The 56,396-nt window shown below is 66.7% G+C and carries 52 protein-coding genes, 1 tRNA gene and 1 pseudogene (1 of these 54 running past the window's edge); 26 read left to right on the plus strand and 28 right to left on the minus strand.

The annotated features are described in order from the left end of the window. Positions 1-137: pseudogene (locus LZD57_RS10290) on the plus strand (IS5/IS1182 family transposase); the annotation flags it as partial. Here the strand turns inward: LZD57_RS10290 and LZD57_RS10295 are convergent. From LZD57_RS10295 to lptC, 11 genes are all read right to left on the minus strand, one after another. Beyond that, on the minus strand, positions 100-1,836 hold the full coding sequence (locus LZD57_RS10295; protein WP_233719537.1) for a DUF6538 domain-containing protein: 1,737 nt from the start codon (positions 1,834-1,836) through the stop codon (positions 100-102). The pseudogene LZD57_RS10290 and the gene LZD57_RS10295 sit on opposite strands and share 38 nt — an antisense overlap. Before the next feature lie 119 nt (positions 1,837-1,955). Then, positions 1,956-2,030 (minus strand) — tRNA-Gln (locus LZD57_RS10300). A 201-nt stretch (positions 2,031-2,231) separates the two neighbouring features. Beyond that, complete coding sequence (tagH, locus tag LZD57_RS10305; RefSeq protein ID WP_233719538.1) at positions 2,232-3,701, minus strand: type VI secretion system-associated FHA domain protein TagH; 1,470 nt, start codon at positions 3,699-3,701, stop codon at positions 2,232-2,234. 16 nt (positions 3,702-3,717) lie between these two features. Continuing rightward, positions 3,718-4,374, minus strand: coding sequence for a DUF6931 family protein (locus LZD57_RS10310; RefSeq protein ID WP_233719539.1), 657 nt, complete (start codon positions 4,372-4,374; stop codon positions 3,718-3,720). Then, a complete protein-coding gene (locus LZD57_RS10315) occupies positions 4,371-6,173 on the minus strand; it encodes a type VI secretion system Vgr family protein (RefSeq protein WP_233719540.1) in 1,803 nt (600 codons plus the stop codon). The genes LZD57_RS10310 and LZD57_RS10315 overlap by 4 nt, the downstream gene beginning before the upstream one ends. Before the next feature lie 320 nt (positions 6,174-6,493). After that, on the minus strand, positions 6,494-6,958 hold the full coding sequence (ptsN, locus tag LZD57_RS10320) for a PTS IIA-like nitrogen regulatory protein PtsN (RefSeq protein ID WP_233719541.1): 465 nt from the start codon (positions 6,956-6,958) through the stop codon (positions 6,494-6,496). Between the two features lie 59 nt (positions 6,959-7,017). Next, positions 7,018-7,587: a ribosome hibernation-promoting factor, HPF/YfiA family gene (gene hpf, locus LZD57_RS10325; protein ID WP_233719542.1), complete on the minus strand. Its 570-nt coding sequence runs from the start codon at positions 7,585-7,587 to the stop codon at positions 7,018-7,020. A 256-nt stretch (positions 7,588-7,843) separates the two neighbouring features. Next, positions 7,844-9,289, minus strand: a complete 1,446-nt coding sequence (gene rpoN / locus LZD57_RS10330; protein ID WP_233719543.1) for an RNA polymerase factor sigma-54 — start codon at positions 9,287-9,289, stop codon at positions 7,844-7,846. A 191-nt stretch (positions 9,290-9,480) separates the two neighbouring features. Beyond that, a complete protein-coding gene (lptB, locus tag LZD57_RS10335; RefSeq protein ID WP_233719544.1) occupies positions 9,481-10,254 on the minus strand; it encodes an LPS export ABC transporter ATP-binding protein in 774 nt (257 codons plus the stop codon). A gap of 13 nt (positions 10,255-10,267) precedes the next feature. Continuing rightward, complete coding sequence (locus LZD57_RS10340; protein WP_233719545.1) at positions 10,268-10,894, minus strand: LptA/OstA family protein; 627 nt, start codon at positions 10,892-10,894, stop codon at positions 10,268-10,270. Positions 10,895-10,900: 6 nt separating this feature from the next. Next, entirely contained in the window at positions 10,901-11,593 is a 693-nt protein-coding gene (lptC, locus tag LZD57_RS10345; RefSeq protein WP_233719546.1) for an LPS export ABC transporter periplasmic protein LptC, read from the minus strand. 327 nt (positions 11,594-11,920) lie between these two features. Here lptC and sppA point away from each other — a divergent pair, with 327 nt between their 5' ends. The 5 genes from sppA (at position 11,921) to LZD57_RS10370 (ending at position 16,601) form a co-directional block, all read left to right on the plus strand. Beyond that, positions 11,921-12,904, plus strand: coding sequence for a signal peptide peptidase SppA (sppA, locus tag LZD57_RS10350; protein WP_233719547.1), 984 nt, complete (start codon positions 11,921-11,923; stop codon positions 12,902-12,904). Between the two features lie 99 nt (positions 12,905-13,003). Beyond that, positions 13,004-13,285, plus strand: coding sequence for an integration host factor subunit beta (locus LZD57_RS10355; RefSeq protein ID WP_233719548.1), 282 nt, complete (start codon positions 13,004-13,006; stop codon positions 13,283-13,285). Positions 13,286-13,412: 127 nt separating this feature from the next. Next, the gene (locus LZD57_RS10360) at positions 13,413-13,790 is read left to right on the plus strand and encodes a LapA family protein (RefSeq protein WP_233719549.1); all 378 of its coding nucleotides are present in this window, start codon (positions 13,413-13,415) and stop codon (positions 13,788-13,790) included. Between the two features lie 606 nt (positions 13,791-14,396). Then, a complete protein-coding gene (locus LZD57_RS10365; protein ID WP_233719550.1) occupies positions 14,397-14,864 on the plus strand; it encodes an Hsp20 family protein in 468 nt (155 codons plus the stop codon). A 339-nt stretch (positions 14,865-15,203) separates the two neighbouring features. Then, positions 15,204-16,601: a uracil-xanthine permease family protein gene (locus LZD57_RS10370; protein ID WP_233719551.1), complete on the plus strand. Its 1,398-nt coding sequence runs from the start codon at positions 15,204-15,206 to the stop codon at positions 16,599-16,601. Positions 16,602-16,640: 39 nt separating this feature from the next. On the opposite strand, the gene LZD57_RS10375 is transcribed toward LZD57_RS10370, so the two are convergent. The 8 genes from LZD57_RS10375 to mutM form a co-directional block, all read right to left on the minus strand. Further along, positions 16,641-17,414: a HesA/MoeB/ThiF family protein gene (locus LZD57_RS10375; RefSeq protein ID WP_233719552.1), complete on the minus strand. Its 774-nt coding sequence runs from the start codon at positions 17,412-17,414 to the stop codon at positions 16,641-16,643. Positions 17,415-17,418: 4 nt separating this feature from the next. Continuing rightward, positions 17,419-18,543: a DNA replication/repair protein RecF gene (gene recF / locus LZD57_RS10380; protein ID WP_233719749.1), complete on the minus strand. Its 1,125-nt coding sequence runs from the start codon at positions 18,541-18,543 to the stop codon at positions 17,419-17,421. A gap of 50 nt (positions 18,544-18,593) precedes the next feature. After that, positions 18,594-19,718 (minus strand): DNA polymerase III subunit beta, encoded by a 1,125-nt coding sequence (gene dnaN, locus LZD57_RS10385; protein WP_233719553.1) that lies wholly within the window; start codon positions 19,716-19,718, stop codon positions 18,594-18,596. 172 nt (positions 19,719-19,890) lie between these two features. Next, positions 19,891-21,393: a chromosomal replication initiator protein DnaA gene (gene dnaA, locus LZD57_RS10390; RefSeq protein WP_420844790.1), complete on the minus strand. Its 1,503-nt coding sequence runs from the start codon at positions 21,391-21,393 to the stop codon at positions 19,891-19,893. A gap of 53 nt (positions 21,394-21,446) precedes the next feature. Next, a complete protein-coding gene (locus tag LZD57_RS10395; RefSeq protein WP_233719554.1) occupies positions 21,447-21,881 on the minus strand; it encodes a rhodanese-like domain-containing protein in 435 nt (144 codons plus the stop codon). A gap of 641 nt (positions 21,882-22,522) precedes the next feature. Further along, positions 22,523-22,792 (minus strand): 30S ribosomal protein S20, encoded by a 270-nt coding sequence (gene rpsT, locus LZD57_RS10400; RefSeq protein WP_163462803.1) that lies wholly within the window; start codon positions 22,790-22,792, stop codon positions 22,523-22,525. A gap of 207 nt (positions 22,793-22,999) precedes the next feature. Continuing rightward, positions 23,000-23,773, minus strand: coding sequence for an enoyl-CoA hydratase (locus LZD57_RS10405; RefSeq protein WP_233719751.1), 774 nt, complete (start codon positions 23,771-23,773; stop codon positions 23,000-23,002). 140 nt (positions 23,774-23,913) lie between these two features. Continuing rightward, the gene (mutM, locus tag LZD57_RS10410) at positions 23,914-24,807 is read right to left on the minus strand and encodes a bifunctional DNA-formamidopyrimidine glycosylase/DNA-(apurinic or apyrimidinic site) lyase (RefSeq protein WP_233719555.1); all 894 of its coding nucleotides are present in this window, start codon (positions 24,805-24,807) and stop codon (positions 23,914-23,916) included. A 171-nt stretch (positions 24,808-24,978) separates the two neighbouring features. Between mutM and ubiE the strand changes: the two genes are divergently transcribed. From ubiE to dut, 6 genes are all read left to right on the plus strand, one after another. After that, on the plus strand, positions 24,979-25,758 hold the full coding sequence (gene ubiE / locus LZD57_RS10415) for a bifunctional demethylmenaquinone methyltransferase/2-methoxy-6-polyprenyl-1,4-benzoquinol methylase UbiE (protein ID WP_233719556.1): 780 nt from the start codon (positions 24,979-24,981) through the stop codon (positions 25,756-25,758). A gap of 124 nt (positions 25,759-25,882) precedes the next feature. Next, positions 25,883-27,469, plus strand: coding sequence for a 2-polyprenylphenol 6-hydroxylase (ubiB, locus tag LZD57_RS10420; protein ID WP_233719557.1), 1,587 nt, complete (start codon positions 25,883-25,885; stop codon positions 27,467-27,469). 95 nt (positions 27,470-27,564) lie between these two features. Continuing rightward, the gene (locus tag LZD57_RS10425; RefSeq protein WP_233719558.1) at positions 27,565-27,834 is read left to right on the plus strand and encodes a FitA-like ribbon-helix-helix domain-containing protein; all 270 of its coding nucleotides are present in this window, start codon (positions 27,565-27,567) and stop codon (positions 27,832-27,834) included. Continuing rightward, on the plus strand, positions 27,831-28,229 hold the full coding sequence (locus LZD57_RS10430; protein ID WP_233719559.1) for a type II toxin-antitoxin system VapC family toxin: 399 nt from the start codon (positions 27,831-27,833) through the stop codon (positions 28,227-28,229). Before LZD57_RS10425 ends, LZD57_RS10430 begins: the two co-directional genes overlap by 4 nt. Then, positions 28,226-29,446, plus strand: coding sequence for a bifunctional phosphopantothenoylcysteine decarboxylase/phosphopantothenate--cysteine ligase CoaBC (coaBC, locus tag LZD57_RS10435; protein ID WP_233719560.1), 1,221 nt, complete (start codon positions 28,226-28,228; stop codon positions 29,444-29,446). The genes LZD57_RS10430 and coaBC overlap by 4 nt, the downstream gene beginning before the upstream one ends. A 38-nt stretch (positions 29,447-29,484) precedes the next feature. Beyond that, positions 29,485-29,913 (plus strand): dUTP diphosphatase, encoded by a 429-nt coding sequence (dut, locus tag LZD57_RS10440; protein ID WP_233719561.1) that lies wholly within the window; start codon positions 29,485-29,487, stop codon positions 29,911-29,913. 79 nt (positions 29,914-29,992) lie between these two features. Here the strand turns inward: dut and LZD57_RS10445 are convergent, their stop codons facing one another. Continuing rightward, positions 29,993-30,799, minus strand: coding sequence for a GGDEF domain-containing protein (locus LZD57_RS10445; RefSeq protein ID WP_233719562.1), 807 nt, complete (start codon positions 30,797-30,799; stop codon positions 29,993-29,995). A gap of 364 nt (positions 30,800-31,163) precedes the next feature. On the opposite strand from LZD57_RS10445, the gene cysK reads away from it, so the two are divergent. Together cysK and LZD57_RS10455 are read left to right on the plus strand one after the other, a co-directional pair. Further along, entirely contained in the window at positions 31,164-32,156 is a 993-nt protein-coding gene (cysK, locus tag LZD57_RS10450; protein ID WP_233719563.1) for a cysteine synthase A, read from the plus strand. 29 nt (positions 32,157-32,185) lie between these two features. Beyond that, a complete protein-coding gene (locus LZD57_RS10455; RefSeq protein ID WP_233719564.1) occupies positions 32,186-32,707 on the plus strand; it encodes a DUF6653 family protein in 522 nt (173 codons plus the stop codon). Positions 32,708-33,100: 393 nt separating this feature from the next. Here LZD57_RS10455 and LZD57_RS10460 read toward each other — a convergent pair whose 3' ends face one another. Further along, a complete protein-coding gene (locus tag LZD57_RS10460; protein WP_233719565.1) occupies positions 33,101-34,321 on the minus strand; it encodes an argininosuccinate synthase in 1,221 nt (406 codons plus the stop codon). A gap of 84 nt (positions 34,322-34,405) precedes the next feature. After that, positions 34,406-35,443 carry a LysM peptidoglycan-binding domain-containing protein gene (locus LZD57_RS10465; protein WP_233719566.1) on the minus strand — a complete coding sequence of 346 codons (1,038 nt, stop codon included), beginning with the start codon at positions 35,441-35,443 and terminating at the stop codon, positions 34,406-34,408. Between the two features lie 147 nt (positions 35,444-35,590). Here LZD57_RS10465 and LZD57_RS10470 point away from each other — a divergent pair, with 147 nt between their 5' ends. Further along, positions 35,591-36,235, plus strand: a complete 645-nt coding sequence (locus LZD57_RS10470; protein WP_233719567.1) for a LysE family translocator — start codon at positions 35,591-35,593, stop codon at positions 36,233-36,235. Positions 36,236-36,250: 15 nt separating this feature from the next. Here LZD57_RS10470 and LZD57_RS10475 read toward each other — a convergent pair whose 3' ends face one another. After that, a complete protein-coding gene (locus LZD57_RS10475) occupies positions 36,251-37,285 on the minus strand; it encodes a COG3904 family protein (protein WP_233719568.1) in 1,035 nt (344 codons plus the stop codon). Positions 37,286-37,378: 93 nt separating this feature from the next. Then, positions 37,379-37,963 carry an NADPH-dependent FMN reductase gene (locus tag LZD57_RS10480; protein ID WP_233719569.1) on the minus strand — a complete coding sequence of 195 codons (585 nt, stop codon included), beginning with the start codon at positions 37,961-37,963 and terminating at the stop codon, positions 37,379-37,381. 182 nt (positions 37,964-38,145) lie between these two features. Between LZD57_RS10480 and LZD57_RS10485 the strand changes: the two genes are divergently transcribed. After that, positions 38,146-38,820 carry an OmpW/AlkL family protein gene (locus LZD57_RS10485; RefSeq protein ID WP_233719570.1) on the plus strand — a complete coding sequence of 225 codons (675 nt, stop codon included), beginning with the start codon at positions 38,146-38,148 and terminating at the stop codon, positions 38,818-38,820. Between the two features lie 185 nt (positions 38,821-39,005). Here LZD57_RS10485 and LZD57_RS10490 read toward each other — a convergent pair whose 3' ends face one another. After that, on the minus strand, positions 39,006-39,665 hold the full coding sequence (locus LZD57_RS10490; RefSeq protein WP_233719571.1) for a glutathione S-transferase family protein: 660 nt from the start codon (positions 39,663-39,665) through the stop codon (positions 39,006-39,008). Positions 39,666-40,012: 347 nt separating this feature from the next. Between LZD57_RS10490 and LZD57_RS10495 the strand changes: the two genes are divergently transcribed. The 4 genes from LZD57_RS10495 (at position 40,013) to LZD57_RS10510 (ending at position 47,606) form a co-directional block, all read left to right on the plus strand. Continuing rightward, a complete protein-coding gene (locus LZD57_RS10495) occupies positions 40,013-42,289 on the plus strand; it encodes an acyl-CoA dehydrogenase (RefSeq protein WP_233719572.1) in 2,277 nt (758 codons plus the stop codon). Then, complete coding sequence (locus tag LZD57_RS10500) at positions 42,286-43,572, plus strand: acetyl-CoA C-acetyltransferase (RefSeq protein ID WP_233719573.1); 1,287 nt, start codon at positions 42,286-42,288, stop codon at positions 43,570-43,572. Before LZD57_RS10495 ends, LZD57_RS10500 begins: the two co-directional genes overlap by 4 nt. A 63-nt stretch (positions 43,573-43,635) precedes the next feature. Next, positions 43,636-45,738: a 3-hydroxyacyl-CoA dehydrogenase NAD-binding domain-containing protein gene (locus LZD57_RS10505; protein WP_233719574.1), complete on the plus strand. Its 2,103-nt coding sequence runs from the start codon at positions 43,636-43,638 to the stop codon at positions 45,736-45,738. Beyond that, complete coding sequence (locus tag LZD57_RS10510; RefSeq protein ID WP_233719575.1) at positions 45,738-47,606, plus strand: acetyl-CoA hydrolase/transferase C-terminal domain-containing protein; 1,869 nt, start codon at positions 45,738-45,740, stop codon at positions 47,604-47,606. Before LZD57_RS10505 ends, LZD57_RS10510 begins: the two co-directional genes overlap by 1 nt. Before the next feature lie 35 nt (positions 47,607-47,641). Here LZD57_RS10510 and LZD57_RS10515 read toward each other — a convergent pair whose 3' ends face one another. Continuing rightward, positions 47,642-48,484, minus strand: a complete 843-nt coding sequence (locus LZD57_RS10515; protein WP_233719576.1) for a fumarylacetoacetate hydrolase family protein — start codon at positions 48,482-48,484, stop codon at positions 47,642-47,644. A gap of 226 nt (positions 48,485-48,710) precedes the next feature. On the opposite strand from LZD57_RS10515, the gene LZD57_RS10520 reads away from it, so the two are divergent. The 5 genes from LZD57_RS10520 (at position 48,711) to LZD57_RS10540 (ending at position 53,889) form a co-directional block, all read left to right on the plus strand. Beyond that, on the plus strand, positions 48,711-50,519 hold the full coding sequence (locus tag LZD57_RS10520; RefSeq protein WP_233719577.1) for an acyl-CoA dehydrogenase family protein: 1,809 nt from the start codon (positions 48,711-48,713) through the stop codon (positions 50,517-50,519). Beyond that, entirely contained in the window at positions 50,519-51,256 is a 738-nt protein-coding gene (locus LZD57_RS10525; RefSeq protein WP_233719578.1) for a crotonase/enoyl-CoA hydratase family protein, read from the plus strand. Before LZD57_RS10520 ends, LZD57_RS10525 begins: the two co-directional genes overlap by 1 nt. A gap of 196 nt (positions 51,257-51,452) precedes the next feature. Then, positions 51,453-52,754 carry an RsmB/NOP family class I SAM-dependent RNA methyltransferase gene (locus LZD57_RS10530; RefSeq protein ID WP_233719579.1) on the plus strand — a complete coding sequence of 434 codons (1,302 nt, stop codon included), beginning with the start codon at positions 51,453-51,455 and terminating at the stop codon, positions 52,752-52,754. Further along, a complete protein-coding gene (locus tag LZD57_RS10535) occupies positions 52,751-53,200 on the plus strand; it encodes a TspO/MBR family protein (RefSeq protein WP_233719580.1) in 450 nt (149 codons plus the stop codon). The genes LZD57_RS10530 and LZD57_RS10535 overlap by 4 nt, the downstream gene beginning before the upstream one ends. 26 nt (positions 53,201-53,226) lie before the next feature. After that, positions 53,227-53,889, plus strand: a complete 663-nt coding sequence (locus LZD57_RS10540; protein WP_233719581.1) for a 5'-methylthioadenosine/S-adenosylhomocysteine nucleosidase — start codon at positions 53,227-53,229, stop codon at positions 53,887-53,889. A gap of 74 nt (positions 53,890-53,963) precedes the next feature. Here LZD57_RS10540 and LZD57_RS10545 read toward each other — a convergent pair whose 3' ends face one another. Further along, positions 53,964-54,452 carry a YciE/YciF ferroxidase family protein gene (locus LZD57_RS10545; RefSeq protein ID WP_233719582.1) on the minus strand — a complete coding sequence of 163 codons (489 nt, stop codon included), beginning with the start codon at positions 54,450-54,452 and terminating at the stop codon, positions 53,964-53,966. A gap of 168 nt (positions 54,453-54,620) precedes the next feature. Here LZD57_RS10545 and guaA point away from each other — a divergent pair, with 168 nt between their 5' ends. Further along, entirely contained in the window at positions 54,621-56,177 is a 1,557-nt protein-coding gene (guaA, locus tag LZD57_RS10550; protein WP_233719583.1) for a glutamine-hydrolyzing GMP synthase, read from the plus strand. A gap of 215 nt (positions 56,178-56,392) precedes the next feature. On the opposite strand, the gene LZD57_RS10555 is transcribed toward guaA, so the two are convergent. Continuing rightward, positions 56,393-56,396, minus strand: the final stretch of a protein-coding gene (locus tag LZD57_RS10555; RefSeq protein ID WP_233719584.1) for a YcbK family protein. It continues 1,043 nt past the right edge of the window; only the last 4 of its 1,047 coding nucleotides appear in the window; its start codon lies off the right edge, out of view — the gene reads right to left on this strand; its stop codon occupies positions 56,393-56,395.

Here is a 56,396-nt window from a genome sequence, read left to right on the forward strand (position 1 = left end):
CCTTCGCTTGGCTCGGCCGATGCCGACGTCTCGCCAAGGATTGGGAGAAATCCACCGAAAGCGCGACCGCTTGGGCCTTCATCGCCAACATCCGCCTCCTCACCCGACGCATCGCAAGGTATTGGATCTACACCTGAACTTTTGAATCGGGCACTTAAAAGAGGGTCGCAACTCGTCGTAGAGGCGATCTCCCAGAAGGCTTTGGCTCGTCGGGGAGTAGAGATCCGGGAACAGCCGCCGATACCCAAGCGCCTTGATCGCTTCGACGTAGTCGAGGAAGTTCAGCCGGATCAGCTCGGGATGAAGTGCAAGATTGCGCACCGACTGATGGTTCTTGAGACGGCGAAACTCGTTGAAGCAGAGATGGATATACGGGTGTTCGCCGTTGTCGACGACGATGTCGTCGACGGATAGTCCGCAATATTCTTCGCGACGCATGCCTTGGTAGTTCGCAAGGAGCGGACCGAAGAATGCGGCGCGGTGGAAGACCTGTGGGCCTTCGTGGTGCATTGCATTCCAGTCTTTGCAACCCCTGAAGACAGGCTGGCGGAAGAACGTTTCGATCTGGGTACGGGAGGGGACCGGACGATCATCCCGCCCTCTTTTGGCCTTTCGGGCGCGGAACTCGGTGAGGTCGAGATCCGCATTGATCGAGATGCCCGCGGACTTCGCCCGGCGAAGCAGCTGACCGAGGAACGTCAGATGCCGATTGCGCGTCCCGCCGGAGAGGCCTCGCTCCGCTTCCGGCTTTGCCGCACTTTCTCGCCGAAGCTCGGCGATCGAGCGCTCCCGATCCTTCGGGCTCTTCCCGTATGACTTGTGTAATGTCCGCAAGAACTCTTCGAACGCGTCGAGATGGGACTGCTTGAGTTCGGAAAGGCCCAAGATTGCCGCCTCTTCACGAAGGAAGCGATCGAAGAGGTCGAAAATCATCCGCGCCTGACGGGCTGTCTTTTCATCCCAGACGCCATCCGCCAGCTTCTTGCCGGCCAGCTTTTCCGCGACGATTTCGATCGTGTCTGTCCGAGACGCCGATGCGTGGGAGGGCTGCTCCGATCTGGAAGGTTCGGTTTGAACGTCATCGGCGCGGCTGGCCGCCGCCTCTGCAGGATTGGAAGTGGTATCGGCATTTGGCGGGGCGCTCGCGTGCATGGCCTCGGTGGACGACGAGCTCGTCGATCCAAGGAGCGTGTCGAAATCGAGGGGATCATCATTGTATCGCTCACTGGCTTTGAGAAGCGCCTCGCCGAGCGCCCGCAGATAGATGGGCTGTGCCATTGCGGTCGTACCGGCAGACACCTCCGCGCCGGTGGCGCGGATGGCATCGGCGAGCCGCGCCATCGATGGCTTCGCCTCTCCGGAGGCCTTCATCCGCTCCAGGGTCGGTTCGATCTTGTCGACGATGTCCTCTGGGAGCCCGGCCTTGCGGAAGCCCTCCCTGTCGTCTTCGTCGACCGTCGCTGCGAGCCCTTTGCGCGAGAACAACCGATAGGCCCAGCCAGCTGCGGTCTCCTCGGCTTCCTCCGCCTTCGGATCGAAATCGGCTTCCGACCGCGAGAAGTCGGCGAGAAGCGAAAGTTTCCGGCGATGCTGCTCGAACGTCTCCCGAAAGAGACTTTCTAGTTGTTCGCGACTGATTGTCGGCGGTTCGCTCATCACGACGTCGGCGGCTCGGGCGTTGAGGCATGCGCCGAGATAGCGGGCTTCCTTCGCCTCTCGGGTTTTCAAGCTGAACTTAACATGCGTCACGCCGATTCGCTCAGCGAGTCCGTCCGGCAGGCGCTTGCGCCAGTAATAGACGGCGCCGCGTCGGGCGATGCCCGTATGAAGACCCATTCGACACGTCCCGAGTTCGGGTTGTGCCGCAGTTCTGTGTCCCACCCTTGTGTACCACTTTCGGGGTATGACCCCGTGGAAGGGCAGAAACTCGAGCAATTTCCGTGCGTTGGATCACTTGGCTGGGGCGGCAGGATTCGAACCTGCGAATGGCGGCACCAAAAGCCGCTGCCTTACCGCTTGGCGACGCCCCAATGGCCCCCAAAGGCCGTGGGCCGGTCTCATACCGGCTTGCGCCGCGCCATGCAATGCGTCACGTGAGACTGGGATGGTGCCGGGGCGACGAATTGCGACGTCGACGCGCGGCGTCGATGGCGTGGCGGCCGGTCTTCGGGAAGATCACGCGCAAACGGGAAGACGGAGCGGGATGACGAGCGCGGCTCGTCGTCGCTGCGCTAGCGACGCCGCGCCCGGCCGGCCTCGTCATAGATCTCGCGGAAATACTGCAGGAACACGTCCAGCATGCCGTGTTCGAAGGGTTCCGTCTTGGCATCCCAGCGGTTGACGAAGACATCCCAGGCCTGGGCCTTCCGGGAGTACGGCACGACCGACGTCGGCACCCTCGCCATGACGGATTCGGGGGAAAGATCGTCGATCAGCCGCTTCAGGGCCTTCTGCATGGCCGCGAAGGTGATCAGTTCGTGTTCGGACAGATCGCGGAAGGCTTCCTCGAAGCTTTCCCGCGCCGAAAGGTAGCCGCGCTCCCCGCCGCCGAACATCCTGGCGAGCGCGGCCTCGGCCGTCGGCGAGAATTTCAGCGGGTTGTTGCCGATCGCCTCGATCGTCGTGCGGTCGGCGCTGCGGGTGAGGGTCTTCGCCTTCGCCCGCATCTTCAGGAGATCGCCGACCCCTCCCGCGACCACGGCGAGGAGCACGCCGATCTGGCGGGCGGCGTCTTCCGGCGGGCGATCGGCGAAGGCGCCGGCGTCGAGGCCCGCCGCCACGGCGATCGCCGAAAGGAGGCTTTCGGCTTCGGCTCCCGCGTGCGAGGGGGCGGGCTGCGGGGCGCCCGGCGCTTCGGGAACGGCGGACGGCCCCGCCGGCATTTCCTGCCAGGCGATGGGGCGCGGATCGGGCGGCGTCGCCGCGCGGCGTCGCCGGGCCTCCGGCTGCGGCCATGAAGCCCCCGCCGAAGCCGGTGGAGCTGCCGGCGCCGGTTGGTTGATCTCGAAGGGATCGTCCTTGCTCTGGTCGGGTCGATCGAGGCCCTCGTCGTCCCGGGGCCACGCTCCGGCAGCGGCGTCGATCTCGCCGCGCGCGGCCGGCCCGTCGGCAGCGTCCGACCGGTCGGGGGACCAGCCGCCGCCGGGTCCGGGCGATGCCGCGGCCGGTCCCGGCAGGTCGAAGCCGAAGACCTCGTCCTCGAAAGCCGGCGGATTCGGCTGGCGGGGCGGTTGCAGATCGACCGGCGGTGCCACCGGGCCGTCGATCGCCCAGGGGTTCGAGGCTGGTCCGAACTCGCCTGCGGCCGCCTGCGAGGGCGCCGCGCCGCGCCGCGGGACGGCGGGGAGGGGCTGGGGCGACGGCGCATCGTCCCAGCCACCGGCGGCGGCCGTGATCCTGACGGCGAGGACGTAGCGGCCGATCTCGATGCGGTCGCCGGTCTCCAGACGCTTGGGACGGGCGAGGCGGCCGTCCGAGCCGTTGACGAAGGTGCCGTTGGTCGAATGGTCGACGAGCAGGAAGCCGCCGCCGTCGAAGCGCACCTCGCAGTGGCGGCTGGAGATCAAGCGTTCGGGATCGGGCAGCACGAAGTCGCGCGGCGGCTCGCGGCCGATCTCGAAGGACCGGTCCGTGGCCGAGAACCGTATCGGACCGCCATCGTCCAGCCTGTCGAGATTTTCGATGACGAGGTCGATGCGCATGATCTCTCTGGTCCTCTCAGCGCCGCGGCCGAAAATCTTCGCCGGCGACGATCGCCGCCGCGATGCGCCGCGCGAGGGCGACGAAGTCCTGAAGCTCCGCGGCGCGCCCGGCGATCTCGCCCCGGGCGAGGAGACCGAGAATGCCGGCATTGATCGCCCGCGGCGTGGCGAAGGCCGGGGCCGGCACGGCCGGCAGATCCGGCGCCGAAATGCTGCCCGAACTCCAGCCGAGGCCGAGGGCGATCCAGACGGCCGGGCTGCGCGGCCGCGACGCCTCGGCGATGGCGAGGATCTCCCGCCGCAGTTCCTCGCTTTCCGGACCGTCCGAAGGTGCGGCGAGCCACGCCGCGATCAGATCCATCAGGAAGGCGTCCGCCGGCCCGCTCGCTGCCGGCTTCGCGGCGAGGCAGCGATGTCCCCAGGCGACGGCTGCCGCCGGCGGCAGCAGATAGGCGCAGAAGGTCACGGCCTCCTCGGGTGTGGCGGAGGCGACGAGCCGGGCGAGAAACTGCGGGCAGGTCTCCCCGCCCGGCCGGGCCCGCATGTCGTCGGCGATCTCCGGAATGGCCGCGAAGACCTCCGAGGCGAGCCCGGCGAGCCCGGCGGGGCGGGGCTCCGGCGGCCCGTCGCCGCCCCGGGCGGTGGGAAGGCTGGCGTCGAGGGGCTCGCTCATGTGTTGATCTTCACGAGGCCGCCCTTGATGTCCATCGTGACGCCGGCCCGATGCGCGGCATTGAGGCCGGCGTCGGTGGTCAACTCCTGCCCGGCCTTGATCTCCACGTTCGGCGACCGGATGGTGATCGACTGGCCGTCCATGACGATGGAACTCGCCCCGACCCTCAGGGTGATGCGCCGGCCGGCGGTGACGGTGAGGTCGCGACCGACGTCGTGCGTGTCGTCACGGGAGATGCCGCTCTTGCGGTCGTTCAGCACCCGGCGACGTTCGTCGTTCAGGACCTTCGCCTCGAGATCGTGCTGGGCGTGCAGCCGGACGAGTTCGTCGCCCTTGGTGTCGTCGATGGCGAACTCGTTGTAGCCGCCGCCGCCGACCGTCGAGCGGGATTTCCAGCCGGCGACGGTCTTGTCGTCGTCGAGCGGGTAGGGCGGCTCGTTCTCGCCGTTGTAGACGCAGCCGGTGACCACCGGTCGGTCGGGATCGCCGTCGAGGAACTCGACGATCACCTCCATGCCCACCCGGGGGATGAAGATGGCGCCGAAGCCCTTGCCGGCCCAGACCTGGGTGACCCGGCAGCGCATCGACTGATCGCCCTTGCGATCCCAGTGGAACCTGACGAGGATGCGGCCGTGCTCGTCGCAGTCGATCTCGCCGTCGCCGACCACCTTCGCCGTCTGCGGCCCGGGAGCCTTTGGCCGGGCGGTCACGCAGAGCGGCAGGAAGGGGAGGTCGGCGGGCAGGACGGTGTAGGCGCCCTCGTAGGAATCCGCGTCGCCCGAGGCGCCGCTGACGTAATCCTCGGCCCGGTAGTGGTGGCTGGCCGACAGCGTCAGATATTCGCGGTTGAGCGCGCCGGTCGGGTGGTTGGCGAGGGTGACGAGATGGCCGGGCGAGAGGCTCATGCAATCGCCCTCCATGGTCATCTGCCGGTCGAGCGCGCGCGTCGCCTCGATCCCGGCGCGCGCCAGGTCCTCGCCGGTGCCGCGTTCGCTGTAGCGGCCGGGGAAGCGATAGATCTCGAGGTCGCCATGGGAAAAATCCGTGTCGCCGCGGCGCTCGGATTTCAGGTCGGCGCCGGGCTTCTTGAAGTCGTAGTCGTTGAGCGTGGTGCGGCCGTGGGTGAAGCGACGGCCGGCGACGATGCGCGAGAGATGTTCCTCGGGGCGCCGGTACTGGCGATCGAGAGGATAATAGTTCCGGATGGCGCCCGGCACCGGATCGTAGCCGGAAATGCCGTCCGCCATAACCAGCGTGTGGTCGCCGCGGCCGTGCTTGAAGTAGTAGGCGATGCCGTGTGCTTCCATCAGCCGGCGGCAGAAGGCGAGATCGCTTTCCTCGAACTGCACCGTGTATTCGAGGGTCGGATAGGAGCGGGTCAGGCGCTTTTCGAAGCGGGCGAGGCCCCCATGGGCGGAAAACACCTTCGAGACGATGTCGGGCGCCGTCATCTCGTGGAAGATCAGCCGGTCGACGCGGTGGCCGAGGAGTTCGAACCAGGGCCTCAGGGTCAGCCGGTAGCGGTAGGCCCCTTCTTCCGCGCCGAGCCATTCGGCCTCCGTGAGGATGCCGTCGAAGAAGCGGACGCCGTCGCGGATCGTGTTGAGCCGAACGGTCGCGTGTTCGCCGATCGCCGCGGAAAAATCGAGATCGGCCTGCTTCGACAGGGCGTCGACCCGCAGCTCGAAATTCTCGCTGATCGCCTCCGTTGCGGTGAGCCTGTGGAGGACCAGAACGTCGGTGCCGAACGGCGTCGTCAGCTCGCCGATCCGTGTGCGTTGCAGAAGCGGTCCGCTCATCGAAGCCGTTTCATCCCTTCCATCCCGGGGATCGCCGGAAGCCACTGCCGTCCGTCCCGCGGCGATCGTCCGGCGGGAGGCCGTCCTGCGGCAGTCCCGAACGGGCTCAGCCTAGCAAAGAAGGCGGCGGATCAACAACCTTTATGTGCATGACGAAAATGCCGCTCGCAGAGCGAGCAAAATGCCGCGCCAGCGGCGTGGCGCCCCGGATTGGCGAGAGGAGGATGAGGCCGTCGCCGGGAGACGTTGCAGATCGATTCCCGGTCAGCAGCCTTCGCGGCCGGTCTCGCACCGACGCGGGCAGCGCAAGGAGCGCTCGATCAGGCGGCGTTCTGGGCCATGGCGCTGGTCATCAAGGCGTAGATGGTATTGCCGTCTCGGGTCGCCCGGATCTCGTCGACGATCTCGCGGTTGCGGAGCAGCCGGGCGACCTTCGAAAGAGCCTTGAGGTGATCTGCACCCGAGCCCTGGGGTGCGAGAAGCAGGAAGACGATGTCGACCTGCTGATCGTCGAGCGCGTCGAAGTCGACGGGCCGCGACAGACGGGCGAACAGGCCGACGATCCGGTCGAGGTCGGCGAGCTTGCCGTGCGGGATTGCGATGCCGTTGCCGACACCGGTCGAGCCGAGCTTCTCCCGGCCCAGGATGGTCTCGAAAATCTCGCGCTCGGAAATGCCGGTGATTTCGGCAGCCTTGCCGGCCAACTCCTGCAGTACCTGCTTTTTCGAGTTGGCCCGCAAGTCGGGCATGATCGCGCCGGGGTCAATCAGCGTATTGACATCCATCGAAGATCAGCCTTCTCGCTTCAGGCACTTCACCCTAAAGGGCGGAGCTTATCGCGCCGTTACGATTCCCGCGAATAGTTCGACGGATCGACCCAGCCGTAATTGCCGTCGGCGCGGCGGAAGACGATGTTGAGATCGCCCGAATTGGCATTCCTGAACAAGACGAAAGGGCTGTCCTGCCGATCGAGTTCCATCACGGCGCCGGCAACCGAGAGGGTGCCGACCTTGAGGGTGGTCTCGGCGATGATCGCCGGGGCGTAGTCGGCCGGAACTTCCTCCGCCTCTTCGGGGATCGCCGCCATCACCTGATAGGCCATTTCGCGGTGGCTGTTGTTCTGATGGTCCTTCAGCCGCCGCTTGTAGCGGCGCAGCCGCTTCTCGATCCGCTCGGCGGCGTCGGAAAAGCTCGCCTCTGGATCATGGGCCTCGCCGGCTGCCTGGAACACCACGCCGGTATCGAGATGGATCGTGCAGTCCGTGGCGAAGCGGCTGCCTTCCTTCGAGACGACGACGGTGCCGGAGAAGTTGCCGTCGAAATATTTGTCGACCGCTTCGCCGAGACGCTCTTCGATGCGCTGGCGAAAGGCTTCGCCGACATCCATGTGCTTTCCCGATACGCGCAAGGCCATTCCATCTCTCCTGTGCTTCGCCGTCGAGCCGTCGACGTTTCGGCCGACCGGTAGGCAACGCTTCCGAAGGCGGCACGGAGGCGCCGGAGCGATTGCTCGGCGACAGGCCGAGCCGCACCCGGAAGTGCGGCCTTCTAGAAACGTCGCTCGGACCTGTCAACGCGGCGGGCTCCGATCCAGCTAGATATGGCTGGGACCGTCACAATGGAAGCCGAAGCCGGAATGCATTGCGAGAATGGGAGCGGCAGGGCCGGGCTCAGGAGGCGAGCCTGCGGGCGTTCATTTCCCGTCGCCGCTGGATCGACGAGGCGATGCCGAGGGCCTCGCGGTATTTCGCCACCGTCCGCCGGGCCAGATCGATGCCTTCCTTCTTCAGGACGGCGGCAATGTCGTCGTCGGACATCACCTCGTCGACGCGTTCGGAATCGATGAGGATCTTGATGCGGTGCTTGACGCTTTCGGCCGAATGGGCGTCCCCGCCATTGGCCGAGGCGATGGCGACGGTGAAGAAGAACCGCATCTCGAAGGTGCCGCGAGGCGTTGCGATGTATTTCTGCGCGGTGACGCGACTGACGGTCGATTCATGCATGCCGATGGCTTCGGCGACGGACATCAGCGTCATCGGCTTGAGACCGCCGACGCCGTGGGCGAGGAACCCGTCCTGGCGACGGACGATTTCGGTCGCGACCTTCAAAATGGTCTTGGCGCGTTGATCGAGCGCCCGCACGAGCCAGTTGGCCGACTGCTGGCACTCCGAGAGGAAGCTCGCATCCTCGCCCTTCAGTGCGCCGTCGCGCACGGCGGCAAGGTAGCTGTTGTCGACGATCACGCGCGGCAGGGCGTCGGAATTGAGTTCCACCAGCCAGCCGCCATCGGCCGCTTCCGCGACGAAGACGTCCGGCACGATCGCCTCGGTTCCGTCGTGGTCGAAAGCATGCCCGGGTTTCGGATCGAGGGCCCTGATCTCCGCCAGGATGTCCATCAGCTCGGCTTCGTCCTCGCCGGTGAGGCGCCGCAGGGTGGAAAAGTCCCGGCGGGCGAGCAGGTCGAGATTCTGCAGCACCGCCGCGATGACGGGATCGTAGCGGTTCTTACGCCTGAGCTGGATGGCGAGGCATTCGGCTAGATCGCGGGCGAAGAGACCGGCCGGGGAGACCTCGTTCTGCAGCTTCGCGATCGCCGCTTCGACGGCCTCGGGGCGCTCGCCGAGGCTTGCCGCGACCTCCGCGTCGGTGATCCGCAGATAGCCGCTTTCGTCGAGATGCTCGACCAGGACGGCCCCGATCCGCTGCGAGGTGCGGTCGAGGAGAATGTCGGCGACTTCCTTCGACGCATGCTGGTGCAGCGAGATGCGGCGGTCGGCGAGATCCTCGATGCTGAAGTCGCCGTCGCCGGACCGGCCCCGCTCTGAGCCGGACCGCGGCGCGGCGGTCTGACGGTTCGCCGCTTCACCACCGGTCGAGGCGGGGCCCGGGTCGGCCGAGGCTGCCGGGGGGGATGCCGCCGGCGCGGCGACGCTCCGCGACGACTCGCCATCCGGGCTGGCGCCTGGGGCGAGCAGCGGATTGCACTCCATCTGGGTGTCGACGAAAGCCTGCAGTTCCGTGGTGCTGTATTGCAAGAGACGGATCGACTGGAGCAGCTGGGGCGTCATCACCAGCGACTGCGACTGCCGGATCTGCAACTTTGCGGAAAGTGCCATTTACGCCGATCGAACTCGCTTTGAACCGGGCGTGATGCGGCGTCGTGCCATGGTCACGCGGCGACGTGCAAAGGTTCGGGGAAAGGCGCCTCGTCCCCTCCCGAGCCCCAACGTCGCCATCAAAGCGGTTGAGGTCATGGCTTGTCAATCGGCGATGTCGCCATCCGCCGCGGGAATGACGCAAGGTTAATTCAGAAGCTGAATTGCTCGCCGAGATAGAGCCTGCGGACGTCGCGATTGTCGACGATCGCCTGGGGGGTGCCGTGCGTCAGCACGGAGCCCGCATGCATGATGTAGGCGCGGTCGATCAGGCCGAGCGTCTCCCGGACGTTGTGATCGGTGATGAGGACGCCGATGCCACGCGCCGTCAGGTGCCGCACGAGGCCCTGGATGTCTGCGACGGCGATCGGATCGACGCCGGCGAAAGGCTCGTCGAGCAGCATGAAGGTCGGTTTGGAGGCGAGCGCCCGGGCGATCTCGCAGCGGCGTCTCTCGCCGCCGGAGAGCGACGTCGAGGGCTGCTTGCGCAGGTGGGAGATGTGGAATTCCTCGAGCAGCTCGTCGAGTTCGGCTTCCCGCCGCTTCCTGTCGGGCTGCGCCACCTCGAGCACGGCCCGGACGTTGTCCTCCACCGAAAGGCCACGGAAGATCGAGGCCTCCTGCGGCAGGTAGCCGATGCCCAGGCGAGCGCGCCGGTACATGGGCACCTTGGTGATGTCGTGGCCGTCGAGCCCGATCCGCCCGGTGTCGACCGGGATCAGGCCGGTGATCATGTAGAAGCAGGTGGTCTTGCCGGCGCCGTTCGGACCGAGAAGGCCGACGGCTTCGCCGCGGCGCACCACGAGCCCGACGTCGTCCACCACCCGCCGGCCGCGATAGGTCTTGGTCAGACCTGCGGCGACCAGCGTTCCGTCGAATCTGCCGGCGCTCGAGGCATCGCCCTCGGGCTGCGAACGAACGTTCAAGCCTTCGACCTCTCTAGCGCGACTGGGAGGAGCCGCTCTGACCCGGCGTCAGCATCAGACGGACGCGACCGCTACCCGAGGCGTTGCCGCATTGCGAGCTTTCCAGTTTGGCGACACCCGTGTCCATGCGGATCGTCAGACGGCACCCCTCGGCGACGTTTTCGCCCTGGGTGAGGACGACGTTGCCGGTCAGGGTGACGAGATTCTGCGCCATGTCGAAGGACGCCTGGTTGGCCGTGGCGACCTGGTTGGCGGACTTCACATAGACGTTGTTGGTCGCCTCCAGCCGATCGATCTGGCTGGAGCCGCCCGGCAGCGAGCCCGGCTCCGACTGCGCGGCGGCGTCTCCGCCTGCCTTGTTCGCCTTGCTGCCGTTCCTCTTGTAATAGACGATCAACTTGCCGGAACTGAGCTGCACCTCGCCCTGCTTGACCGAGACGTTGCCCGCGAAGGTCGCGACACTGTTCCGGTCGTCGATGTCCAGCTGGTTGGACTCGATCGCGATGGGCTGGTCGCCGCGGAGCTGCAGGCCGGTGAAGGTCTGTCTGGCGCCGCCCTCGCTCTGGGCTGCCGCGGGGCCGCTCAATGCCATCACCATGGCGACCGCAATGGCCTTTGCGTACGAATTCTGCGAGCTCATGCTCTGTCACTCTTTCGGCTGGAAAGCGGAAGCCTCGCTCTTCAGCGAGGCCGGGTTGATCAGCATTTTCACGCGGCCTCCGAAGGACAGGAATTGCCCCCCGTCGGACACCTTCAAACTCTGCGCCTCGATCGTCTGCGTCCCGGATTTGATCAGCACCGGTCCTTTTCCGTCCATCGTGCCCGACGACAGATCGATGTCGGCGCCGGCCAGTCGCACCGAGGTGCCGCTGGTCGTCTCGACCGAAATCCCCTGGCTCAGCTGCAGCGTTCCGACCGTGGCGTCGTAGTAGCCGGAGTCCGAGCGGATGTCAGCCGTGACGTCGTCGCCGACCGGGACCTTGGCCTGAATGGCGTCGAGGGTGATGCCGCCACCGTCGAGCGACTGGACCGCCCGTGTCGCGATGAGCTGGTAGGGCCTGTTCTTGCTGTCGACGCCGGACATGCGCGGATCCTGCATGACGACGCTGCCGTCGTCGATCGCGGCGCTCGTCACCGAAACGTCGTCGGTCACGCTGCGTGCCAGCCAGATGAGCGCGATACCGCCGAGAAGGATCAGCGCCGCGACGACGGGAAGGCCGATCTTCAGCATCCGCACCAGACGCGAATGCCGGGCGGCGCGCGAAAACTCGGCCTGCCGGCTCGCCGAGAATTCGGCCCGGCCCGCGTCGCCCCGGCGCGGCGGGTCGAGATCAACCATCTGTAATGTCAAGGAAACCTCTCATCGGAACCGGCTCCTCGATCGGAGTTCGAGCCGTCTTGCGAGCTGTTCTAAACCTCAAGGCGGCGCTCTTTAGCATCAATCAACGCGATTTGCGACAGTCAATAGCACGGAAGCGACATATCAACACGGCGACGGTCCGCACCGCCACTACCGGTTCTCGGTGTCCTGATGAAGGCGGTTCGAGAGAACCTCCCCCCGGATCCGCCTCACCGCCAACGCCGATCTCACATTCGAACTTCACAGGTGCCGCGCTTTTCGCTAGCCACCTGTCTGGTGAGACGTGGTGATGGAACGGAGAGCGGAATGGTCAATCTGGCCGGCGAGTTGATCGATCGTCGCCGACTTCGGCGCAGGCTGAGCTTCTGGCGCATCACGGCCGTTGCGATCGCCGTCCTGGCGCTGATCGCCGTGCCTTTCCTCGTCGGGCTTCCGAGCGCTTTCGACAGCCGGCTGTCCGACCAGATCGCCCGGGTCTCGATCGAGGGCATGATCCTCGAGGATCGCAAGCTCCTGGAGCTGCTCGACGAGCTGAAGGACGACGACGGGGTCAAGGCGGTCGTCATGCGCATCGATTCCCCGGGAGGCACGACGGCCGGCGGAGAATCGATCTATCAGGCCGTCCGTGCGGTCGCCGAGAAGAAGCCGGTCGCCGCCCAGGTCGGCACGCTGGCCGCTTCGGCGGGCTACATGATCGCGGCCGGCACCGATCACATCGTCGCCCGGCGCACCTCGATCGTCGGGTCGATCGGCGTGATCTTCCAGTACGTGAATGCCGAAAGGCTCCTCGATACCGTGGGCGTCGAGGTCAACGCGATCAAATCCGCCCCGCTCAAGGCCGAACCCTCGCCCTTCGGTCCGCCGCCGCCCGGCGCCGAGGACATGATCCGGCGTCTGGTGATGGATACATACGACTGGTTCGTCGGGCTGGTCGCAGAGCGTCGCGGCATCGCGCCCGGGGAAGCACGACGGCTGGCCGACGGCTCGATCTTCACCGGCCAGCAGGGGCTCGGTCTCAAGCTCGTCGACGAGATCGGCGGCGAGGAGGCGGTCCGACGCTGGCTGGAGACGGACAGGAAGATTCCGAAGGGGCTGGAATTCGTCGACCGCAAGCCGGAGGACGATTCTTCCTTCTCCCTGCTCGGCTCTGCCCGCTCGCTCGCCTACGGGATCGTCGGATTGGATCGGCGGGCCGGAAATCTCCCCGCGGCGCTGATGATGGAGGCAGGGCAGCTTGACGGGCTCGTATCGCTCTGGCAGCCTTTGAGTAGCGGTGCAAGTGTTCAGTGAAGCCTCGGAAATCTTTATCAGTTTTGCCGACCTGCCGCAGCGGTGGGAGACAAGCACATCGTCTGCCGGCTGCGGCGCTTTGCATGAGGGATATAGAGAATGATCAAGTCCGAGCTCGTCCAGGCCATCGCCAACCGCAATCCGCATCTGTACCAGCGGGACGTCGAGACGATCGTCAACGCCATCTTCGACGAAATCACCGAGGCTCTGTGCGATTCGAACCGCGTCGAACTGCGAGGCTTCGGTGCCTTTTCGGTGAAGAACCGGCCACCGCGTTCGGGCCGCAATCCGCGCACCGGCGAGGCCGTCTCCGTCGAGGAGAAGTGGGTGCCGTTCTTCAAGGCCGGCAAGGAATTGCGGGAACGGCTGAACCGCAAGTGACGCCGCCGGCGCATCGGCAGGCGCGGACGACGACGAGAATGCGCTCGGCGCGTTGACGCGGGCCGTCCGTCTGCCATCTTATGCCTCCTGCGTCGCCGCGCCCCCCGACCAGACTGGACGAAGAGACATGATCGCCAAAATCGCCGCCGCCATCGTTCTCCTGCCGATCACCGTCGTGCTCGTGGTGTTCATGGTCGTCAATCGAGGCGACGTCACGGTCAGCCTCGATCCGTTCGGCAGCATTCCGCAGCTCAGCTTCGCCGTATCGCTTTCGCTTCTTTTGATGGGCGCGGTGGTGGTCGGTCTCGTTCTCGGCGGCATCGGAACGTTCCTGACCCAGAACCACCATCGCCGGGCCGCCTACAAGCGCAAGCACGAGATCGAGCGGTTGCATCGCGAGTCCGGCCAGAAGGACGAGCGCATCCGTATGCTGGAGGAGGACCGGGTGGCTGCAGCCAGCGGAGCGTCCTCGCGCGCCCTCGTGCCGGCGGCGCGCGCGGCCTGAGGCGGAACGAGGGGAGGGGCCCACGAGCCCGAGCCGCTCCCGTCGCGGTCGATTCGCCGCCGAGAAGCCGAATACCGAGGCGTCACGGCATGACGTTACGCGATCACTGAGGCCGCGGATCGGGCACCGGCCGGATGCGGACGGGCTGCCGTCTTATCGCAAAGAAGAAAAGAGACCGGGAGCCCCGTCTTCAAGACTCCCGGTCGAGCGGTCACAGTGGAAGGGACGGGACACTGCGACCGTTTCTTTCCGCCGATGAAACATCGAAGACGGTCGGCGGCGAAGCGGCAGATCGTCGGGCTTTCCGAACGACTTGCCTCTCCATGACCCGAAAGATCGCACGAGCCCCCTGAACGGGGCCGGAAGCCGCCGTTCATCTGTCGTTCAGGGTGCCGGCCGGCTCGTCCGATCCTGCGGGCACCGGTGCGGATCCGCTCGCGGCATCACCAAAAATTTTCGCCGGCTTCGAATTTCCTCTTGAACGGCGAAAGAGGCGCAACCAACTCATCGATGCAGTCGCTGAAAAGGGCTGCAGGACCGAAGCAACGCCAGACGGGTTGCTCGATCGGTCATGGACGAAACTTGTTGCTTCCCATGGAGAACATCATGCGTCACGTTGATTTTGCCCCCCTTTATCGTTCCACCGTCGGCTTCGACCGCCTCGTCTCGATGCTCGACGGGCTGTCCCAGCCGGACAACGGCCAGACCTATCCGCCCTACAACATCGAGCGCACCGGCGAGAACGCCTACCGCATCACCATGGCGGTGGCGGGCTTCGACGAGACCGAGCTGTCGATCGAGTCGCGTGAGAACACGCTGACCGTGAAGGGCGAGAAGGCCGAGAAGGAAGACGGATCGAGCGAGACCCTCTATCGCGGCATCGCCGGTCGCGCCTTCGAGCGCCGTTTCCAGCTCGCCGAGCATGTCGAGGTCAAGGGCGCCAGCCTGAAGAACGGCCTCCTGCACATCGATCTCGTCCGGATCATTCCGGAAGCGATGAAGCCCCGCAAGATCGAGATCGCCTCGGGCGCCGGCAACGCCAACGAGAAGCAGATCGAGGCCGCCGCGGCCTGAACCCACAGCGCCGGGACCGGACCCCGCGCGCCGGGCGCACGGGGCACCGAACGACCATACCACGCCCTCGGCCAGCGGCCGGGGGCGTTTCGTTTCGTCCTCGAGCGCCGTGCGTCCAATCGGACGCACAAAGGGCGCTCCAAGCCATCGAACCTACGCATCGTGCTTTCCGAAAATCGATTCCGATTTTCGGGCCGACGCGGTAGCCGCTCTCTTCCCTGAGGGCCGGCTCTCCACCCGCCCCCGACTGGTACGCTTCCTGCTTGGCATGTCCCATGACGCGCGAGATGCCGTCGGAAGCGGTCGCGGCGTCACCGGAGTGACCAGAGGAGAGACGGAATGGGCGAAAAGACGGCAGCGCCGCTCGGCACCCTCATCTACAAGCTCGACGACGTGCCACCGCCCGGGCCTGCGACCCTGGCCGCGGTCCAGCACATCCTCGCGGCGATCGTCGGCATCGTCACGCCGACCCTGATCATCGGCGGTGTCCTCGGGCTCGGCTCCGAGGTTCCCTATCTCATCGCCATGTCGCTGTTCGTGTCGGGCGTGGCGACCTTCATCCAGTGCCGCCGGATCGGCCCGGTCGGCTCGGGCCTCCTCAGCCTGCAGGGAACGAGCTTCGCCTTTCTCGGCGCGGTCCTCGCGGCGGGCTTCGCCGTCAAGGGACGGGGCGGGACGCCCGAAGACATCCTGGCGATGATCTTCGGTCTCTGCCTCGTCGGCTGCCTGGTCGAGATCGTGCTCTCCCAGTTCATCGGCAGGCTCGGACGGATCATCACGCCGACGGTGACCGGCGTCGTCATCACCGTGATCGGCCTGTCGCTGGTCAAGGTCGGCTTCACCGACTTTGCCGGCGGCGCGACGGCCGGCGAGAATCTCGGCGATCCGGTCAATCTCGCCCTCGGCTTCCTGGTCGTCGCGGTGATCCTGGTGCTGAGCTTCCATTCCAATCCGATGATCCGCATCTCGGCGATCATGCTCGGCCTCATTGCGGGCTTCGTCGTCGCGCTCGTCCTCGGCAAGGTGGACGCCTCGTCCATCGGCACCGGGCCCGTCGTGGCGCTGCCGATGCCGCTGCGCTACGGCCTCGACTTCGATCTGGGGCTGTTCCTGCCGATCGCCTTCATCTACCTCATCACCGCCATCGAGACGACCGGAGACCTCACCGCCAATTCGGTGATCGCCGGCGAGCCCGTGAAGGGCGATCTCTATCTCTCCCGCATCAAGGGCGGCGTGCTCGCCGACGGCGTCAATTCCGGGCTTGCGGCGCTGTTCAACACCTTCCCCAACACGACCTTCTCCCAGAACAACGGCGTCATCCAGATGACCGGCGTCGCCAGCCGCCATGTCGGCCTCTACATCGCCGGCATCCTGGTGGTGATGGGCTTCCTGCCGATCATCGGCAGCGCTTTCCTGCTGATCCCGAAGCCGGTGCTCGGCGGGGCGACGCTGGTGCTCTTCGGCACGATCGCCGTCGCCGGCATCCGCATCCTGGCGAGCGAGGAGATCGACCGGCGCAAGGCCTACATCATGGCCGTGTCCTTCGGTCTCGGCCTCGGCGTGACGCTGGTGCCCGACGCCACCCAGCAGCTGCCGGACTTCATCCGGCAGGTCTTCGCGACGCCGATCACCCTGTCGGGCCTCTCGGCGATCATCCTGTCGCTGGCGATTCCCGACCACGCCGCCGATGCGCCAGCGGCACCCGCCGCCGCAGGGAATGCCGTCGCCGCCGAATAGCCGGCGTCCGTCGGCGCAGTGTCTCGTCGCCCCTGGATGTCAGGCGGTCCTCGGCCGCTTGTAGCGGATGGTCTCGAAGCGCATCGCAAGGAGGTCGACCATCAACAGCTTGCCGATCAGCGGCTCGCCGATGCCGCAGATCAGCTTGACCGCCTCGTTGGCCGCGAGCGTGCCGAGGACGCCGGTGGTGGTGCCGAGGATGCCCGCCTCGGCACAGCTCGGCACGACGCCGGGGGGAGGGGCCTCGGGAAAGAGATCGCGGTAGCGGGGGTTCAGGCGCCCTTCGGCGTCGACGAGATGCGGGGCGAGGACGGTGAGCGATCCGGAAAAGCGCTGCACCGCCGCCGTCACCAGCGGGATCGCCGCCGCCTCGCAGAGATCGGCCATCAGATAACGGGTGGAGAAGTTGTCCGACCCGTCGACGACCAGATCGTAGTCCGCGACGATCGCCGGGCCGTTCTCGGCATCGATCCGGAGGAAATGGGACGCGAAATCGACGTGCGGGTTGAGGGCTGCGACACGCTCGCCGGCGCTGTCGAGCTTTGGCCGGCCGATGTCGGCGGTGGCGTGGACGACCTGCCGCTGCAGGTTCGACAGCGACACTTCGTCGTCGTCGGCCATGCCGATCCGCCCGACGCCGGCCGCCGCGAGATAGAGCGCCACCGGCGAGCCGAGACCGCCGGCCCCGACGACGAGAACCCGCGCCGCCTTGAGCTTCTGCTGACCGGAACCGCCGACCTCCGGCAGCACGATGTGGCGGGCATAGCGCGCGATTTCGTCCCGCTCGAGCGCCGCTCCAATCGTCTGGCTCATCGCTTCATTCTCCGCTCGTCCGGCCGATCGGGATCATGTTCGCCCGCCCCGTGAGCGCTTCGAACAGCGCTTCGTCGGTCCCGGTCATGAAGGCCTGCACCCCGAGCGAGGCGACGAGATCGAACAGCGCCTGTCGCCGGCCGGGATCGAGATGCGCAGCCACCTCGTCGAGGAGGAGGATTGGCCGGAAACCCGAAACCTGCGCGACGAGTTGGGCATGAGCGAGGACGAGGCCGATCAGGAGCGCCTTCTGTTCGCCGGTCGAGGCGAGGGCGGCGGGCATGTCCTTGGCGGCGAAATACACCGAAAGATCGGCACGGTGCGGGCCCTCTCTGGTCCGCCCTGCTGCGCGGTCGCCGGACCGCGAGCGCTGGAGCCCACGCCGTACCGCCTCCTCGGCGTCGACGGCGGGCAGGGACAGGTCCAGGTCCTCGAAGCCGGACTGGAGCGAGAGCCGCGCGGCCGGAAACGGGCTCGCATCCGCCGCCGCGGCGATCTTCGTCGCCAGCATGTCGGTGAGCTCGGCGCGGGCGATCGCCATGGCGATGCCGAGTTCGGCCATCTGCGCCTCGAGGCCGGAGAGCCAGGCGTCGTCCATGCGGTCCTCGGACAGCAGGCGGTTGCGCGAGCGCATCGCCCGCTCGTAGTCGCTGGCGCGGCGGCCATGGGCCGGATCGATGGCGAGCACCATGCGATCGAGAAACCGCCGGCGGTCGGCGGCGGGGCCGGTGAAGAGGCCATCCATCGGTGGCGTCAGCCAGAGGACGCGGCAGATCTCCAGCAGCTCGTCGGCCGTCTTCGTGGCGGTCTCGTCGATCCTGAGGGCGCGGCTCGCGGGCCCGTCCGCCGGCGGATGCAGCCGCGACTCGACCATCACCGCGCCGTCCCCCGAGATCACTGCCGCTCGGGCGAGGAACCCGCCGCTGCCGCCCTTGCGCGCCATCTCGCCATAGGTCGCACGGCGGATGCCGCGGCCGGGCGAGAGCAGCGACAGGGCTTCGAGCAGATTGGTCTTGCCGGCGCCGTTGTCGCCGAAGAACACGACGAAGCCGCTGTCGAAGGAAAGATCGAGCGTGGAATAGTTGCGGAAGTCGCCGAGCCGCAGCCGCTCCACCCGCGTCGAGGGCAGCGGCGCGGACGAGGGCGGAGTGTCGCTCAAGGCCGGCTCCGCCGTCTTCCTCACACCCGCATCGGCATCAGGACGTAGAGCGTCGTCTCGTCGCCGCCGTCCCGGATGAGAGTCGGCGAGCCGGGATCGGCCAGCATGAAGACGGCGCTTTCGCCGGAGAGCTGACTGGTTATGTCGAGGAGATAGCGGGCGTTGAAGCCGATCTCGATGTCGTCGGAGCCGTATTCGACGGCGAGTTCTTCCGTCGCGGTGCCGCTGTCGGGCGAATTCACCGTCAGCATCAGCTGATCGGGCGAGAGCGACAGCTTCACCGCGCGGCCGCGTTCCGAGGAGATGGTCGAGACCCGATCGACGGCGGCCGAGAAGGTCTGCCGGTCGAGAGTGAGCGCCTTGTCGTTGTTCTGCGGGATGACCCGCTGATAATCCGGGAAGGTGCCGTCGATCAGCTTGGAGGTCATCACCACGGCGCCGATGGTGAAACGGATCTTCGAATCGGAAAGCTCGATCGCCACCATGTCGTCTTCGCCGCATTCGCCGAGCAGCTTCTGCACCTCGCCGACGGTCTTGCGCGGCACGATGATGCCCGGCATGCCCTCGGAGCCCGACGGCGCCTTGACCTCGGCCCGGGCGAGCCGGTGACCGTCGGTGGCGACGGCCCGGAGCGACAGGTCGTCGTCGGCGTCGACCGTGTGGAGATAGATGCCGTTGAGATAGTAGCGGGTCTCCTCGGTGGAGATCGCGAACTGGGTCCGCTCGATCAGTCGCAGGAGATCCGACGCCTTGAGGGAGAAGCTGTGGCTGAGGCCGCCGGCGGTGATGTCCGGAAAATCCGACTCCGGCAGGCATTGCAGGCGGAAGTTCGACCGGCCGGAGGAGATCGTCATCTGCGTCCCCTCGCCATTGGTGGCCAGCTTGACCTCCGAGCCCTCGGACAGCTTGCGGACGATGTCGTAGAGAAGATGGGCCGGAACGGTGGTCGCGCCCGTCTCCTCGCCGATCGCCGGAACGGTTTCGGTGATTTCGATGTCGAGATCCGTCGCCTTCAGCCGCATTCCGTCGTCCTCGGTGCGCACCAGGACGTTGGACAGGATCGGAATCGTGTTGCGCCGCTCGACCACGCGGTGGACGTGCGACAGCGACTTCAGAAGGTTCGAACGCTCGATGATGATACGCATGGGGTCTGCCGTTCCATAGGGTCCCGGGACCCGGACAAGAGCCCTCCGGGACCAATGTTCTTAGAGGCTCGCCGGCGGCTTGAAAAGGGTGCAGCGGCGGGACGACGCGCCAAAAGCGCGCCGCACCGCCGTCTTGTCGGCCGTAATGGTGGCGGGTACGCCGGCGAGCCGGCTATTCCTCGATCATCCTGCGGATCAGGTCGAGTTCGTTGGAGAAGGTCTCGTCCTTGGAGCGCTCGCCCTCGATCTTGCGCACGGCGTGGAGCACCGTCGTGTGATCGCGGCCGCCGAAGCGCCGGCCGATCTCCGGCAGGGAGCGTGGCGTCATCGTCTTGGCGAGATACATGGCGATCTGGCGGGGCCGGACGATGGTCTTGGTGCGGCGCGCGGACAGAAGGTCCGTGCGCGTCACGTTGTAGTGCCGCGAGACAAACTTGAGGATGTCCTCGATCCTGACTTTCCGCTCGACATTCGCCCGGGTCAGCTGGTTGAGCAGGTCTTCCAGATGCTCGGCCGAGAGCGGCTGGCCGAGCGAGTGGCGGAAGGCGATCTGGTTGAAGGCGCCCTCGAGGTCGCGGCCGGAGCCGATCACCCGTCTGGCGATCGTATCGATCATGTGGTCCGGCATGGCGAAGGTCGGATCCTCGGCGCGCATGGCCGCCGCGCGGCTTTCGAGGATCGCCTTGCGCATCGGATAATCGGGGACGCCGATGTCCAGCGTGATGCCGTTGGCGAGCCGCGAGCGCACCCGGGGATCGAGAGACTCGAGGTCCGCCGCCGGACGGTCGGCGGCGCAGATCACCTGCTTGGCCGAATCGATCAGCGCATTCAGAAGATGACAGAATTCCTGCTGGATCGACTTGCCCTGCAGGAACTGGGTGTCGTCGATGATCAGGATGTCGATGCCGCGCAGGGTCTCCTTCAGATCGAGAGCCCGATTGTCGCGGATCGCCGTGGCGAAGCGCCACATGAAATATTCGGCGGTCAGATAGACCACCCGCGGCCGGTCCGGCCGGCGAACCGCCGCGTTGGCGATCGCCTGGAGGAGGTGGGTCTTGCCGAGGCCGACAGCCGCATGAACGAAGAGCGGATTGAAGCGCACCGAACCCGGCCCGTTCTCGGCCACGGATTTCGCCGCCGCCAGCGCGACCCGGTTCGAGGCCCCCTCGACGAAGCTGTCGAAGACGTAACGAGGATCGAGCGGCGAGCCGAAGTCGGCCGAACCGGACACGGTGAACGGCGCCTCGACGGCCTCCGGTTCTTCGGCCTCCGGTCGCTGGGCGAGCCGGGCGTCGGCCGCGGCCAGCGGGGCCGCCTGCTCGGTCCGCCCGCCGATGCGGCTCGAGCGGATGGTGACCCCGCCGCCCCGGACGGCGGAGCGCACGGCGACGTCGACGCGCAGCGTGCCGGGCACCTCGTCGGCAAAGATCTCGGTCAAGAGCTCCTGATAGTGCGACTGGATCCAGCTGCGCAGGAAGGCAGTCGGCACGGAGACCTGGCAGACACCCTTGCCGAGAGTGTCGAGTTTCATGCGCTGGAACCAGCTCATGTAGATGTCCTGGCCGAGCTGGGCCTTGAGACGCATCTTGACGCGCTCGATCACCTCCGCCCGGTCTGAGTCAACCTCCGTCATCATTGCCCCGTGCTTGCCGCTCTTCGTTTGCTGCGCGTTCATGGCGCCGTCGACCTTCGTTCGCGCCGGGCCCGTTGCCGCCGGGCGGGCGTGAATCATCTCTGTAGCCACGGAAGCCCCTCCGCTTTCCAGCCGGCCATGGTACCGCGGTGACCATCCTGGTCCGGAGCGCCCTCGAAGCCGTCGAGAATGTTGATGCAGTGCCGGAAGCCGGCCGCCGTGAGGGCGCGAGCGGCCGCGACGGAGCGAACCCCCGAGCGGCAGAGGAGATAGATCCGTCCGTCCGACTTGCCCGGGCCCCCGCCGAGCGCTGCCTCGACCCGCTCGACGAAATCGGGATCGACCGCCATCGAGGGATAGGACTGCCATTCGACCAGGACCGCCGATTTGGCGAGCGGCGAAAGATCCGGAATCCCGACATAGGTCCATTCCGCCGCCGTCCTGACGTCGACGAGGATCGCGGCCGGATCGCCCGCCAAGTCCGACCAGCATTGCCGGACGCTCACGTCGCCTTCGTAGCCTTGCGCCATCACACCTTCCCACCGGTCAGTAAAACAACAGTATCCAGCCGGCTGCCCTTGGGGCGGGCCGTCCACCGTCACTAATTTCGTGATAGAATCTGAGAGTCTAAGAGGCTGACGTTGTGATCAATGTCCGCGAACCCATCACAGCACTGCTTGAAGTTCTGGATAAGTTCGCTTGTCCCCGCACTACGTCTGTCCCCGCTCTTGTCATGGCGAGAATTTACGAGACCCGAGCGGCCGGGGCAAGCCGACTCGACGCGATTCCGAGTCGCCGAGGGTGCCCTTGTTGCGACTCCGACATCGCTCTGACGGAGGGTCCTTGCCGGAACCCCTTATGCCCGGGCGGTTTGGCTGGTTCTGTCCCGTAGGCGATGGGAGCGAAAGAATAAATTTCGCCGGATTCGTGGCGGCCTACTTGACTCAAAGGCTTGGCAGAAATTGGTTAGCCGGCAATCATAACCCGATCGACGACCTCTTCCAAGGCATTGATTTAAATAGATTTCTTCTAACACGATCTTGTGGCTGGGCTGCCTCGTGAGGATCTGGCGCCCGTTCCGGGCGACTCGCCGGCCCGGCGTCCGCAAGACGTCACGAATCAAAAAAGCCCGGCCGGAGCCGAGCTTTCTCAAAGACATGAAATGCGCCGATCAGGCCTCGGCGATCGCTTTCACGCGATGCGACAGGCGCGAGATCTTCCGCGAGACGGTGTTGCGATGGAAGACGCCCTTGGAGGCGGCGCGGCGCATTTCCGGTTCGGCATTCCGGAAGGCAGCGACGGCGGCTTCCTTGTCGCCGGCGGCGATCGCCTCTTCGACCTTGCGCAGGAAGGTCCGCACGCGCGAGCGGCGGGCACCGTTGATGGCCGTACGGCGAGCGATCTTACGCGTCGCCTTCTTGGCCGAAGGAGTGTTGGCCATTGTCGTCTCTCTTTCCTGATCGGACCATGCAGCGCCAGCGTTCAGCAAGGCCCGCAGCGCACAAAAGAACGGGGCGGCGCCCGCAAGGCACCGCCAATTGGCGCGCCTTATAAGAAAGAGGCGGCCCCGCGTCAACCTTCGACGTCGCCGTCACTCCCTCGGCGGGCTTCGCCATCGGGCGGGCGGAGAGGCGGGCAGGCGGGCGCCTCAGCGATTCTTGAACTGCGGCGAGCGCTTCTGGACGAAGGCCTCCATGCCCTCGCTCTGATCCTCGGTGGCAAACAGCGAATGAAAGACCCGCCGTTCGAATCGCAGTCCTTCCGACAGCGGCACCTCGAAGGCGCGATTGACCGATTCCTTGGCGAGCATGACGGCCGGCAACGAGAAGTTGGCGATCTTGTCGGCGGTGCGCAGCGCCTCCTCGACGAGGTCGGTCGCCGGCACGATCCGCGCGACGAGGCCGCAGCGTTCCGCTTCCTGGACGTCCATGAGCCGGCCGGTGAGGCACAGATCCATCGTCTTCGCCTTGCCGATCGATCGGGCGAGGCGCTGGGTGCCGCCCATGCCGGGAATGACGCCGAGAGTGATCTCGGGCTGGCCGAACTTGGCGTTGTCGGCGGCGATCACGATGTCGCACATCAGCGCCACCTCGCAGCCGCCGCCGAGGGCATAGCCGGCGACGGCCGCGATCGTCGGCTTGCGGAATTCGCCGAGACCTTCCCATTCGGCCCACAGATCGGTCGTCAGGGCCTCGGCGAAGTCGAGCCCCTGCATCTCCTTGATGTCGGCTCCGGCGGCAAAGGCCTTTTCCGACCCCGTCAGAACCACCGCGCCGATCCTGGCGTCGTTCTGGAACGCCTGCAGCGCCTGGACGACCTCGCGCATCATCTGGATGCTCAGTGCGTTCATCGATTTCGGCCGGTTGAAGGTCACGAGGCCGACACGTCCGCGGGTCTCGACTTTGATCGTCTCGTAGTTCATGGCGCTCCACCGTCTCGACAGGCGCCGGACGAAACGCCGGCGCTTGATTTTCGCCATGCTTGGACGAACGAGGCAGCGAACGCAATACGACGTGGCAGCGCGGGTCCTGGCGGCGAAGGTCCACCGGGCATGTGGGGCGGCTAGCGCTGGCAGAGCGGGCAGAAGAAGGTCGAGCGGCCGGACTGGACGATCCGCTTGACGATGCCGCGGCAGCCGCCGCGCGGGCAGGGCTCGTCCTCCCGGTCGTAGACCGCGAAGGAATGCTGGAAATAGCCGAGCGAGCCGTCGGCCTGGCGGTAGTCCTTCAGCGAGGACCCGCCCGCGGCGATCGCATCGAAGATCGTTTCGCGGATCTGCCGGGCGAGTTCGTCGAGCCGCTTCGTTGGTGCGCCCTTCGCCGTCACCAGGGTGCCGGCGGCCCGCCTCGGCGAGAGCTTCGCCCGCCACAGCGCCTCGCAGACATAGATGTTGCCGAGGCCGGCGACGACCTTCTGGTCGAGCAGCACCGCCTTCAACGGCGCGGCGCGACCGGCAAAGAGCGGCGCCAGCGCGGCGCCGGACAGAGCGTTGCCTGTCGGCTCGATGCCGAGACCGCGAAAATGCGGATGGGCGTCGAAGGCCGAGCGTTCGATCAAACTCATATAGCCGAAGCGCCTCGGGTCGTTGAAGACCACCGAGACGGGGGTCGCCTCGGCGGTCTCCAGCTCGAAACGGACGTGATCGTGCAGCCGCTCGCTCGATCGCGGGTGGACGAAGACGCCGGGCGTCTGCGTTCCGGCGCGGCTTTCGATGCGGAACGAGCCGGACATGCCGAGATGCATCGCGAGCACCGTGCCGCCTTCGAGATCGGCGAGGAGGTATTTCGCCCGCCGTCCGAGCCCCTCGATCCTTAGGCCCTCGAGCCGCTCGGCGAAGTTTTCCGGCAAGGGAAAGCGCAGATCCGGGCGGGCAAGCACGACCCGCTCGATCCGGGCGCCCGCCATGACCGGCTCGAGGCCGCGCCGCACGGTCTCCACCTCTGGCAATTCCGGCATGTGCGCTTAAGTCCTCTGCTCGAACGGGGGCCTCGATGTCGCCTCTTGGCGGGGCGCGAAGAAGCCGTTAGGCCGGTCTCGCGCGACGTCTCCTCGCTGCCCGCCAGGCGATGAGTCGGGTGCGCGCAATATCCGCATCGAAGCGATGCGTTGCAACGAAGGTCGAATGTCATGTCGCAGTCGCGCGTCACCGGAGCCGAAGCCATGGAGACGGCCTATGGCTATGCGACCGTCAGCGGCCGGGGCGAGAAGCAGGAGCGCGTCAACGAGGTCTTCCATCGTGTCGCCGAACGCTACGACCTGATGAACGACCTGATGTCCGGCGGTCTGCACAGGGCCTGGAAGGCGGCGATGGTCGCATGGCTCAGCCCGCCGCACCGGCCGGAATACCGCTTCCTCGACGTGGCCGGCGGCACCGGCGACGTCGCCTTCCGGATCGTCGAGGCGACGCGCCGGCGGGCCCACGGCACCGTTCTCGACATCAATGCCTCGATGCTCGCCGTCGGGGCGGAGCGGGCGATCAAGAAGAAGCTCGGGGAGAACCTCACCTTCACCGAGGGCAATGCCGAGGAACTGCCCCTGCCGGACAACCACTTCGACGCCTATACGATCGCCTTCGGCATCCGCAACGTACCGCGGATCGGGGAGGCGCTGAAGGAGGCCTATCGCGTGCTGAAGCCCGGGGGCCGGTTCATGTGCCTCGAATTCTCCGAAGTCGACCTGCCGGTTCTCGACAAGGTCTACGATGCGTGGTCCTTCCAGGCGATCCCGCGGATCGGGGAGATCGTCGCGCGCGACCGCGAATCCTATGCCTATCTGGTGGAGTCGATCCGCCGGTTCCCGAACCAGGCGAACTTCGCCGCGGCGATCGGAGAGGCCGGTTTCGAGCGCGTCGACTACCGCAATCTCTCCGGCGGAATCGCCGCCATCCATTCGGGATGGAAGCTCTGACGCCGGTGACGCTTGCAGTCGACATCGCACCGCCGGACCGCTCCGTGCCTGATGGGATCCTTGGAGGGGAGGCGCGAATGGCTCCGATCGCGCCCAAGTTCGGCCGGTTGAGGCGGCAAGGATCGTGACCAATCCGATCTCCGGAACCTTCGCGCTCGTCAGGGCCGCCTACGTGCTGGCGCGTGAAGGCGTCGTCGGCGCCTTTCCCCCCGAGGGGCTGCCGGCCGGCGCCAAACTGCTGCACCGTCTCGCGCGGCTGATCCAGCGCGGCTCGACGAAGGGCAGGGACCGCTCCGACCGGCTGTCGCGGGCGCTGCACCGTCTGGGTCCCTCCTATGTGAAGCTCGGCCAGTTCCTGGCGACGCGCCCGGACATCGTCGGCGCGGACATCGCCGGCGAACTGGGCGCACTGCAGGACAAGGTGCCGCCCTTCGAGCGCCACCTCGCCGTCGCCGAAATCGAGACGACCCTCGGCCGGCCGCTCGGCGACCTTTTCCTCGATCTCGGCGAGGTCGTGGGCGCGGCTTCGATCGCCCAGGTCTACAAGGCGCGGATCCGCAACCCGGACGGCACCGAGCGCTTCGCCGCGGTCAAGGTGATCCGCCCTGGCATCCGGGCGCGCTTTCGCCGCGAGCTCGACACGTTCCGCTTCATCGCCGACTTTCTCGAGCGCTTCGTCGAATCCTCCCGCCGGCTGCGGCCGGTCGCCGTGGTCGAGACGCTCACCCAGTCCACCCGCATCGAGATGGATCTGCGGCTCGAGGCGGCGGCGTCTTCGGAAATGGCCGAGAACGTCGCCAGGGACAAAGGCTTCCGCGTTCCGGCGATCGACTGGGAGCGCACCGGCCGCGACGTCATCACCATGGAGTGGATCGACGGGATCAAGCTTTCGGACGTCGGCGCGGTGGTCGCCGCCGGCCACGACACCAAGAAGATCGGCGTCACGGTCGTCCAGTCGTTCCTGCGCCATGCGATGCGCGACGGCTTCTTCCACGCCGACATGCATCAGGGCAATCTGTTCATCGCGCCGGACGGCACGATCGTCGCGGTCGACCTCGGCATCGTCGGCCGGCTGAGCCGGGACTCCAAGCGTTTCCTCGCCGAGATCCTCTACGGCTTCATCCAGCGCGACTACCGTCGCGTGGCCGAGGTTCATTTCGAGGCCGGCTACGTGCCGCGCACCCAGGACGTCGCGAGCTTCGCCCAGGCGCTGAGGGCGATCGGCGAGCCGATCTACGGCCAACCGGCCGAGACGATCTCGATGGGGCACCTGTTGTCGCTGCTCTTCGAGGTCACCCAGCTGTTCGAAATGCAGACGCGGCCCGAGCTGGTGCTTCTGCAGAAGACCATGGTGGTGGTCGAAGGCGTCGCGCGCAGCTTCGATCCGAAGTTCAACATGTGGGTCGCCGCCGAACCGGTGGTCTCCGACTACATCATGACCGAGCTCGGCCCCGCCGCGAAGCTCCAGGAGGCGCGCGACGGCCTGGAGGCCGGGCTGAAGCTTCTGCGCAAGGCGCCCGAACTCGCCGTCGGCCTGGAGGTCCTCAGTCGCGAACTCCCCGAACTGATCGAGAACGGCATCCGCCTCAACGACGATACGCTCTACGACCTCGTCCAGGACGGCAAGGCGAGCATCATTCTCGGCCATGTCGAGCGCTGGGTCATCGCCCTGGCGCTGGTGACGATCGCCGGTGCGCTGGTCTTCGGCTGAGGCGGGCGCCGGCGCGTTGCCCGGCGTGCGGTCCGTGGTTAAATAGGACCGGGCGAAATCGCGATGGTGGCGGTTGAGCGTGGGCGGAGGTTCCCATGGCGAGCTTGACGATCGACGATCTGGACGACGACGTGATGCGCCGGCTCGAGGCGCGCGCGAAAGAACACGGTCGCTCGCCGGCGGACGAAGTGCGGGCGTTGATTTCCTCGAAAATCGACGCCGAGCCGGCCGGCGCAACGGCTTTGCGCGACTGGGACGACGACAAGGAGCGGCGGCTTCAGAGGATCCTTTCTCTTGGCCGGAAGCCGCATCAGCCCTTTGATCAGAAAGCCTATACCGACGAGCTCTGGAGCTTCGTCGAGTGATCGTCGTCGACAGTTCCGCGCTGTTTTCCTTGGTGGCCGGTGAAGCCGACGCGTCCAACTTCGCCAGGATCATGCTGACGAACGAGATTGCGATGTCAGCGGCGACGCGCCTGGAAGTCGATATCGTCGTCCATGGCAGGCTCGGTCGGGACGGTACGGTGCGGTTGACTGAAATTTTGAGAGAGGTCGATCTGAAGATCGTCAGCTTCACTGAAGCCCATACAGCCATCGCCGCGGAAGCCTATCGGAAGTACGGCCGCGGCTCCGGCAGCCCCGCGAAACTCAATTTCGGCGACTGCTTTTCCTATGCTCTCGCCCGCTCGCTCGACGTGCCGCTGCTCTTCAAGGGTGACGACTTTTCCGCCACCGACGTGACTGCGGCGCTTTCGGCATGAGTGCGCTCGCCGGAAAGCGCATCCTGCTGGTCATCGGTGGGGGAATCGCCGCGTACAAGACACTCGACCTCATCCGACGGCTCAGGGAGCGAGGCGCCAGCGTCACGCCGGTGATGACGCAGGCTGCCGCCGAGTTCGTGACGCCGCTGTCGGTCGGCGCTCTCGCCGCCACCAGGGTCTATTCCGATCTCTTCGACCGAGAGGACGAACAGGATGTCGGCCACATCCGGCTCGCGCGCGAGCACGATCTCGTCGTCCTCGCGCCGGCGACCGCCGACCGCATGGCGCGGCTTGCGAACGGGCTCGCCGACGATCTCGCCGGGGCGGTTCTTCTGGCGACGCGGGCGCCGGTTCTGATGGCACCGGCGATGAACCCTTCGATGTGGGACCATCCGGCGACCCGCCGCAATCTGGCGCAACTCGTCGCGGACGGTGTTCGCCTCGTCGGCCCCGGCACCGGCGAGATGGCCGAGAGGGGCGAGGCCGGCACCGGCCGCATGGCCGAGCCGCTGGAAATCGTCGCCGCCGCCGCAGCCAGCCTGGTGCCGGCGGCGCGGCCCCTCGACGGCCTCTCGGCGATCGTCACCTCCGGCCCGACGCACGAACCGATCGATCCCGTCCGCTACATCGCCAACCGTTCGTCCGGTCGCCAGGGCCACGCCATCGCCGCCGCCCTGCGCGACGCCGGCGCGAAGGTCACGCTCGTCTCGGGGCCGGTGACGCTGCCGGATCCGGAGGGGATCGCGACGCGCCACGTCGAGACGGCGGCGGAAATGCTCGCCGCGGTCGAGACCGCGCTGCCGGCCGACATCGCCGTCTTCGTCGCCGCCGTCGCAGACTGGCGGGTCGCGGCCGAGAGCAATCGCAAGATCAAGAAGACCGCCGAAGGTCCTCCGGCGCTCGCCCTCGCCGAGAACCCGGACATTCTCGCCACGATCGGCCATCACGCGATGCGGCCGCGCCTCGTCGTCGGCTTTGCGGCGGAAACCGACGATCTCCTGGCCAATGCCCGGAAAAAACTGGAAAGAAAGGGCGCCGATGCCATCCTTGCCAACGACGTCTCGCCGCAGGGCGGTGTGATGGGCGGCAGCGAGAACACCATCCGCCTCGTCACCATCGAGGGGGTCGATGAGTGGCCGAAGCTCGCCAAGGAGGCGGCGGCGGAACGGCTGGCGGAATGGATTGCGGCGCGGCTCGGGCGGGGCGGGCGCCAATGACCCCGTCACGATCTCCGGGCCCCGTAACCGTCCGAGTCATGCGGCTCGATCACGGCCGGGATGCCAAGTTTCCGGCTTATGCCAGCGAAGGGGCTGCCGGAGCCGATCTCTCCGCAGCCCTTCGAATGCCGCTGACGCTCGCGCCCGGCGAGCGCGCTTTGGTGCCGACGGGGCTGGCGGTCGAGCTTCCCGAAGGGTTCGAGATGCAGATCCGGCCGCGCTCCGGCCTTGCGGCGCGCCAGGGGGTGACGGTGCTCAACAGCCCCGGCACGATCGACAGCGACTATCGCGGCGAGGTGAAGGTGCTCTTGATCAATCTCGGCGCCGAAGCCGTGACGATTTCGAATGGCGACCGGATCGCCCAGGCGGTGATCGCCCCGGTGACGCGGGCGGAGTTCGTGTCGGCCGAGGTGCTTTCAGGCTCGGCCCGGGGCGAGGGGGGCTTCGGCTCGACCGGGCGGAACTGAAGCCGGCCATGGCGGCCGGCTGAACGCGTTCCCGTCGACGGCCGTCCATCTCGGAAGAATCCTCCGGGCGGCCTGCCGTTCAGCGCGCCAGGGGCGCGGCTGCGGCCGGCAGTCCGTCGATGCCGCGCAGACGGCCGTGCCCATGGGTGGTGATCGCCGTGATGGTGCAGCGGTTCCGCCCGCCTTCCTTGGCGCGGTAGAGATTGGCGTCCGCCGCCTCGTAGACCCGTGCGAAGGGCTGCGGAGAGCGCATGAAGACGCCGCCGATCGAGACGGAGAGCTGTGCGCCCTTGGTGCCCGAGCCGACATAGAGCCGGTTGATCGCGGCGCGAAGACGCTCGGCCACCATCTCGCCCTGATCGACGTTGCTGCAGGGCAGCGAGATCACGAACTCCTCACCGCCGAGCCGTCCGACGGCGTCGCTCTCGCGGGTCAGCCGCTTCAAGGTACCGGCGATCTTCTTCAGCGCGACGTCGCCGACCGGATGGCCGAGGCGGTCGTTGATCCGCTTGAAGTGGTCGGCATCGACGATGAGGAGCATCAGGCCTTTGTCGCTCTGACCGAGCAGGGACCGCAGATGGCTGCGGAACCGCCGGTCGAAGCCCTGGCGATTGAGCGCGCCGGTGAGCCGATCCGTCAGGGCCGCGCGCATCAGGCCGTCATTGTCGGCGTAGAGCGAGGAGACCCTGAAGGCGAGATAGGCGAGATAGGGGAGTGCACTGGCGACCGAGATCCCGGCGGCGAAGCCGACGCCCCGGATCATCACCGTCTCGCCGAAGGGTTTGAAGAACCACAGCGCGAGGGCCGTGGTCGCGAGTGTCACGACGACCGCGAGGAGAATGAATTCCGCGCAGACGGTTTTGGTTTGGTCGTTCGACTGGTTCATGATGTCATCCAAAACATTGCGGATTCCGGCATGTACTTTGCTTGATTTCGAGCCTGCCGATAATGTCTGAAGAGAGGTTCCTCGGCGCCGTTGCAATTTCATTCAATTACTCCCGATCTCTCTTTCGAGCCGCGGGCCGTGACGCAAAGCTTTTCCCGTGATCGCTGCTGGTTTGGGAAAAACAGGCCTCCTTGCGGGCGGTCGGGCGTCCTATGTTGCGGGGTGAGCGACGTTTCGACGCAACGGCCCGCCAGATCCCCAGCGATGCGGGAGGGGTTGCGTCACGAGGCGGTCAACAAACGCCGGACGGTGCCGTCGGACGGGATATCGTCCCGGCGACACCGGTCAAAACATGGAGGACATCATGGACAAGCCCGCCACCGACAGCCTGCCGCGAACCAAGGGGCGAGGACGGATCTACGATTCCATCACCGACACGATCGGCGATACGCCACTGGTCCGGCTCGACAAGATCGCGAAGGAGCACGGCGTGAAGGCCAATCTTCTCGCCAAGCTCGAATTCTTCAATCCGATCGCCAGCGTCAAGGATCGCATCGGCGTCGCGATGATCGAGAAGCTCGAAGCCGAGGGCAGGATCACCCCGGGCAAGACCACGCTCGTCGAGCCGACCTCGGGCAATACCGGCATCGGCCTCGCCTTTGCCGCTGCGGCCAAGGGCTACAAGCTCGTCCTCACCATGCCCGAGACGATGTCGATGGAACGGCGCAAGATGTTGCGTCTGCTCGGCGCCGATCTCGTCCTGACCGAGGGCGCAAAGGGCATGAAGGGCGCCATCGCCAAGGCCGAGGAACTGGTGCAGAGCCTGCCGGACGCCGTTGTGCCGCAGCAGTTCGAGAACCCGGCCAATCCGGAAATCCACCGCCGGACGACGGCCGAGGAGATCTGGAACGACACCGGCGGCAAGGTCGACGCGCTGGTCGCGGGCATCGGCACCGGCGGCACGATCACCGGAGCCGGGCAGGTCCTGAAGGAGCGCAACCCGGCGATCAGGATCGTCGCCGTCGAGCCGGAAGCCTCGCCGGTGTTGTCCGGCGGCGACCCGGGTCCGCACAAGATCCAGGGCATCGGGGCGGGTTTCGCCCCGGCGATCCTCGACCGCGAGATCTACGACGAGATCGTCAAGGTTTCGAACGACGAGAGCTTCGAATACGCCCGTCTGGTGGCACGGCTCGAAGGCATTCCGGTGGGTATCTCCTCCGGCGCCGCGGTGCGCGCGGCAGTGGTCGTCGGCCAGCGCGAGGAGATGGCGGGAAAGAACGTCGTCATCATCATCCCCTCTTTCGCCGAGCGCTATCTCTCGACGGCGCTGTTCGAGGGCCTTGCCGACGAGAGCTGACGGTCGGGCGACGGGCGGGGGCGGTGGCGATGGACGTCTTCGCGCTCACTGAGCGGCTGATGCGCATGGACGACGCGACGTGGGAGCGCCATGCGAACCCGCTGAGCGTCTGGAGCCGGGTGGCGGCCCTGCCGCTGCTTGCCTTCTCCGTCTGGACACGGGTCTGGATCGGCTGGTGGTGCCTCCTGCCGATTGCGGCCGTGGCGCTTTTCGTCTTCGTCAATCCGCGGCTTTTCGCGCCGCCTGTCCGCAGGGACAGCTGGGCGGCGCGGGCAACCTTTGGCGAGCGCCTGTTCCTCGCCCGGACAGAGTGCCCGGTCCCTGCCGGACACGAACGGCCGGCGTTGCTCCTCACCGGCGTCTCGATCGCAGGCATCGTGCCGCTCGCCTACGGGCTGGCCGTCCTCGAGCCGTGGGCGACGCTCTTCGGCCTCGCGCTCGCCATGGGCGGCAAGCTGTGGTTCTGCGACCGCATGGTCTGGTTCTACGAGGACATGCGCGGCCGGCCGGACGAAAAAGGCCGGCCCACAACCCGGACCGGCCATTCATGAAAGTCTCGTCCCCCTGACTCCGCCCTCCGAATTCTCGGGGGCTGGAGCTACGACATTCACCCATTTCGGAAAGCGCCCCAAGATCATGGTTTTCAATGAGATCAGGGATGCCGAGGCTCAGAAACTGGGGCGCCAGCCCCAACGGGTCGTCATTCTCGGGCCCCGTCCCGAGAATCTAGGGGCGACTGCCGCTGCATCGGCCGCTTACGCCCGCTGCATCTGAAACCAACGGCGCCTTACGATTCCTGGATTCTCGGGACGGGGCCCGAGAATGACGGAGCTTCTAACTCGACCACCGCCCTTCATCGCCGAAGCCCTTTGAAACCCCCTTGCCGAGAAGCGCGGCCGAGATGTGTTTGAATTTTGCCGAGAGCCGGCGAGGGCGCTGCGCGCTCAGCGCCCGTCGCGCTTTGCCAGCGTGCGCAGCCGCAGCGCGTTCAGCCGGATGAAGCCGGCGGCGTCCTTCTGGTCGTAGGCGCCGTGATCGTCCTCGAAGGTGACGAGGGCGTCGGAATAGAGCGATTTTTCCGAGGAGCGGCCCTCGACGATGACGTTGCCCTTGTAGAGCTTGAGGCGCACCTCGCCCTCGACATGCTCCTGGCTCTTGTCGATCAGCGCCTGCAGCATCTCGCGCTCGGGCGAGAACCAGAAGCCGTTGTAGATCAGCTCGGCATATTGCGGCATGATCTGGTCCTTCAGATGCGCCGCGCCGCGATCGAGCGTGATCGATTCGATCGCCCGGTGGGCGGCCAGAAGGATGGTGCCGCCGGGTGTCTCGTAGACGCCGCGGGACTTCATGCCGACGAAGCGGTTTTCGACGAGATCGAGCCGGCCGATGCCGTTGTCGCGGCCGAGATCGTTGAGCGCCGCCAGAAGCTCGTGGGGCTTCATCGCCTTGCCGTCGATCGAGACGGGATCGCCCTTTTCGAAGCCGATGGTGATGACGGTCGGCTTGTCCGGAGCCTCCTCCGGGCTGACGGTGCGCATGAAGACGTAAGGCGGCGGCGTCTCGGCCGGATCCTCCAGCACCTTGCCCTCGGAGGACGAGTGCAGGAGGTTGGCATCCACGGAGAAGGGCGCTTCGCCGCGCTTGTCCTTGGTGACGAGGATCTGGTTCTTCTCGGCGAAATCGAGAAGGTCGGTCCGCGACTTGAACGCCCAGTCCCGCCAGGGCGCGATGACCTTGATGTCTGGGTCGAGCGCATAGGCCGACAGTTCGAAGCGCACCTGGTCGTTGCCCTTGCCGGTCGCGCCGTGGGCGATGGCGTCGGCGCCGGTGGCATGGGCGATGTCGACGAGATGTTTGGAGATCAGCGGCCGGGCGATCGAGGTGCCGAGGAGATAGGTGCCTTCGTAGACGGCGTTCGCCCGGAACATCGGGAAGACGAAGTCGCGGCAGAACTCCTCGCGCACGTCCTCGATGTGGATCTCCTTGACGCCGGCCCGCTCGGCCTTCTCGCGCGCCGGGCCGAGTTCCTCGCCCTGGCCGAGATCGGCGGTGAAGGTCACCACCTCGGCGCCGAGCTCGGTCTGGAGCCATTTCAGGATGATCGAGGTGTCGAGCCCGCCCGAATAGGCGAGGACGACCTTTTTGACGTCGCGTGGGAGTGCCATGGCTCGTAGTCTGCCCGCTGTAGAATTGTAGTTTACGGGCGTCTACACAAAACGACGGAGGAAGGGAACAAGGAGCCCGATGTGCTAGCGCCCCGCCATCGACCTCAACTTCTCCCACGCCTTGTCGGACCATATGTCGAACTTGGAGCAGTCGTCGTCGTAGAGTTCGTTTTCGGCGACCCGCCGGCTGATTTCGCCGGCAGCGAGGCCCCCGACGGCGCTCGCGCCAGCCACGATGACAAAGCCGACCCAACCGATCGGCGTCGCCATTGCGGCGATGGCGAGCCCGGCCGCAGCACCCGTCGCCAACGATCCCAGCGCCCCGCCCGTCGCTTCCGCGACGATCACGGTGCGCTCATCGTCACTCTCGGCCGTTGCGACCCGAACTGCGGTCAGTCCAACATTCATCACGCCCAGCACGACTCCGCCGGCGCGAGCCACCTTGTTGATGCGGGCAAGCTTCGCAATCTCCTTGCTGTGGGCGGCGACCTTGTTCACCGAGTGGGGGTCGATGCGCAGGACCTCGCCCGGGCGCTTGCCTGGATTGATCAACCGATGCAGTGGACCGAGCTTTGCAGCCACGGTTTTCACCCGGACGCGGCGACCATAGTCGTATTGTCCCTTGGTGATCTTGCCGATGCTCTTGTTTCCATAGAGCTGAATGATTTCGCGGATCGGCTGCCGAGCCTCCTCGGTCGCCTTCTTGACAGCGCCGAAAAACACGTCGGCGCCAGCGGAAGCGGCTTTATGGAGATCGAAACCTCCGAGGAAATCACGTTCTGAAGGCGTCAGGCCGTTCAGCCTGGCCGAAATCATTTCGCAGGCGCCTCGGCTGTCTGCAGATAGCGGTCGTGGCAGAGCGTTCTTGTCCGAGCCGACCGCGGCGGGGCTGACCCCACCCGCCGCGCGAAGCGGCAGATGGCCGGGAATGGGTGACAAGGGTGGCAGAACGATGATCTGATTGGGATAGATGCGGTCCGGATCCCGAACCGCGGGATTGTTTTCGAGGATCAGCCGCGTAACTGCCTCGCGATCCCTGAGGAACGCGGCATCGCCGTAATGGGCACGCAGGATCTTGTAGAGCTGATCGCCAGAGCGCACCTGGTAGAAGCCGATCTTCATGCGTGCAATCCCGTCAAAAAATATCGCATAGGTTGTATATTGGCGAGGGCAGACGGCGTCAAAGCCCAATCGCGCGCAGCGCGTGGAGAAAGCCGTCGCGGCGTAGTAGAGCGAAGGACCGCCAAAGCGACGACGGACGCACGAGCCATGACCTTCATCCCCGACCCTTCCACCCTTCTCGCCTTCTCCCTCGCCTGCTTCATCCTGACGATCACGCCGGGGCCGGACATGACGCTGTTCCTCGGCCGCACGCTCGCCGGCGGCCGCGCGGCGGGCATCGCGGCCTTCGCCGGCGCCTCGACGGGCTCGCTGATCCATACGACCCTCGCCGCCGTCGGCCTGTCGGCGCTGATCGCGGCTTCGCCGGAGGCCTTCTTCGTGCTGAAGATCGTCGGCGCCGGCTATCTGATCTTCCTCGCCGTCCAGGCGATCCGTTTCGGCTCGACCTTCCGGGTGGACGCGAAGGGGGCGCCGAAAGCCCGCTCGCTCAAGCGCAGCTGGCTGACCGGCATCGGCATCAACCTGTCGAACCCGAAGATCATCCTGTTCTTCGTGACCTTCCTGCCGCAGTTCATCGAGGCCGGCGATCCCCATGCCGGCGGCAAGCTGTTCTTCCTCGGGGTCTATTTCATCGTCTTCTCGGTCCCCTTCTGCATCGCGATGATCTTTGCGGCCGACGGGCTCTCGGCGGCGCTGAAGCGACGGCCGACGATCACGCGGGCGATCGACTGGGTGTTCGCCAGCGTCTTTTCGGTCTTCGCCGTGAAGATCCTGCTGACCCAGGGGCGCTGAGCGACCCTCCAGTCGCTACCAGAGCGGCCGGTCGGGGTCGTAGGCGAAGAGCGGGTCGTCCTGGCGAAGCGTCGCCTTCCGGTCGATGCCGTCGACGACGATGGTGGTGACGAAGCTCGCATCGGCCATGGCATAGCAGGCATTGCCGAGAAACCCGCCGCCCTGGCTCAGCGGCACGCGGACGGGCGGATTTTCGGGATCGGCATAGACGGGCTCGCCGACCATCAGGTCGATCGCGTCGCCGGGCGCCAGCCCCGCGAGGGCGGACCGTATCGCTCCCGCGTCCGCGTTGGCCGGATATTTGTCGTCGAGCATCTGCCGGCGCAGGGCTTCGAGGCTCGCCGTCCTTTTCGCGCCGGGTCCGACGAGCGGCTTTGCATCGGCGAAGGCGCCGATCATCCGCTGGACGGCGTTGCGGCAGGCGAGGGTCGGCCAGTCTTCCGGCAAGGGCAGGGGGTCGCCGAGGAGGGTGATTCCCAGCCCGGCGATCTCGGCCGGCGTGTCGATCAATTCCATTTCCGCCGGAGCCGTCGTCAGGAGCCTGGACAACAGCCCGCCATCGACCCCCCGCATGCGCGTCGCATAGTCGAGGAGGAGCGCGTTGACGAGGCGCGACTGGTCGAGCACCTCGTTGACCAGTTCGACCTGATCCCGGCGGCCGGAGAAGAAGCCGTGATAGCCGAGGCGGGCGCCGGGTTCGATCTCGCGGCGCACCTGATGGGCGTAGCTGCCGAAAGTCTTGCCGCCGAGAAAGGCGATGGCGCAGGCGCTGAGACAGTTTTTGCCGCGTTCGACCATCGTGCCCGCATCGGCGGCGTGGATCGCCTCGCCGAGCCGCATGCCCTCAAGCAGACTGCCGCCCGGCGAATCGAACGAGACGGTGAAGAGCGGACCGTCGATCGATGGCGCGACGGTGGCGGCGAAGCGGTCGGCGTCACCCTTTTCGATCGCGCCCGTGGCGCGGATCGCCTCGCCATCGAAGCGAAACTCCATTGCAATGACGAGGGTCGGCGCGAGACAGACCATGAGGGCGGAAAGCAGACACTTCATCGGGCGAACCGCAGCCGGTTGATGACGCAGCGTCACCTTACGCTGGCCGGCCGATGGATGCACCCCTCGGTACGACGTCTGGACGTTCGGCCCTCAATAGGGCGGCGACGTCTTCGCCCTCTGGCTCCGCGCCGCCTCGGCCCACCATTCGAGGTCGGCGGCAAAGCGCGGGAAAGCCTTTTCGAGATGGCCGCCGGCATCGCCGGTGGGGCGACCGTTGGCATCGAGCGTTGCGGCGATCGGCCCGACCGCCAGGGCGGAAGAGATCACCACCATGCCCATCTCGGACAAGGTGCCGTGCCATGCAAGCGCGGCTCTGACGCCCGAAAATCGCCCGGAAGAGTAGCTGGCGATCGCCGCCGGGCGCCAGAACCATTCCTCCAGGAAATGGTCGGTGAGGTTCTTCAGCCCCGGCTGGATGCCCCAGTTGTATTCGCCGGTTACGAAGACGAAGCCGTCCGCGTCCTTGATCTTCCGCGCCAGGGTCTCAAGCGCGTCCGGCGCCGTGCCGGCGGGATATTCCTTGTACATCCGGTCGAGCATCGGCAGGTCGAGCGCCTTGGCGTCGATCAGCTCGCAGTCGGCGCCGCGCTTCTCGAAGCCGTCGACCACGAAGTCGGCGAGGCGGATGCCCATCCTGTCGCGGCGATAGGAGCCGTAGAACACGAGGAGATTCATGTCGCCGAGCCTCCGGCGGCGTTGAACGGGGGCAAGCGCCGAGCAGGCGAACGAGCCTGCGATCGGCAGGGCAAAAAGCCCGGCCGATTGTGGCGGGAATTTGACCTGGATCAAATCGATCGCATGGCAGACTGACTAATCATGGGCTGCCCACCATCGCAGATCCTACCAGAGTCGATCCCATGAAAATCCGAAATCAGACCGCCGCGCTTCTCACGGGCGTCGCCCTTTTCGCCTTCAGCTCCAACGGGCCTGCCACGGCGGCCGATCTCACCGGCATCGCCGCGCCCGTCGAATATCAAAGCCCCTGGCAGATCCGCCTGCGAGGCCTCGGCGTCGTCACCGAAGACGAGGGCTATGTCGACGGCGTCGCCGGATCGGACCTGTCCTATTCGGACACGGTCATCCCCGAACTCGACATCAGCTACTACTTCACCGACAACATCGCGGCCGAACTCATTCTCGGCACGACCTACGCCAACGTCACCGGCAACGGCTCGCTGACCAGCATGGGTCGGGTCGGCAAGACTTGGTTGCTGCCGCCGACACTCACACTGCAGTATCACTTCACCGATTTCGGCAAGTTCAAGCCCTATGTCGGCGCCGGCGCGACCTATGCGATCTTCTACAGTCAGGACGCCGACGGCGTCGACGATCTCGACATCGAGAACACGTTCGGCGCGGCCCTGCAGGTCGGTTTCGACTACATGATCGACGATCACTGGGGTTGGAACGTCGACGTCAAGAAGATTTTCCTCGAGCCGGACTTCGACGTCGTCGTCGGCGGCAACAAGCTGTCCGGCAAGGCCAAGCTCAATCCCTGGCTGATCGGTACGGGCGTGACCTACCGCTTCTGAACCGCGCCCTGGCGGACCGTTGCGCCCCTTGTCCCGACGGGCATGGCATTCGGCGTAGCGGGCGGCGGCATGAACGGGCCGGTCGCGAGGGGGGCTGGCCCGAAGGGAGGCATGAAGCTGCGACGATGCCGGGTGGGGTGCCCGGCATCGTCGCTGACCGTGTACGCAACGGCCTCCGTCACGCCTCAAGCATAGGCATAAGGTCCGCCGCGCTTCAGCCCCTCGCGATAGGCCGGGCGGGAGTGGATGCGCAGGAGAAAGTCGCGCAGCCGCGGATGGTATTCGTAGCCGAAACGCTGGGCGGCGGCTTCGACGGGAAAGCTCATCATGATGTCGGCGACCGAAAGGTCCGGGCCGGCGAACCAGCCGGTTTCTTCGATCGAGCGCTCCCAGTGGTCGAGATGCAGCGCCATCTGCGGCTTCACCAGCATCTCGTCGACCTTTTCCATCGCGGTCTTGAGGATCGGCTTGGCGAAGAAGGGCGTCCGGTCGGGGATCATCGAGAGGACCAGCATCAGGAACAGAGGCGGCATCGCCGAACCTTCGGCGTAATGCAGGAAATGCCGGACCTGCCAGTAGTCGTCGCTGCCCTCCGGCGGCATCAGCCGCCCGTCGCCATGCTTCGCCAGAATATATTCCACGATCGCGCCGGTCTCGGCGATGGTGCGGCCTTCGTCGGTGATGACCGGCGACTTGCCGAGCGGATGCACCTTCTTCAATTCCGGCGGCGCCTGCAGGTCCTTGGTCCGCTCGTAGCGCTTGACCTCGTAGGGCGCGCCGAGCTCTTCGAGCAGCCACAGCACCCGCTGGGACCTGGAATTGTTCAGATGATGGACGGTCAGCAAGGCAGGTCGCTCCGGAAGACGAGGTGACGGGGCAGGTCGTGGCGTCGCCCCGGCTTCGGCATCACGAATTAGTGCGCTGGACGGCTCGGGCGACCGTCGCGGTCGCTTTGCCGCCGCGCTCGCGGCCGCGGCGGACGATTTCGGGTCGTCAGTTCGAGGGATCTCCTGCGGGATTCCCAATGTCCCGCCTCCGCCTATCTGACTTCGAAATCTCGTACGACGGCACCGCATCGCGCGGACCAGCGTTTTGACGTTTACGTAAAAGTAGCGTATCAGGCCGCCAGCTAGGCCGCACTCGGGGCAGCTACGGCTTCGCCCCAGGCAAGGAACCGAAAGGGAGCCGTTCCATGTCGTTTCGCAAGGACAAGATCACCCGCCCGATCTTCAAATGGGCCAAGGGCGTCATGCCCTCGATCTCGAAGACCGAGCAAGAGGCCATCGGTGCCGGCACCGTCTGGTGGGACGGCGAGCTGTTCTCCGGCAATCCGGACTGGGACGAACTGATCAGGACGCCGCCGGCACGCCTTTCGCCGGAAGAGCAGGCCTTCATGGACGGCCCGGTCAACGAACTCTGCGGGATGATCGACGACTGGAAGATCGCCTCGCGGGATCACGACCTGCCGGAGGCGGTCTGGGCGTTCCTGCGCGAGAAGAAGTTCTTCGGCATGATCATCCCGAAGGAATATGGCGGCCTCGGCTTTTCCAACACGGCCCACTCGGAGATCGTCCGCAAGGTCTCGTCCGTCTCGGTCGTCGCCGGCGTCACGGTGATGGTGCCGAACTCGCTCGGACCGGGCGAACTGCTTCTGCATTTCGGCCGCAAGGAAGAGCGGGACTACTGGCTGCCGCGCCTTGCCGACGGCCGCGACATTCCCTGCTTCGGCCTGACCTCGCCCGATGCGGGTTCGGATGCGGCGGCGATGACCGACACCGGCGTCGTCGAATATGGCGAGCACGAGGGCGAGCGCGTCCTCGGCATCCGTCTCAATTTCCACAAGCGCTACATCACCCTCGGCCCGGTCGCGACGGTCATGGGCCTCGCCTTCAAGATGTCCGACCCGGAGAACCATCTCGGGCGGGGCGAGGAACTCGGAATCACGGTGGCGCTGCTGCCGACCTCCCATCCGGGCGTCACCCATGGCGAGCGGCACATCCCGCTCCATTCCTATTTCCAGAACGGGCCGCTTTCCGGCGAGGACGTGTTCATTCCGCTCGACTGGATCCTCGGCGGCGAGGAGCAGATCGGCCAGGGCTGGACGATGCTGATGACGGCGCTCGCCGCCGGCCGCTCGATCTCGCTGCCCTCGCAGTCGGCCGCTGCCGCCGCCTACTGCGCCCGCGTCACCGGCGCCTATGCCCGGGTGCGAACCCAGTTCGGCGTTCCGATCGGCATGTTCGAGGGCATCCAGCAGCCGCTCGCCGAAATCGTTGCCAACGCCTATGCGATCGACGCCGCCCGGCGGCTGACGGTCGCCGCCCTCGATCAGGGCCACAAGCCCTCCGTGCTGGGCGCCATCATGAAGGCGCACGCCACCTACCGGATGCGCGAATGCGTCGAGCGGGCGATGGACATCCATGGCGGCAAGGGGATCATCGAGGGCGAGAAGAACTATCTCGCGCCGATGTACATGTCGGTGCCGATCGGCATCACCGTCGAGGGCGCCAACATCCTCACCCGCAACCTGATGATCTTCGGCCAGGGGGCGATCCGCGCCCATCCCTACATGCTGAAGGAGATGCTGGCGCTGTCGGAGGAGGATCGCGAGAAGGGCCTCGCCGACTTCGACGAGCACTTCTGGGCCCATGTCGGCCACTCGATGAAGACCGCGTGGCGCTCCTTTGCCAGAGGCTGGACCGGCGGCCTCGCCGCCCCGGCGCCGAAGAACGCCGCCTTCACCGGTCACTGGCGTCAGCTGTCGCGCTACGCCGCGGCCTTCTCGCTGCTTTCCGACCTGTCGCTGCTCACCCTCGGCGGGGCGCTGAAGCGCAAGGAGATGCTGTCGGCGCGGCTCGGCGACATCCTGTCGGAACTCTACATCCTCGGCGCGGTGCTGAAGCGCTTCGAGGTGGAGGGGCGGCCGGAAGCCGACAAGCCGCTGGTCGAATACGTCATGGAGAAGGGCTACTGCCGGCTCGGCATCGCCTTCAACGGCGTGCTCGACAATCTGCCGGCCCGCTGGGCGGCCGTGCTGGTGCGCTTCCTCGCCTTCCCGCTCGGCGTTCCCTACGAGGAGCCGTCGGACGAACTGACCAGCGAGGTGGCGAACATGGTGATGCGGCCGTCGTCCCAGCGCGACCGGCTGACGCCGGACGTCTATCTCGGCGAGCGCCATGCATCCCATCCGGTCAAGGACCTCGAACATGCCTTCGAGCTGGTCTGCGACGCGGCGCCGATCGAGAAGAAGATGCGCGAAAAGAAGGTGAAGGATCCCCTTGCCGCGCGCGACGCGGGCGTTATCACCCCGGACGAGTACGAGCGCCTCATCGAGGTGAAGACGGCGGTCGCCAAGGTGGTCGCGGTCGACGCCTATGACGCGCACGACGTGTCGCCGCTCGCCGACCAGCACGCCACCCAGCGCAAGGCCGGCAACGAACGAATCGAATCGCGCGAGGCCGCCGAGTGAATTCACGCCCCGTCTATCTCGTCGACGGCGCCCGCACGCCCTTCATCAAGGCGCGCGGGCGTCCCGGCCCCTTCACCCCCGTCGATCTCGCCGTCCAGTGCGGACGGCCTCTGCTCTTGCGCCAGGACTTTCCGGTCTCGGCGATCGACCTCGTCGTCCTCGGCTGCGTCAACGTCGTCGCCGACGAGATGAACCCGGCGCGAGTGGCCTCGCTTCGGCTCGGCATTTCCGACGAGATTCCGGCCTTTACCGTGCAGATCAACTGCGGCTCGGGCATGCAGTCGATCGACACGGCCTTCCGCTACATCGAGCGCGGCACCCACGAGATCGTGCTGGCCGGCGGGACCGAGGCGCTGAGCCATTCGCCGCTGGTGCTGAGGCGCGGGGCGGTGGAGTGGTTCGCCAAGCTCAACCGGGCGAAGTCGGTCGGCGAGCGGGCCGGCATGTTTGCCAAGCTGAAGCCCGACTACCTCAAGCCCGTCATCGGGCTGGAGCGAGGCCTGACCGATCCGATCACCGATCTGAACATGGGCCAGACGGCCGAGATCCTCGCCCATCTCTTCGACGTGTCCCGGCGGGACGCCGACGCTTATGCCGTCGAAAGCCATCGCCGGCTCGGCGAGGCGACGAAGAACGGCTGGCTGAAGGACGAGATGCTGCCCGCCGTCGCGAAGGACGGCTCGGCCTTTGATCATGACGACGGCATCCGGCCGGGCACCACGGTCAAGGATCTCGGCAAGCTGCGGCCGGCCTTCGAGAAGCCCTATGGCAAAGTGACGCCCGGCAACTCGTCGCAGATCACCGACGGCGCCTCGTGGACGATCCTCGCCTCGGAAGCGGCGGTTGAGAAATACGGTCTGACGCCGCTGGTGCGCATCGTCGATTCCGACTGGGCCGGGCTCGACCCGTCGATCATGGGCCTCGGCCCGGTGACGTCGACGGCGCCGATCCTCAAGCGTCAGGACCTTTCGGTCGCCGATATCGATCTGTGGGAGCTGAACGAGGCCTTCGCGGCGCAGGTACTCTCCTGCGTCGCCGCCTTCGACCAGACGGACGTCACCGACGGCGTCCTCGGCCTCGAAGGACGCGGCGGCCGGATCGGTCTCGACAAGCTGAACGTCGACGGCGGGGCGATCGCGCTCGGCCATCCGGTCGGCACGTCCGGCAACCGCATCACCCTCCATCTCGCCAATGCCATGAAGCGACTGGGCGGAAAGCGCGGCATCGCCACCGAATGCATCGGCGGCGGACTCGGCGGGGCGATGCTGCTCGAAGCCGCCTGAGCCTTTGCTCGGGCGAATTCCAATCGACAAGAAACGCGGCGACAGCGGACGGAAACGGACGATATGGGCAGGATGCTGAACGCGCTTTCGCAGCGCGATCTCGAACTCGGACCGGCGCGGGACGTCGAGCCGACCGGACATTTCCGGGTCGCGAAAGACGACGACGGCGTCGTCTGGATGGTGCTCGACCGCACCGACAAGCGCGTCAACACCATCGACCGCCCGGTGCTGGAAGAACTCGCCGGCCACGTCGAGCGCTTCGAGAAAGAGAAACCCGCCGCGATCGTCATCCGCTCGGGCAAGGCGGCCGGCTTTGCGGCGGGCGCCGACATCAACCAGTTCGTCGGCGCCTCGACCGAGGAGATCAAGGCGGCGCTCGATCAGGGGCATCAGGTGCTGGACCGGCTGGCGGCGCTGCCGTGCCGGACGATCGCCGTGGTTCACGGCCATTGCCTCGGCGCCGGGCTGGAGCTGGCGCTCGCCTGCGACCGGCGCATCGCCGTCTCGAACGCTTCGCTCGGCTTTCCCGAGGTCATGCTCGGCCTTCATCCCGGCCTCGGCGGCACGTTCCGTGCGCCGGCCGTCGCCGATCCGATCGAGGCGATGACCATGATGCTGACCGGTCGCGCCATGCCGGCGAAGCGCGCCCGGTCGATCGGCCTCGTCGATGCGGTGGTCGAGGAGCGGCATGTCGCGGCCGCCGTCGAGGCAGCCTTCTACGGCGACCTGCGCAGGAAGCCCCAGTCGCTTCAGGCGCGGGCGATGGGCTTCAAGCCCGGCCGCCAGATCGCCGCCAGGATGATGCGCAAGAAAACGGCGGAAAAGGCGCGGCAGGACAATTATCCGGCGCCCTTCAAGCTGATCGACCTCTGGGAGGAGCACGGCGGCAGCCCCAGGGCGATGCAGCGGGCCGAGATCGACAGTTTCGCCGAGCTGATCGAGACCGACACCTCGAAGAACCTCGTGCGCGTCTTCTTCCTGCGCGAGAAGATGAAAGGCCTGAAGGACGGTTCGTCGGGGGTGAAGCACCTCCACGTCGTCGGCGCCGGCGCGATGGGCGGCGAAATCGCCGCCTGGGCCGCCGGGCAGGGCTTCAAGGTCACGCTCGGCGACATCAAGCTCGAGCCGATCGGCGGCGCCGTGAAGAAGGCGGCGAAGATGCTGGAAAAGGTCGTCAAGGACCCGCTGAAGGTTCGCGATGCGCTCGACCGGCTGATCCCCGACCCCGAAGGCCTCGGCATCTCCCATGCCGACCTCGTCATCGAGGCGGCGCCGGAGAAGATCGCGCTGAAGCACAAGATCTACGAGACGATCGAGCCGCAGCTGAAAGAGGGCGCGCTGCTCGCGACCAACACCTCGGCCCTGCCGCTGGCGGACCTCGCCTCGGGCCTGAAGGACCCGTCCCGCTTCGTCGGCCTGCACTTCTTCAATCCGGTCTCGCGCATGCAACTCGTCGAGATCGTCTCGCACGACCGGATCTCGCCCGAGACCGCGCGCCGGGCGACCGCCTTCGCCGCCGAGATCTCCCGCCTGCCGGCGCCGGTGGGATCGGCGCCGGGCTTCCTCGTCAACCGGGCGCTGACGCCGTACATGGCCGAGGCGCTCGTGCTTCTCGACGAGGGCATCCCGAAGGAGCGGATCGACCTCAGGGCCGAAGAGTTCGGCATGCCCATGGGGCCGATCGAGCTGACCGATCAGGTCGGGCTCGACATCGCGCTCGACGTCGCCACCTCGCTGCGCGAGCGGCTCGGCGAGAACACGCTGCCGCCGGCGCCGGACTGGCTGACGAAGATGGTCGAGGAGAAGCGTCTCGGCCGCAAGACCGGCCGCGGCCTCTACGACTATGACGACGCGGGCAAGCCGAAGAAGATCGCCCCGGAAGCGCTGCCCGACGGATCGAAGGACGATCCGGACATGATCGACCGGCTGATTCTGCCGATGCTGAACGCCGTCGTCGCCTGTATCGACGAAGGCGTCATCACTGACGAGGAGATCGTCGACGGCGCGATGATCTTCGGCACCGGCTTCGCGCCCTTCCGCGGCGGTCCGGTCCACTATGCCCGCCAGCGTGGCATCGACGGCATCGTCCAGCGGATGAAAGATCTCGCGGCCAAGCACGGGCCCCGATTCGAGCCGCATCCGGGCTGGGAGCGGCTGGCGCGCTGATGGTTCGGCGCTTCGCCGACGAGCACGAGCTTGCCCGGGCCATCGTCGAGCGTGTGGGCCCGAAAATCGTGCTCGCCTTGCCGCTCGGTCTCGGCAAGGGCAACCACGTCGCCAATGCGCTTTACCGCCTGGCCGAGCGAGACGGCTCGATCGACCTGACGATCTTCACGGCTCTCTCCCTCGATCCGCCTTCCGGCGGAAGCGGTCTTGCCGGCCGCTTCGCCGGCCCCCTGGCGGAGAGGCTCTATGAGGGCGTGACGCGGCTCGACTATGTCGTCGCCCGCAAGAAGGGCGCGCTGCCGCCGAACGTCCGGGTGATCGAGTTCTTCCTGCAGGCCGGTTCGCTTCTGTCGAACCGGACGGCGCAGGAGAATTACATCTCCGCGAACTACACCCATGCCGCCCGCTACGTCGTCGAAAGCGGGGTCGACGTCGTCGCCCAGATGGTGGCGCCGTCCGAAGACCGCGCGCACTATTCCCTCGGCTCGAACACCGACATGACGCTGGACCTCCTGCCGGTGCTGGACGGGATGAGAACCGAGGGGAGGGACGTGCTCCTCGTCGGCGAGGCGAACCGGGAGATGCCCTTCATGGGCGGCGCGGCGGCGCTTCCCGAGACACGCTTCGACATGATCCTCGAAGGCGGCGAGGCCGAGCACGCCCGGCTCTTCTCCGTCCCGAAGCAGCCGATCTCGACCGTCGATCACGCCATCGGACTTTATTGCGCTGCGCTGGTGAAGGACGGCGGGACGATCCAGATCGGCATCGGCGGCATGGGCGACGCCATCGCCAACGCTCTGATCCTGCGCCATCGCGATCCAGCCCGCTTCAGGGCGGCGCTGGAAGCGCTCGGCAACTGGCCGGAGTCCATCGAGCCCGAGACCGAACCGTTCGAAGAAGGCCTCTACGGCCTGTCCGAGATGTTCGTCGATCCGCTGATGCAGCTCATCTATGCCGGGATCATTCGCCGCCGGACCTTCGACGGCAAGATCCTGCATGGCGGCTTCTTCGTCGGGCCGCAGAGCTTCTATCGCCGGCTGCGCGAGATGGAGCCCGAACTGAAGGAGAGGATCGCCATGCGCGAAATCTCCTTCATCAACGATCTGCCGGCCGAAGACCGGGCGCGCCATGCGCGGGACCGGCGCGATGCGCGCTTTTTCAATTCGGCGATGATTGCCACCGCCCTCGGCGACGTCTGCTCCGACCAGCTCGAAGACGGGCGGGTGGTCTCGGGCGTCGGCGGACAGTTCGATTTCGTCGACCAGGCCTTCGCGCTCGGGAGCGCGCGGGCGGTGCTGATGCTGACGGCCACCCGCAACGGCGGCCGCCAGTCGAACATCCGCTGGTCCTATGGCCACACGACCGTGCCGCGGCACATGAAGGACCTCGTCGTCACCGAATACGGCATCGCCGATCTCAGGGGCCGCATCGACCGCGACACGGCCGCGGCGATGATCGGGATTGCCGACGAAAGCATTCAGGGCTCGCTGATCGCCGATGCTCTGGCAGCGCGCAAGCTCGAGATCGGCCACCGGCCGCAGCGGTGGAATTCGAGACAGACGCTCGAGGCTGCACTCGAACCCTTCGCCGACGTCCTGCCGGCCTATCCCTTCGGCACCGACCTCACGAAGGACGAGCGGCTGCTGGCGCCGGCGCTGCAGCGGCTGAAAGAGCACCAGGGCGACTGGCCGGCAATGGCGCGCTTGTTTTACCGGGGGCTCCGAGGGGAGGCTTCGGACGCCCACCGATCCGCGCTGGGCAGGCTCGATCTCGAACGGCCTCGCGGCTTCACCGAAAGGATGACCCGCGCCCTCGTTCTCGGCGCATTGCGCGTGGAGGATCAGCGAACCGGCAGAGACGGCAAATGAGCGCCGCCCGGCAATCCCGCCCTCCGGGCGGCGCGTCAGATCGCAACGCAGACATTTTCCTGCTCGCCGAGACCGCTGCCGCCGAGGCGGATGCGATCGCCCGGTTTCAGGAAGCGCGGAGGGTCGTAGGACAGCCCGACGCCGGCGAGCGTGCCGGTCAGAATGACATCGCCCGGCTCCAGCCGCATGAAGCGCGAGACGTAGGAAACGAGATAGGGGATCTTGAAGATCATTTCGCTGGTCGAGCCGGTCTGCTGGCGTTCGCCATTCACATCGAGCCACAATTCGACGGAATCGGGATCGGAGAGTTCGTCCGGCGTCACCAGCCAAGGGCCGAGCGGGCAGAACGTGTCGTGGGACTTGCCCTTGGTCCACTGCCCGCCGCGCTGCAACTGGAAGTTCCGCTCGGTGACGTCGTTGGCGAGGCAGTAGCCGGCGATCGCCCGCTGAACGTCCTCGACGCCCGCATATTTGGCGACGCGGCCGATGACGATGGCGAGTTCGACGCCCCAGTCGACGCGATTCGCCAGCCGGGGAATCTCGATCGGGTCGTTCGGCCCGCAGGCGCTCGTCGCCGACTTCAGGAACAGCGTCGGCTCCGGGTTGATCCTGAAGCCGGCGAGGCTGGCGCTGTCGGCATAGTTCGGCCCGACGCCGATAATCTTGCCGATGCGTTCGATCGGCTTGCAGAGGCGGGTCCCCTCCGCGACCTTCGGCAGCGTTCGTGGATCGATCGCGGCGAGAGCTGCCAGCCGGTCGGGGTCGAGATTCGCGCCGTCGAGAGTTTCGACGTGGTCGGACAGATTCCGGATGCCGCCGGCCTCGTCGACGAGGCCGGGTCGCTCCGAACCACGCTCGCCAAACCGCACAAGCCGCATCGAGACCTCCCTGAAGTATCATGGCCGAAATGGCTGAACGGGCGGCCGGGTTCCTTGCCGGCGCGCGTTCGCTGCAGAAAGGCTCGCTGGCCGTTCGCACCCGCGACATATGGAGACGACGCGCCCTGGCGTCGACGCACTTTCGAACGAAACAGTCCAGATATTTGACGATTTTGCACAGCCGGCGATCGAACGCGCCGGGCGGAGCGACGGAGGAGACCAAGCCATGCCGCGGCCACCAGTCGAGGACATCGCCTTCACCCTGCGGACCATCGCGGGTCTCGACGGGGCGATGGACGAAGGATTGTTCCCGGATCTTTCGCCGGATCTCGTCGAGGCGGTCCTCGAAGAGGCGGCTCGCTTTGCCGACGAGCGCATGGCGCCGCTCGACCGGATCGGCGACGAAGAGGGCGCACGTTTCGACAAGGGCGGCGTCACCATGCCCGCCGGGTGGAAGGCGCTTTATCGGGATTGGATCGCCGGCGGCTGGAACGCGCTGTCCGGTCCGGCCGAACATGGCGGGCAGGCGCTGCCGACGGCGCTGGCTGCCGCCGTCGGCGAGATGTGGAACCACGCCTCGATGCCCTTCGCCCTCGGCCCGCTCCTCACCATCGGCGCGGTCGAGGCGCTGGAGAAGCACGGCTCCGAGGAGTTGAAGCGCGTCTATCTGGAGAAGCTCGTGTCCGGCGAGTGGATGGGCACGATGAACCTCACCGAGCCGCAGGCGGGCTCCGACCTGTCGGCGCTGCGGGCCCGCGCCGAGCGACAGGGCGACGGCAGCTACCGGATCTTCGGCCAGAAGATCTACATCACCTATGGCGAGCACGACCTGACCGACAACATCGTCCATCTGGTGCTCGCCCGGCTGCCGGACGCGCCGGCGAGCGTGAAAGGCATCTCTTTGTTCCTCGTGCCGAAGTTCCTGCCGGACGAGGCCGGCGCGCCGGGCCGGCGCAACGACGTGGTCTGTCATTCGATCGAGCACAAGCTCGGCATCCACGCCTCGCCGACCTGCACCATGCTCTACGGCGAGGGGACGGTGGAAGGCGAGGCGCCGGGGGCGGTCGGCTTTCTCGTCGGCGAGGAAAATCGCGGCCTCGCCTGCATGTTCACGATGATGAACAACGCCCGGCTGATGGTCGGCATGGAGGGTGTCGGCCTCGCCGATGCCGCCTATGACAAGGCGCTCGCCTATGCGCGCGAACGCCGCCAGGGCAGGGCGACGCGGCTCGCGCCAGGTGCCGAGAAGTCCGGCGCGATGAGCCCGATCGTCGCCCATCCGGACGTCGCCCGGACGCTCTTGACCATGAAGGGCCTGACCGACGCCGCCCGCGCCATCGCCTACAACTGCGCCATCGCCACCGACCGGGCGCGGGCCCATGCGCTCGGCGACGCCGAGAAGGCAAGCCTCTGGCAGGAGCGTGCCAATCTCCTGACGCCGATCGCCAAGGCCTTTGCGACGGACGTCGCCTGCGAGGTCGCCTCGCTCGGGATCCAGGTCCATGGCGGCATGGGATTCGTCGAGGAGACCGGCGCCGCAAGGCTCCTCCGCAACGCCCGGATCACCCCGATCTACGAAGGCACCAACGGCATCCAGGCGATCGACCTCGTCACCCGCAAGATCGGCCAGTCGGGCGGCGAGGCGGTGTCCGGCCTCTTCGCCGAACTCGACGCGATCCTCGCCGACCTGTCGCGGCGCAATGCACCGGAATTCGGCGAGACGGCCGCCTGCCTCGAAGCCGGCATGGCCGATCTGAGGGCCGCGACGGAGCATCTCCTCGACCACCTGCGCTCGCAGGAAACCGACGCGGCGCTCGCCGGCGCGGCGCCTTATCTGAGGCTCTTCGCGCTCGCCGCCGGGGGGGTCTGGCTCGCCAAGGGCGCGCTCGCCGATGCGAAGGACCGGCGGGTCGCGCTCTGCCGGTTCGTCGCGGAAAATCTGGTGACCGAGACGTCGTCCCTCCGGCGCAAGGTGGTTGCGGGGGCGGCGAGCCTTGCGGCCGCCCACGATCTTCTCGTCAAGGAGGCGATGTGATGTCCGAACTGATCGAAACCGGCGCCGAGGACGGCGTGCTGACCATCCGGATGAACCGTCCGGACAAGAAGAACGCCCTCAATCGCGACATGTACCAGGGCATGTTCGAGGCCCTGCAGGGGGCGTCGGGCGATGCGGCCATCCGCGCGGTCGTCTTCGCCGGGGTGCCGGGGGCGTTTTCGGCCGGCAACGACATCAAGGACTTCATGGCGATCGCCGAGGGCGGCTCGCTGCCGGCCGAGACGGGCGACTTCCTGCGTCTCGTCGCCGGTTTCGACAAGCCGATGATCGCGGCGGTGGACGGGCTGGCCATCGGCATCGGCACGACGCTCCTGATGCATTGCGATCTCGTCTATGCCAGCCCGCGTTCGGTGTTCAAAACGCCCTTCCTCGATCTCGGCGTGACGCCGGAGGCGGCCTCCAGCCTGATCGCCCCGCGCATGATGGGCGATCAGCGGGCCTTCGCCCTGCTCGTCCTCGGCGAGAGCTTCGATGCCGACGAGGCGCGGCAGGCGGGGCTGGTCTACAAGCTGGCCGACGCCCCGGAGGAGGAGGCGTTGCGGGCCGCGGCCGGGCTCGCCGGAAAGCCGCCCGAAGCCTTGCGGATCGCCCGCGACCTGCTGCGCGGCCGCCGCGAGGACGTGCTCGCCCGCATGGAGGAGGAACTCCAGATCTTCGCCGGCCGGCTTCGCTCGGCCGAAGCGCGGGCGGCCTTTGCGGCGTTCCTCGGGCGCTGACGGCGAGGGCTGACGCGTTCTTCGTCGGAAGGCGGCGAAACGTCGGCGGCAAGCGTCATATCCTTGGCGCATTTGCCCGGCCGGCAGCGGCAATGATAGACGCTGCCGCTTCGGCGCCCTCGAACGGCGCTTCGTCGAACAGCGGCAGGACGACCATGACACGCGCATCGCCCCTCATCCGACATTTGGCTCCGTCATGCGTCTAGGCGGGCGGCTGGCCGCGGCGATCGAAGTGCTGTCCGATGTCGAGGCGCGGCGGCGGCCGGTCGCCGACGCCCTGAAGGACTGGGGCCTTTCCCATCGCTTCGCCGGTTCCGGCGACCGGGCGGCGATCGGCAACATCGTCTACGACGCGCTCAGGAAGAAGCGCTCCTACGGTTTTCGCATGGGCGACGACGGCGCGGCGGCGCTGGGCTTCGCCGCGGTGCTCGACGGGCTCGCGATGCAGCCGGAGGCACTGGCAGCCACGCTCGAGGGTGATCGCTTCGCGCCGCAAATGCCGGACGGAGAACGACTCGGGCGCTTCCTCGCCGCAGATTTCTCCGAAGCGCCAGACGCCGTGCGCGCCGACGTACCGGATTGGATCGCCGCCCGGCTTAAAACGTCTCTCGGCGAGCGCTGGGTGGAAGAGGCCGCGGCGCTGTCGGCGCGCCCGCCGCTCGATCTGCGCGTCAATACGCTGAAGGCCGAGCGCGACAAGGTGCTGAAGGCGCTGGAGCCGTTCGAGCCCGAGGCGAGCGATCTCGCCCCCCAGGGCATCCGCATCGCCGCCATCGAAGGCGCCGGCCGCCATCCGAACGTGCAGATCGAGGCGGGTTTCCAGAAGGGCTGGTTCGAGGTGCAGGACGAAGGCTCGCAGCTCGCCGCGCTTCTCACCGGCGCGGCTCCCGGCGAACAGGTGCTCGATCTGTGCGCCGGAGGAGGGGGCAAGTCGCTGGCAATGGCCGCCATGATGGACAATAGCGGCCAGATCCACGCTGCCGATTCGGACCGCCATCGCCTCGCCCCGATCCACGAGCGGCTCGCCCGGGCCGGCTGTCGCAACGTCCAGGTCCACGACCCGCGCGAAGACATGACGGGCCTTTTCGGCCGTATGGATCTCACCCTCGTCGACGCGCCCTGCACGGGCTCCGGCACCTGGCGGCGGCGGCCGGACGCCAAATGGCGCCTGTCCGAGACGGCGCTGGCAAAGCGCATGCAGGAGCAGGATGCGGTACTGGACCGGGCCGCAGCCTTCGTGTGCCCCGGCGGCAGGCTCGCCTACGTCACCTGTTCGCTGTTTGCCGACGAAAACGCCGCGCGCATCGCCGCTTTCCTGGAGCGGCAGACGAGCGAGGGCTTCGCCGTCGCCGATGCCGGCGCGCGCTGGGCCGCGATGCTGCCACACGGGGGAGGGCGCTGCCGCGTCAGCAAACTCGCAGGAGGCACCGTGATCACCATGACGCCGCAGCGCACCGGCACGGACGGATTCTTCTTCGCGCTGCTGCAAAAGTCGTGACCCGCCACCTCGCCCTGCCGCTGTTCCTGCTCGTGAGCGTCGGGGGCGGCGCGCTGATCGGGCTCTCGGTCGAGACCGGCGGCTGGTATGCGGCGCTCCAGAAGCCGGGCTTCAACCCGCCCGACTGGGTCTTCGCGCCGGTCTGGGGCACGCTCTACATTCTCATCGGCCTGGCCGGCTGGCGGATCTGGCGCGCGGGCATCGCACCTGCGCAGAGGCTCTGGTGGCTGCAGCTGGCGCTGAACTTCGTCTGGCCGCCGGTGTTCTTTGCCGCCCATGCCCTCGGTGCGGCGATGATCGTCATCCTCGCGCTCGACGCTGCGGTCGTCGCCTTTCTCGCCGCGACGTGGCGGGCGGAGCGGGTCTCTGCGCTGCTGTTTCTGCCCTATCTCGCCTGGGTCGCCTATGCGAGCCTTCTCAACGCGGCGCTCTGGTGGTTGAACTAGCGGCTGCACCGAACGCCGAGGCCGCCATGACGAAGTCCAGTCCGTCCCGAAACGAGCACGCCGTCGAAACGGTCGGCGGCAAGAACGTGCTTTTCGTGATGGCCGCCCATGCCGAATATGGCGACGAGCTGAAACGCCGCATCCGCCCGCTGATGACCGGCGTCGGGCCGATCGAGGCGGCGCTTCACACCGGCATCGCGCTGCAGATGCTCGAATCACGAGGCCAGCGGCCCGATCTCGTCGTCTCCCTCGGCTCGGCCGGCTCGCGGACGCTGGAACAAAGCGAGGTCTATCAGGTCGCCTCGGTCTCCTGGCGCGACATCGACGCCTCGCTCCTCGGTTTCACCAAGGGCGTGACGCCGTTCCTCGATCATCCGGTCGAAACGCCGTTGCCGACGCCGATCGATGGCGTTCCGGCTGCCCGGCTCTCGACCGGCGCCGACATCGTGTCCGGGATCCGTTACGACGCCATCGACGCCGACATGGTCGACATGGAGACCTTTGCGGTGCTGCGGGCCTGCCAGCGTTTCGCCGCGCCGCTCGTCGGACTCAGGGGCATCTCCGACGGGGCGTCGGATCTCCATCACTACGACGACTGGGCGACGCTGCTTCACGTTATCGACGCAAAGCTCGCCGGGGCGATCGACCGGCTGGAGACGGCGTTGGAGGCCGCGGCCCCTCGGCCGTGATCGGCTCCCGTAAAGTCCGACCGGCAACGCCCGGGCCGCAATCCCGGGCGCTACCTGGTCATCCCGCCCGGCCCTTACGCCGCCTTCTTGTTGACGCCGCTCTTGCCGAGTTTCGACAGCTTGTCGTCGGTGGCCTTCTCTTCCTCGCGCGTCGCCTCGAGGGTCTTCACCGCATCCTTGTGGCCGAGAACGCCGGCCCAGGAAACGAGGGTGCCGTAGCGGGCGATCTCGTAATGCTCGACCGCCTGGGCGGCGGCGAGCATCGCGGCGTCGAGGGTCTCGGTGTCCTCGACCTCGTCCATCAGTTCCGTCGCCTCGTGCAGGATGCCGACGATGGCGTCGCACTTGACCGCCGACGGCTTCTTGCCGATCGCCGCAAAGACGCTTTCGAGCCGGGTGACGTGTTCCCTGGTCTCCGTCAGATGCGAATCGAACGCTGCTTTGACGTCCTCCGAGCCGGCCTTCCTGGCCATCTTGGGAAGCGCTTTGACGATCTGCTTTTCGGCGTAGTAGACGTCCTTCAGGGTATGCAGGAAGAGTTCTTCGAGATTGGTGACGCTCATGGTCGTTGTCCCGTGGCGGCGGAATTGCCGTGGCGACTCAATGAGAAGCGTGCCACTGCGTTGCCGGCCGTTTTGCCCGGATAAGTGGCTGGCTAGAGGTCGGGACGCGGCGCTCGGAATGCGCTGCGCCTTCTGGACAATGACGCCACTCTTGCCTAAGGCCTCGCCATGACAGCGCACCCCGACACCGTCCTCATCATCGACTTCGGCTCCCAGGTCACGCAGCTGATCGCACGGCGCGTGCGCGAGGCCGGCGTCTATTCCGAAATCGTGCCGTTCCAGTCGGCCGAAGAAGGCTTCCATCGCCTCAAGCCCAAAGCGGTGATCCTCTCCGGCTCTCCGGCTTCCACCGGCGATATCGACGCGCCGCGGGCGCCGCAGGCGATTTTCGAGGCGGGCATCCCGGTCCTCGGCATCTGCTACGGCCAGATGACCATGTGCGTGCAGATGGGCGGACGCGCCGAGCCCTCCGCCCACCGTGAATATGGCCGCGCCTTTCTCGAGATCGAGAAGAACTGCTCGTTGTTCGAGGGCATCTGGCCGGAGGGCACCCGTCACCAGGTGTGGATGAGCCATGGCGACCGGGTGATCGACATGCCGGAAGGCTTCACGATCTTCGCCCGATCTCCGGGGGCGCCCTACGCCGTCTTCGGCGATGAAGAGCGGCGCATGTATGGCATCATGTTCCATCCCGAGGTGGTCCATACGCCCGACGGCGCGAAGCTCCTGTCGAACTTCGTCCACCGCGTCGCCGGCCTGAAGGGCGACTGGACGATGGCGGCCTTCCGCGAACAGGCGGTGGAGGAGATCCGCAAAAAGGTCGGCGACGGCAAGGTGATCTGCGGGCTTTCCGGCGGCGTCGATTCCTCCGTCGCGGCGGTCCTCATCCACGAGGCGATCGGCGACCAGCTCACCTGCATCTTCGTCGATCACGGTCTCTTGCGGATGAACGAAGCCGAGGAAGTCGTCGGCATGTTCCGGGACCACTACAACATCCCGCTGGTCCACGTTCAGGCGCAGGACACCTTCCTCGACGCGCTGGACGGCGAGATGGATCCGGAGGTCAAGCGCAAGACCATCGGCCGGCTGTTCATCGAGACCTTCGAGGCCGAAGCCAAGAGGATCGGCGGGGCCGATTTCCTCGCGCAAGGCACACTCTATCCCGACGTCATCGAGAGCGTTTCCTTCACCGGCGGCCCGTCGGTGACGATCAAGTCGCATCACAATGTCGGCGGCCTGCCGGAGCGCATGAACATGCAGCTCGTCGAACCCCTGCGCGAGCTCTTCAAGGACGAGGTGCGCATCCTCGGCAAGGAACTCGGCCTGCCCGAGCACTTCGTCGGCCGCCAGCCCTTCCCGGGGCCGGGCCTCGCCATCCGCTGTCCCGGCGGCGTGACGCGCGACAAGCTGCGCATCCTGCGCGAGGCGGACGCGATCTATCTCGACGAGATCCGCAAGGCCGGCCTCTACGACGCGATCTGGCAGGCCTTCGCCGTGCTCCTGCCCGTGCAGACCGTCGGCGTCATGGGCGACGGGCGCACCTACGAATTCGTCTGCGCGCTCAGGGCCGTCACCTCGGTCGACGGCATGACGGCGGACTTCTACCCCTTCGACATGGACTTCCTCGGCCAGGCCGCGACCCGCATCATCAACGAGGTCAAAGGCATCAACCGCGTCGTCTACGACGTCACCTCAAAGCCGCCGGGTACCATCGAGTGGGAATGATCCGAGCGAATCCGTAAGGTCGGTGCCGGTCGAACGTTTATCATGGGCGTCGGCCGCCGGTTGTCATGACCAACCCGACCGGTGGCAGTCGCCCCCTTGTGCAGCCCGGAGGGCCGGATCCGCGTGCCGTTGCTGCGAGGTCGCAATGGCGGCGCACGCCATGCCGGGGGCGTCGGCAGACCCGATCATGCACTCTGCAGTGTCGCTGCGGCCGATCAG

This window comes from Jiella avicenniae, from assembly GCF_021390325.1.
In the GTDB taxonomy this organism is placed as follows: Bacteria; Pseudomonadota; Alphaproteobacteria; order Rhizobiales; family Rhizobiaceae; genus Jiella; species Jiella avicenniae.

Bases quoted from the DNA above. Each gene is read 5' to 3' on its own strand.
- LZD57_RS10540 (WP_233719581.1), top strand. From the start codon at position 53,227: ATGACGAAGTCCAGTCCGTCCCGAAACGAGCACGCCGTCGAAACGGTC.
- ptsN (WP_233719541.1), bottom strand. From the start codon at position 6,958: ATGGATGTCAATACGCTGATTGACCCCGGCGCGATCATGCCCGACTTG.
- LZD57_RS10365 (WP_233719550.1), top strand. From the start codon at position 14,397: ATGCGTCACGTTGATTTTGCCCCCCTTTATCGTTCCACCGTCGGCTTC.
- dut (WP_233719561.1), top strand. From the start codon at position 29,485: ATGCGGCTCGATCACGGCCGGGATGCCAAGTTTCCGGCTTATGCCAGC.
- LZD57_RS10445 (WP_233719562.1), bottom strand. From the start codon at position 30,799: ATGAACCAGTCGAACGACCAAACCAAAACCGTCTGCGCGGAATTCATT.
- cysK (WP_233719563.1), top strand. From the start codon at position 31,164: ATGGACAAGCCCGCCACCGACAGCCTGCCGCGAACCAAGGGGCGAGGA.
- LZD57_RS10480 (WP_233719569.1), bottom strand. From the start codon at position 37,963: ATGAATCTCCTCGTGTTCTACGGCTCCTATCGCCGCGACAGGATGGGC.
- LZD57_RS10515 (WP_233719576.1), bottom strand. From the start codon at position 48,484: ATGCGGCTTGTGCGGTTTGGCGAGCGTGGTTCGGAGCGACCCGGCCTC.
- LZD57_RS10510 (WP_233719575.1), top strand. From the start codon at position 45,738: ATGGTTCGGCGCTTCGCCGACGAGCACGAGCTTGCCCGGGCCATCGTC.
- LZD57_RS10360 (WP_233719549.1), top strand. From the start codon at position 13,413: ATGATCGCCAAAATCGCCGCCGCCATCGTTCTCCTGCCGATCACCGTC.
- LZD57_RS10520 (WP_233719577.1), top strand. From the start codon at position 48,711: ATGCCGCGGCCACCAGTCGAGGACATCGCCTTCACCCTGCGGACCATC.
- LZD57_RS10395 (WP_233719554.1), bottom strand. From the start codon at position 21,881: ATGGCGCAAGGCTACGAAGGCGACGTGAGCGTCCGGCAATGCTGGTCG.
- LZD57_RS10295 (WP_233719537.1), bottom strand. From the start codon at position 1,836: ATGGGTCTTCATACGGGCATCGCCCGACGCGGCGCCGTCTATTACTGG.
- hpf (WP_233719542.1), bottom strand. From the start codon at position 7,587: ATGGCCTTGCGCGTATCGGGAAAGCACATGGATGTCGGCGAAGCCTTT.
- mutM (WP_233719555.1), bottom strand. From the start codon at position 24,807: ATGCCGGAATTGCCAGAGGTGGAGACCGTGCGGCGCGGCCTCGAGCCG.
- LZD57_RS10355 (WP_233719548.1), top strand. From the start codon at position 13,004: ATGATCAAGTCCGAGCTCGTCCAGGCCATCGCCAACCGCAATCCGCAT.
- dnaN (WP_233719553.1), bottom strand. From the start codon at position 19,718: ATGCGTATCATCATCGAGCGTTCGAACCTTCTGAAGTCGCTGTCGCAC.
- LZD57_RS10505 (WP_233719574.1), top strand. From the start codon at position 43,636: ATGGGCAGGATGCTGAACGCGCTTTCGCAGCGCGATCTCGAACTCGGA.
- rpsT (WP_163462803.1), bottom strand. From the start codon at position 22,792: ATGGCCAACACTCCTTCGGCCAAGAAGGCGACGCGTAAGATCGCTCGC.
- LZD57_RS10460 (WP_233719565.1), bottom strand. From the start codon at position 34,321: ATGGCACTCCCACGCGACGTCAAAAAGGTCGTCCTCGCCTATTCGGGC.
- LZD57_RS10310 (WP_233719539.1), bottom strand. From the start codon at position 4,374: ATGAGCGAGCCCCTCGACGCCAGCCTTCCCACCGCCCGGGGCGGCGAC.
- guaA (WP_233719583.1), top strand. From the start codon at position 54,621: ATGACAGCGCACCCCGACACCGTCCTCATCATCGACTTCGGCTCCCAG.
- ubiE (WP_233719556.1), top strand. From the start codon at position 24,979: ATGTCGCAGTCGCGCGTCACCGGAGCCGAAGCCATGGAGACGGCCTAT.
- LZD57_RS10370 (WP_233719551.1), top strand. From the start codon at position 15,204: ATGGGCGAAAAGACGGCAGCGCCGCTCGGCACCCTCATCTACAAGCTC.
- LZD57_RS10405 (WP_233719751.1), bottom strand. From the start codon at position 23,773: ATGAACTACGAGACGATCAAAGTCGAGACCCGCGGACGTGTCGGCCTC.
- LZD57_RS10495 (WP_233719572.1), top strand. From the start codon at position 40,013: ATGTCGTTTCGCAAGGACAAGATCACCCGCCCGATCTTCAAATGGGCC.
- tagH (WP_233719538.1), bottom strand. From the start codon at position 3,701: ATGCGCATCGACCTCGTCATCGAAAATCTCGACAGGCTGGACGATGGC.
- LZD57_RS10545 (WP_233719582.1), bottom strand. From the start codon at position 54,452: ATGAGCGTCACCAATCTCGAAGAACTCTTCCTGCATACCCTGAAGGAC.
- LZD57_RS10465 (WP_233719566.1), bottom strand. From the start codon at position 35,443: ATGAAGATCGGCTTCTACCAGGTGCGCTCTGGCGATCAGCTCTACAAG.
- sppA (WP_233719547.1), top strand. From the start codon at position 11,921: ATGGTCAATCTGGCCGGCGAGTTGATCGATCGTCGCCGACTTCGGCGC.
- dnaA (WP_420844790.1), bottom strand. From the start codon at position 21,393: ATGAACGCGCAGCAAACGAAGAGCGGCAAGCACGGGGCAATGATGACG.
- rpoN (WP_233719543.1), bottom strand. From the start codon at position 9,289: ATGGCACTTTCCGCAAAGTTGCAGATCCGGCAGTCGCAGTCGCTGGTG.
- LZD57_RS10530 (WP_233719579.1), top strand. From the start codon at position 51,453: ATGCGTCTAGGCGGGCGGCTGGCCGCGGCGATCGAAGTGCTGTCCGAT.
- LZD57_RS10375 (WP_233719552.1), bottom strand. From the start codon at position 17,414: ATGAGCCAGACGATTGGAGCGGCGCTCGAGCGGGACGAAATCGCGCGC.
- LZD57_RS10455 (WP_233719564.1), top strand. From the start codon at position 32,186: ATGGACGTCTTCGCGCTCACTGAGCGGCTGATGCGCATGGACGACGCG.
- LZD57_RS10525 (WP_233719578.1), top strand. From the start codon at position 50,519: ATGTCCGAACTGATCGAAACCGGCGCCGAGGACGGCGTGCTGACCATC.
- LZD57_RS10340 (WP_233719545.1), bottom strand. From the start codon at position 10,894: ATGAGCTCGCAGAATTCGTACGCAAAGGCCATTGCGGTCGCCATGGTG.
- LZD57_RS10425 (WP_233719558.1), top strand. From the start codon at position 27,565: ATGGCGAGCTTGACGATCGACGATCTGGACGACGACGTGATGCGCCGG.
- LZD57_RS10485 (WP_233719570.1), top strand. From the start codon at position 38,146: ATGAAAATCCGAAATCAGACCGCCGCGCTTCTCACGGGCGTCGCCCTT.
- LZD57_RS10470 (WP_233719567.1), top strand. From the start codon at position 35,591: ATGACCTTCATCCCCGACCCTTCCACCCTTCTCGCCTTCTCCCTCGCC.
- lptC (WP_233719546.1), bottom strand. From the start codon at position 11,593: ATGGTTGATCTCGACCCGCCGCGCCGGGGCGACGCGGGCCGGGCCGAA.
- LZD57_RS10475 (WP_233719568.1), bottom strand. From the start codon at position 37,285: ATGAAGTGTCTGCTTTCCGCCCTCATGGTCTGTCTCGCGCCGACCCTC.
- coaBC (WP_233719560.1), top strand. From the start codon at position 28,226: ATGAGTGCGCTCGCCGGAAAGCGCATCCTGCTGGTCATCGGTGGGGGA.
- LZD57_RS10315 (WP_233719540.1), bottom strand. From the start codon at position 6,173: ATGAGCGGACCGCTTCTGCAACGCACACGGATCGGCGAGCTGACGACG.